Source organism: Bradyrhizobium sp. WSM1417 (assembly GCF_000515415.1).
Lineage (GTDB): Bacteria > Pseudomonadota > Alphaproteobacteria > Rhizobiales > Xanthobacteraceae > Bradyrhizobium.
The window spans coordinates 1-55,658 of sequence record NZ_KI911783.1; the positions used below are offsets into that span (position 1 = coordinate 1).

At 64.5% G+C, this 55,658-nt stretch carries 53 protein-coding genes and 1 tRNA gene (1 of these 54 running past the window's edge); 22 read left to right on the top strand and 32 right to left on the bottom strand.

The window, feature by feature from the left end:
- Positions 1–66: 66 nt before the first annotated feature.
- Positions 67–1,158, top strand: a complete 1,092-nt coding sequence (locus BRA1417_RS0100005; protein WP_027514041.1) for an enolase C-terminal domain-like protein — start codon at positions 67–69, stop codon at positions 1,156–1,158.
- Here BRA1417_RS0100005 and BRA1417_RS0100010 read toward each other — a convergent pair.
- From BRA1417_RS0100010 to cpdR, 7 genes are all read right to left on the bottom strand, one after another.
- The gene (locus BRA1417_RS0100010) at positions 1,155–2,429 is read right to left on the bottom strand and encodes a lipase family protein (RefSeq protein ID WP_084462442.1); all 1,275 of its coding nucleotides are present in this window, start codon (positions 2,427–2,429) and stop codon (positions 1,155–1,157) included. The genes BRA1417_RS0100005 and BRA1417_RS0100010 overlap by 4 nt on opposite strands.
- Before the next feature lie 187 nt (positions 2,430–2,616).
- On the bottom strand, positions 2,617–2,859 hold the full coding sequence (locus BRA1417_RS0100015; RefSeq protein ID WP_027514043.1) for a hypothetical protein: 243 nt from the start codon (positions 2,857–2,859) through the stop codon (positions 2,617–2,619).
- A 14-nt stretch (positions 2,860–2,873) separates the two neighbouring features.
- Positions 2,874–3,347, bottom strand: a complete 474-nt coding sequence (locus BRA1417_RS0100020; protein WP_027514044.1) for an L-2-amino-thiazoline-4-carboxylic acid hydrolase — start codon at positions 3,345–3,347, stop codon at positions 2,874–2,876.
- A gap of 118 nt (positions 3,348–3,465) precedes the next feature.
- On the bottom strand, positions 3,466–4,002 hold the full coding sequence (locus BRA1417_RS0100025; protein ID WP_027514045.1) for a DUF488 family protein: 537 nt from the start codon (positions 4,000–4,002) through the stop codon (positions 3,466–3,468).
- A gap of 6 nt (positions 4,003–4,008) precedes the next feature.
- Positions 4,009–4,224, bottom strand: coding sequence for a DUF2945 domain-containing protein (locus BRA1417_RS0100030; RefSeq protein ID WP_027514046.1), 216 nt, complete (start codon positions 4,222–4,224; stop codon positions 4,009–4,011).
- 203 nt (positions 4,225–4,427) lie between these two features.
- Positions 4,428–4,502 (bottom strand) — tRNA-Val (locus BRA1417_RS0100035).
- A gap of 76 nt (positions 4,503–4,578) precedes the next feature.
- Positions 4,579–4,938 carry a cell cycle two-component system response regulator CpdR gene (gene cpdR / locus BRA1417_RS0100040; protein WP_007597092.1) on the bottom strand — a complete coding sequence of 120 codons (360 nt, stop codon included), beginning with the start codon at positions 4,936–4,938 and terminating at the stop codon, positions 4,579–4,581.
- Positions 4,939–5,340: 402 nt separating this feature from the next.
- Between cpdR and BRA1417_RS0100045 the strand changes: the two genes are divergently transcribed.
- The 3 genes from BRA1417_RS0100045 to BRA1417_RS0100055 all read left to right on the top strand — a co-directional run bounded on the left by BRA1417_RS0100045 (position 5,341) and on the right by BRA1417_RS0100055 (position 8,533).
- Positions 5,341–6,231: an N-formylglutamate amidohydrolase gene (locus tag BRA1417_RS0100045; RefSeq protein ID WP_027514047.1), complete on the top strand. Its 891-nt coding sequence runs from the start codon at positions 5,341–5,343 to the stop codon at positions 6,229–6,231.
- A 536-nt stretch (positions 6,232–6,767) separates the two neighbouring features.
- A complete protein-coding gene (gene hisN, locus BRA1417_RS0100050; protein WP_027514048.1) occupies positions 6,768–7,550 on the top strand; it encodes a histidinol-phosphatase in 783 nt (260 codons plus the stop codon).
- Positions 7,551–7,567: 17 nt separating this feature from the next.
- Positions 7,568–8,533, top strand: a complete 966-nt coding sequence (locus tag BRA1417_RS0100055; protein WP_027514049.1) for a tripartite tricarboxylate transporter substrate binding protein — start codon at positions 7,568–7,570, stop codon at positions 8,531–8,533.
- 8 nt (positions 8,534–8,541) lie between these two features.
- Here BRA1417_RS0100055 and BRA1417_RS0100060 read toward each other — a convergent pair whose 3' ends face one another.
- Positions 8,542–9,432: a LysR substrate-binding domain-containing protein gene (locus BRA1417_RS0100060; protein ID WP_027514050.1), complete on the bottom strand. Its 891-nt coding sequence runs from the start codon at positions 9,430–9,432 to the stop codon at positions 8,542–8,544.
- A gap of 88 nt (positions 9,433–9,520) precedes the next feature.
- Here BRA1417_RS0100060 and BRA1417_RS0100065 point away from each other — a divergent pair, with 88 nt between their 5' ends.
- On the top strand, positions 9,521–10,273 hold the full coding sequence (locus BRA1417_RS0100065) for a sulfite exporter TauE/SafE family protein (protein ID WP_027514051.1): 753 nt from the start codon (positions 9,521–9,523) through the stop codon (positions 10,271–10,273).
- 6 nt (positions 10,274–10,279) lie between these two features.
- On the opposite strand, the gene BRA1417_RS0100070 is transcribed toward BRA1417_RS0100065, so the two are convergent.
- Positions 10,280–10,912 carry a LysE family translocator gene (locus tag BRA1417_RS0100070; protein WP_027514052.1) on the bottom strand — a complete coding sequence of 211 codons (633 nt, stop codon included), beginning with the start codon at positions 10,910–10,912 and terminating at the stop codon, positions 10,280–10,282.
- A 246-nt stretch (positions 10,913–11,158) separates the two neighbouring features.
- On the opposite strand from BRA1417_RS0100070, the gene BRA1417_RS0100075 reads away from it, so the two are divergent.
- Together BRA1417_RS0100075 and BRA1417_RS0100080 are read left to right on the top strand one after the other, a co-directional pair.
- On the top strand, positions 11,159–12,955 hold the full coding sequence (locus BRA1417_RS0100075; protein ID WP_027514053.1) for an adenylate/guanylate cyclase domain-containing protein: 1,797 nt from the start codon (positions 11,159–11,161) through the stop codon (positions 12,953–12,955).
- 175 nt (positions 12,956–13,130) lie between these two features.
- Positions 13,131–15,896, top strand: coding sequence for a di-heme-cytochrome C peroxidase (locus BRA1417_RS0100080; protein WP_027514054.1), 2,766 nt, complete (start codon positions 13,131–13,133; stop codon positions 15,894–15,896).
- A 185-nt stretch (positions 15,897–16,081) separates the two neighbouring features.
- Here the strand turns inward: BRA1417_RS0100080 and BRA1417_RS0100085 are convergent, their stop codons facing one another.
- On the bottom strand, positions 16,082–17,029 hold the full coding sequence (locus BRA1417_RS0100085) for an alpha/beta fold hydrolase (protein ID WP_018453339.1): 948 nt from the start codon (positions 17,027–17,029) through the stop codon (positions 16,082–16,084).
- 221 nt (positions 17,030–17,250) lie between these two features.
- On the opposite strand from BRA1417_RS0100085, the gene BRA1417_RS0100090 reads away from it, so the two are divergent.
- Together BRA1417_RS0100090 and BRA1417_RS0100095 are read left to right on the top strand one after the other, a co-directional pair.
- The gene (locus tag BRA1417_RS0100090; protein WP_007597127.1) at positions 17,251–17,712 is read left to right on the top strand and encodes an Hsp20 family protein; all 462 of its coding nucleotides are present in this window, start codon (positions 17,251–17,253) and stop codon (positions 17,710–17,712) included.
- 305 nt (positions 17,713–18,017) lie between these two features.
- Positions 18,018–18,788 carry an alpha/beta fold hydrolase gene (locus BRA1417_RS0100095; RefSeq protein ID WP_027514055.1) on the top strand — a complete coding sequence of 257 codons (771 nt, stop codon included), beginning with the start codon at positions 18,018–18,020 and terminating at the stop codon, positions 18,786–18,788.
- A 240-nt stretch (positions 18,789–19,028) separates the two neighbouring features.
- Here the strand turns inward: BRA1417_RS0100095 and BRA1417_RS0100100 are convergent, their stop codons facing one another.
- Complete coding sequence (locus BRA1417_RS0100100; protein ID WP_027514056.1) at positions 19,029–19,784, bottom strand: hypothetical protein; 756 nt, start codon at positions 19,782–19,784, stop codon at positions 19,029–19,031.
- 491 nt (positions 19,785–20,275) lie between these two features.
- Here BRA1417_RS0100100 and gltB point away from each other — a divergent pair, with 491 nt between their 5' ends.
- On the top strand, positions 20,276–25,009 hold the full coding sequence (gene gltB, locus BRA1417_RS0100105; RefSeq protein WP_027514057.1) for a glutamate synthase large subunit: 4,734 nt from the start codon (positions 20,276–20,278) through the stop codon (positions 25,007–25,009).
- Positions 25,010–25,167: 158 nt separating this feature from the next.
- Positions 25,168–26,619, top strand: a complete 1,452-nt coding sequence (locus tag BRA1417_RS0100115; RefSeq protein ID WP_027514058.1) for a glutamate synthase subunit beta — start codon at positions 25,168–25,170, stop codon at positions 26,617–26,619.
- A 196-nt stretch (positions 26,620–26,815) separates the two neighbouring features.
- Here the strand turns inward: BRA1417_RS0100115 and BRA1417_RS0100120 are convergent, their stop codons facing one another.
- Entirely contained in the window at positions 26,816–28,597 is a 1,782-nt protein-coding gene (locus tag BRA1417_RS0100120; protein WP_027514059.1) for an outer membrane beta-barrel protein, read from the bottom strand.
- Positions 28,598–28,788: 191 nt separating this feature from the next.
- On the opposite strand from BRA1417_RS0100120, the gene BRA1417_RS0100125 reads away from it, so the two are divergent.
- On the top strand, positions 28,789–29,796 hold the full coding sequence (locus BRA1417_RS0100125) for an SIS domain-containing protein (RefSeq protein WP_027514060.1): 1,008 nt from the start codon (positions 28,789–28,791) through the stop codon (positions 29,794–29,796).
- A gap of 109 nt (positions 29,797–29,905) precedes the next feature.
- On the opposite strand, the gene BRA1417_RS0100130 is transcribed toward BRA1417_RS0100125, so the two are convergent.
- Positions 29,906–30,463 (bottom strand): carboxymuconolactone decarboxylase family protein, encoded by a 558-nt coding sequence (locus tag BRA1417_RS0100130; RefSeq protein ID WP_027514061.1) that lies wholly within the window; start codon positions 30,461–30,463, stop codon positions 29,906–29,908.
- Positions 30,464–30,534: 71 nt separating this feature from the next.
- Here BRA1417_RS0100130 and BRA1417_RS0100135 point away from each other — a divergent pair, with 71 nt between their 5' ends.
- Positions 30,535–30,864: a helix-turn-helix domain-containing protein gene (locus BRA1417_RS0100135; RefSeq protein WP_027514062.1), complete on the top strand. Its 330-nt coding sequence runs from the start codon at positions 30,535–30,537 to the stop codon at positions 30,862–30,864.
- 166 nt (positions 30,865–31,030) lie between these two features.
- Here BRA1417_RS0100135 and BRA1417_RS0100140 read toward each other — a convergent pair whose 3' ends face one another.
- From BRA1417_RS0100140 to hemH, 4 genes are all read right to left on the bottom strand, one after another.
- A complete protein-coding gene (locus BRA1417_RS0100140; RefSeq protein ID WP_027514063.1) occupies positions 31,031–31,477 on the bottom strand; it encodes an NfeD family protein in 447 nt (148 codons plus the stop codon).
- Between the two features lie 97 nt (positions 31,478–31,574).
- Complete coding sequence (locus BRA1417_RS0100145) at positions 31,575–32,576, bottom strand: SPFH domain-containing protein (RefSeq protein WP_027514064.1); 1,002 nt, start codon at positions 32,574–32,576, stop codon at positions 31,575–31,577.
- 273 nt (positions 32,577–32,849) lie between these two features.
- On the bottom strand, positions 32,850–33,824 hold the full coding sequence (locus BRA1417_RS0100150) for an ABC transporter substrate-binding protein (protein WP_027514065.1): 975 nt from the start codon (positions 33,822–33,824) through the stop codon (positions 32,850–32,852).
- 10 nt (positions 33,825–33,834) lie between these two features.
- Complete coding sequence (gene hemH / locus BRA1417_RS0100155) at positions 33,835–34,872, bottom strand: ferrochelatase (RefSeq protein ID WP_027514066.1); 1,038 nt, start codon at positions 34,870–34,872, stop codon at positions 33,835–33,837.
- 79 nt (positions 34,873–34,951) lie between these two features.
- Here hemH and BRA1417_RS0100160 point away from each other — a divergent pair, with 79 nt between their 5' ends.
- Positions 34,952–35,350, top strand: coding sequence for an MAPEG family protein (locus BRA1417_RS0100160; RefSeq protein WP_027514067.1), 399 nt, complete (start codon positions 34,952–34,954; stop codon positions 35,348–35,350).
- Positions 35,351–35,510: 160 nt separating this feature from the next.
- Here the strand turns inward: BRA1417_RS0100160 and BRA1417_RS0100165 are convergent, their stop codons facing one another.
- The 4 genes from BRA1417_RS0100165 to BRA1417_RS0100180 are packed head-to-tail and all read right to left on the bottom strand — an operon-like array spanning position 35,511 to position 39,989.
- Positions 35,511–36,608 (bottom strand): nickel/cobalt transporter, encoded by a 1,098-nt coding sequence (locus BRA1417_RS0100165; RefSeq protein ID WP_027514068.1) that lies wholly within the window; start codon positions 36,606–36,608, stop codon positions 35,511–35,513.
- Complete coding sequence (locus tag BRA1417_RS0100170; protein ID WP_035969091.1) at positions 36,605–37,237, bottom strand: DUF1007 family protein; 633 nt, start codon at positions 37,235–37,237, stop codon at positions 36,605–36,607. Before BRA1417_RS0100170 ends, BRA1417_RS0100165 begins: the two co-directional genes overlap by 4 nt.
- A gap of 23 nt (positions 37,238–37,260) precedes the next feature.
- Positions 37,261–37,908: a DUF1007 family protein gene (locus BRA1417_RS0100175; RefSeq protein WP_035968296.1), complete on the bottom strand. Its 648-nt coding sequence runs from the start codon at positions 37,906–37,908 to the stop codon at positions 37,261–37,263.
- A complete protein-coding gene (locus tag BRA1417_RS0100180; protein ID WP_027514071.1) occupies positions 37,908–39,989 on the bottom strand; it encodes a M3 family metallopeptidase in 2,082 nt (693 codons plus the stop codon). The genes BRA1417_RS0100175 and BRA1417_RS0100180 overlap by 1 nt, the downstream gene beginning before the upstream one ends.
- A 135-nt stretch (positions 39,990–40,124) precedes the next feature.
- On the opposite strand from BRA1417_RS0100180, the gene BRA1417_RS0100185 reads away from it, so the two are divergent.
- The 5 genes from BRA1417_RS0100185 (at position 40,125) to BRA1417_RS0100205 (ending at position 44,938) form a co-directional block, all read left to right on the top strand.
- Positions 40,125–40,379, top strand: a complete 255-nt coding sequence (locus tag BRA1417_RS0100185) for a hypothetical protein (protein ID WP_027514072.1) — start codon at positions 40,125–40,127, stop codon at positions 40,377–40,379.
- 672 nt (positions 40,380–41,051) lie between these two features.
- Positions 41,052–42,194 carry a type III PLP-dependent enzyme gene (locus tag BRA1417_RS0100190; RefSeq protein ID WP_007615165.1) on the top strand — a complete coding sequence of 381 codons (1,143 nt, stop codon included), beginning with the start codon at positions 41,052–41,054 and terminating at the stop codon, positions 42,192–42,194.
- Between the two features lie 130 nt (positions 42,195–42,324).
- On the top strand, positions 42,325–42,912 hold the full coding sequence (locus BRA1417_RS0100195) for a GNAT family N-acetyltransferase (RefSeq protein WP_027514073.1): 588 nt from the start codon (positions 42,325–42,327) through the stop codon (positions 42,910–42,912).
- Between the two features lie 146 nt (positions 42,913–43,058).
- Positions 43,059–43,448 (top strand): RidA family protein, encoded by a 390-nt coding sequence (locus BRA1417_RS0100200; RefSeq protein ID WP_027514074.1) that lies wholly within the window; start codon positions 43,059–43,061, stop codon positions 43,446–43,448.
- Between the two features lie 47 nt (positions 43,449–43,495).
- Positions 43,496–44,938 carry a homospermidine synthase gene (locus BRA1417_RS0100205; RefSeq protein WP_027514075.1) on the top strand — a complete coding sequence of 481 codons (1,443 nt, stop codon included), beginning with the start codon at positions 43,496–43,498 and terminating at the stop codon, positions 44,936–44,938.
- 112 nt (positions 44,939–45,050) lie between these two features.
- Here BRA1417_RS0100205 and BRA1417_RS44605 read toward each other — a convergent pair whose 3' ends face one another.
- The 10 genes from BRA1417_RS44605 to BRA1417_RS0100255 all read right to left on the bottom strand — a co-directional run bounded on the left by BRA1417_RS44605 (position 45,051) and on the right by BRA1417_RS0100255 (position 52,312).
- A complete protein-coding gene (locus BRA1417_RS44605; RefSeq protein ID WP_027514076.1) occupies positions 45,051–45,386 on the bottom strand; it encodes a hypothetical protein in 336 nt (111 codons plus the stop codon).
- A gap of 120 nt (positions 45,387–45,506) precedes the next feature.
- Positions 45,507–46,526: a WD40 repeat domain-containing protein gene (locus BRA1417_RS0100215; protein ID WP_027514077.1), complete on the bottom strand. Its 1,020-nt coding sequence runs from the start codon at positions 46,524–46,526 to the stop codon at positions 45,507–45,509.
- Positions 46,526–47,581 (bottom strand): GTP-binding protein, encoded by a 1,056-nt coding sequence (locus tag BRA1417_RS0100220; RefSeq protein ID WP_027514078.1) that lies wholly within the window; start codon positions 47,579–47,581, stop codon positions 46,526–46,528. Before BRA1417_RS0100220 ends, BRA1417_RS0100215 begins: the two co-directional genes overlap by 1 nt.
- Positions 47,582–47,635: 54 nt before the next feature.
- A complete protein-coding gene (locus BRA1417_RS0100225) occupies positions 47,636–48,499 on the bottom strand; it encodes a metal ABC transporter solute-binding protein, Zn/Mn family (protein ID WP_027514079.1) in 864 nt (287 codons plus the stop codon).
- A 5-nt stretch (positions 48,500–48,504) separates the two neighbouring features.
- Positions 48,505–49,374, bottom strand: a complete 870-nt coding sequence (locus BRA1417_RS0100230; protein ID WP_027514080.1) for a metal ABC transporter permease — start codon at positions 49,372–49,374, stop codon at positions 48,505–48,507.
- A gap of 6 nt (positions 49,375–49,380) precedes the next feature.
- Positions 49,381–50,136, bottom strand: a complete 756-nt coding sequence (locus tag BRA1417_RS0100235; RefSeq protein ID WP_027514081.1) for a metal ABC transporter ATP-binding protein — start codon at positions 50,134–50,136, stop codon at positions 49,381–49,383.
- Between the two features lie 2 nt (positions 50,137–50,138).
- Positions 50,139–50,378, bottom strand: a complete 240-nt coding sequence (locus BRA1417_RS45225; RefSeq protein WP_035968298.1) for a hypothetical protein — start codon at positions 50,376–50,378, stop codon at positions 50,139–50,141.
- 43 nt (positions 50,379–50,421) lie between these two features.
- Complete coding sequence (locus BRA1417_RS0100245; protein WP_027514082.1) at positions 50,422–50,922, bottom strand: hypothetical protein; 501 nt, start codon at positions 50,920–50,922, stop codon at positions 50,422–50,424.
- Positions 50,919–51,530 (bottom strand): permease, encoded by a 612-nt coding sequence (locus tag BRA1417_RS0100250; RefSeq protein WP_027514083.1) that lies wholly within the window; start codon positions 51,528–51,530, stop codon positions 50,919–50,921. The genes BRA1417_RS0100245 and BRA1417_RS0100250 overlap by 4 nt, the downstream gene beginning before the upstream one ends.
- Positions 51,531–51,715: 185 nt before the next feature.
- Positions 51,716–52,312, bottom strand: coding sequence for a superoxide dismutase (locus tag BRA1417_RS0100255; RefSeq protein ID WP_007615200.1), 597 nt, complete (start codon positions 52,310–52,312; stop codon positions 51,716–51,718).
- Positions 52,313–52,550: 238 nt separating this feature from the next.
- On the opposite strand from BRA1417_RS0100255, the gene BRA1417_RS0100260 reads away from it, so the two are divergent.
- The 3 genes from BRA1417_RS0100260 to BRA1417_RS0100270 all read left to right on the top strand — a co-directional run bounded on the left by BRA1417_RS0100260 (position 52,551) and on the right by BRA1417_RS0100270 (position 55,088).
- On the top strand, positions 52,551–53,078 hold the full coding sequence (locus BRA1417_RS0100260; protein ID WP_027514084.1) for a GNAT family N-acetyltransferase: 528 nt from the start codon (positions 52,551–52,553) through the stop codon (positions 53,076–53,078).
- Positions 53,079–53,160: 82 nt separating this feature from the next.
- Positions 53,161–54,546 carry an MATE family efflux transporter gene (locus tag BRA1417_RS0100265; protein WP_027514085.1) on the top strand — a complete coding sequence of 462 codons (1,386 nt, stop codon included), beginning with the start codon at positions 53,161–53,163 and terminating at the stop codon, positions 54,544–54,546.
- Between the two features lie 107 nt (positions 54,547–54,653).
- Positions 54,654–55,088, top strand: coding sequence for a DUF2147 domain-containing protein (locus tag BRA1417_RS0100270; protein ID WP_027514086.1), 435 nt, complete (start codon positions 54,654–54,656; stop codon positions 55,086–55,088).
- A 4-nt stretch (positions 55,089–55,092) separates the two neighbouring features.
- Here the strand turns inward: BRA1417_RS0100270 and BRA1417_RS0100275 are convergent, their stop codons facing one another.
- Positions 55,093–55,658, bottom strand: partial view of a DUF3095 domain-containing protein gene (locus BRA1417_RS0100275; protein ID WP_027514087.1) — the 3' end only. Its footprint extends 574 nt past the window's final position; only the last 566 of its 1,140 coding nucleotides appear in the window; its start codon lies off the right edge, out of view; it ends in the stop codon at positions 55,093–55,095.

Sequence of the window (55,658 nt, forward strand, 5' to 3'; positions counted from 1 at the left end):
TTCGTTTCATGGCGAATGTTTAAGATCGGCATTAATCTGCATTCACTCCACCGGGAGATCCATCAAATGACCGAGACCATCCGCATCAAGCGCTTCAATGCGCGCCCCGTCATTGTGCCGATGAACCTCCCGCTTAAGACCTCGACCGGGGCTGTCGCAAAGGCGCCGCTGGTGCTGATCGACTGCGAAACGGACCAGGGCACCGTAGGGCACGCCTATCTGTTCTCGATCACACCCTCGGCCTTGAAGCCGTTGACGGGGATGGTCGCGGAAATGTCGGAGCTGCTTGCAGGCGACGAGCTGCTACCGTTCGAGATCGAGCGCAAGCTGACCCAGCGCTTCACGCTCTTGGGTTTGGCCGGCCTGCAACGGCTGGCGCAATCCGGCATCGACATGGCGGTATGGGACGCGCTCGCCCGCAGCAAAGGCCTGCCGCTGGCGCGGCTGCTCGGCGGCGCGCCGAAACCGGTCAGGGCCTACAATTCGAAGGGGCTTGGGATCATGCCGGCGGGTGCCGCGGTGGAGGAAGCCCACAAGCTGCTGGCCGAGGGCTTTCAGGCCGCGAAGATCCGCGTCGGCCGTCCCGATGCGCGGGAAGACCTGAAGGTGGTACGCGCGGTGCGCAAGGCTGTCGGGGACGACGTGACGCTGATGTGCGACTACAACCAGGCGCTGACGGTCAGCGAGGCCATCCGCCGCGGCGAGATGCTCGACGATGAGGGCCTGACCTGGATCGAGGAGCCGATCCGTCACGACGATTATGAGGGCAACGCCCGTATCGCGGATGCGCTGCGCACGCCGGTCCAGATCGGCGAGAACTTTGACAGCGCGTTCGCGATGCAAGCCGCGCTCTCCGCGGAAGCCTGCGACTATTTGATGCCCGACGTGCAGCGCATCGGCGGCGTCACCGGCTGGCTCCGCGCCGCCGCGCTGGCGCATGCCGCCGGGATCGAGATGTCGACGCATCTGTTCTCGGAAGTCAGCGCACACCTGCTCTGCGTGACGCCGACCGCGCATTGGCTGGAATATGTCGACTGGGCCGACGCGGTGCTCGCGACCCGTTTGCAGATCAAGGACGGCTTTGCGCTGCCGAGCGAAGAGCCCGGCAACGGCATTGCGTGGGACGAGGCGGCGGTGAAGACATATCTGGTGAGTTAATCGTTGAAAGCGATGCCTTTCGCGGGTTCGCCCGGAGCACCGGGTTCGGCAAGTCCCGCGCAATTGCCCCGCGGCTTTTGTCCGGCGAGCATGCCGCGGAAGAACGCTAGCGCATCCGGGAAGGCCGCATTCAGGCCGCCATTGTGCGTCGCGCCGGGATAGGTCTTCCAGACCACATCGTTGCCGGCCGCGCACAGCGCCGCGACTTCGGCATATTGCCGGGTCGGGACCAGCGTGGAATCGGCAAGACCGGTCCCGAGCAGCATAGGCACCTTCAGCCGAACGGCCTTCATGTCCGTGATCGGCGTCAGCCGCGCCATCACATCGGCGATAGGCTCGACATAGACGTTCTCGGCGGTAATGCCGTCCTTGCGCGCGATCTCGCGCATATCAGGCGTGCAGCTTTCACGCGCCGCCTTCAGGACCGGCTTGCCCTTGTCGGAGACGAGATCATCGGCGGACGGCGCGCCATCCGGCAACGAGCCGCCGAGCAGCATCAGCGACGTATAGATCGGCGAAGCGATCGCGGTCGTCTGCGGCGGTTTATAAGGGCCGTCGGGGAACGTGGACACCAGGCCCGTGGCGACGGTGGCGATCAGCGGCACGTCGGGCGCGTAGCTTTCCGCGATCACGGTCGCGCCCATTGCCGCGCCCGAGCCTTGCGATTGTCCGGTGACGAAAACCTTCGAGGCGAGCTTGTCGCGATAGGCGGCGAGTGCGGCGCGCACGCTGTCGAGCACGGAGCGCCCCTCCGCCTCCCAGATCAGATAAGGATGCGGCCCCGCGCCGCCGAGGCCCTGATAATCGGTCGCCACCACCGCAAAACCGTTCTCGAGCCAGCGCTGGATATAGGTAGCATCGCGCGGCTTGTGCCCGGTCCAGGACGGCGCACAGGAATCCGACACGCCGAGCGTGCCATGCGCCCACGCGACCAGCGGCCAGCCTCCGGCCGGCGGCTCGCCCTTGGGGAGATAGACCGTACCGCTCACCGGCACGATACCGGCGTGCCAGCGCAGATCCGTCGACGTGTAGAGGATGCGTTCGGCGACACCCGCGCTCGCGATCTCCGGCTGCGCCAGCATCGCCTCCCTGCGCAGCACCACGCCGGGACTTTCGGGGAGGGCTTGGGACCAGCGATAAAAGCCGGACAGGTCCTGATCGCCTACTTTCGGCCCCACCGGCAGCGACGAATCCGCGTGTGCGTGCGCCATCGCGAGGCCCGTGACGATGGCGAGCGCCATCACGAATTTCGGACTCGGGGTTTTGAACATCGGCGTCTCCAGTTCCCTTGCAGCGTGCCGCATTTTGCTGGAGGGTTGATTGCCGCGGCAATGCACTTTCCGCGTCGATTATGGAGACGATCGCGCGCGGGTCCAAGTCTATTTCAGATACGTCTTTTGCAGACACGTCCTTTTCGGACAAGTCTGTTCAGAGATGGGCGGATGCCGGTCTGCGTAGCTACCATGTCTCCGCGCCGGGGATTTTCTTGCGCACCGCCCGGCGCTGGATCCAGATGCAACGGCGCACGGCCGTATTGGAGCGGCCGACCGCGGATATCCCTTGGCCGGCCTGCAGCAATGGCGCCACGTTTTGGCGTAGCGCGCGGCAGCGCTGGAGTTCGGCCTGCCAGTCGATGATGGCTGCGTCAGCCCGCGACGCAATCAGCGACAATATCGCCACGGCCAGACAGCTCGCTCGCATGGTGCGCATTCCCTTCACCGTGGTCCGCCCGGCTCGCGCCGATAGCGGAAATCGCAATGAGACGCGCCTTGCATGATGGTCTGCATTCGCGTCAGCGCCACGTCGGATCCGAATCCTTCCGCCGTCGCAAAGTCGGCGGTGCAGACCAGGAGAAAGCCGAGCTCGGGTTCGCCCAGCGCCTTATAGAACTCCGCATAGGCGCATCGCTTCACATCAAGCGCGAAGACGTCCTCGGTCTGCTCGACAATATCGTATGCGAGCGCGTCGTCACGAGCATAGGTCTGGAAGGCAGAGGACACCGCCTTGCCGAGATTGGGCTCGTTCTTTGCCTTCCAGAATTCCTGGCCGAAACCGCGATAGAGATCGCCGAGCGCCTTGCGCACCAGCGCGTTGGCGCGCGCCTCGCCGAGCTCGGCCTGGAGCGTCTTGACCAAGGGCACCAACACCTGCGCCTGGATTCTGGCCTGTTCGAGCACGGAAATGCTCATGGCAAACTCACGTCGCGGACCAAGAGGAGCATAGATCCTATAGCTGACGGGTAGCGATAACCAACTCGCCAGAGGATTTACGGACTGCAGCAATCATAGCCGCGAATAGCGGGATTGGCTAACTTTCCGCGGGATAAACCAAGCGGCCGTCAGCCATGATGTGCGCCGCCCGATTCATCTCGGCCTGTTTGACCTGCCCGGGTCCCATCATGTGAAACACGCTCTCGCCGCCGGCGAGCAGGTAATCGGTGATGATCCGCCTGTGGCAGCGCCACCATACCGTCTCGGCGCACATGATGGCGCATCGCTGCGCCTGTCCGAGTTCGCGCAGATGCGCGAGCCCCTCGCGAAAGCTCTCGCTCAAGGCGTGGTCGGCATAGTTGTGAAAGCTCGCATTCTGCCAGAAAGCATTGGTCTCGCGCGGCACCTCACGCTTGCGGCTGCGCAGGCCACCGAGCGAGGCGATATGCTCATAGCCGATCGAAACGGCCCCGAGTGCTTGCGGCAGGGCCTCGCGATTGTATTGGGGATTGGTGCGCGAGCGAGGCACGGTGCGGACGTCGACCAGATGCGTGACGGACACGCTCTGCAACAGGACAACGAACTCACCGATTGGAAGTGTGCCGTGGCCGATCGTGAAGAATGGGTGAGCCATCGCCCATCAGCTCCGGAGCAAGCGCAACGCCCGGCCCTTATGCAAGGCGACGTGATCGGTCTTGTCGCTTTTGATCTCGTATTGCGGATCGTCGGGGCTGGCACGGTGGACGTAGCCCTTGTACGCGACGTCCTTGGTGTGCACGCGGAGAATGTGGCCGCGCACCCGGCCGGCCTCGGAATTCCAGCTGACATGATCGCCACGCTTGAACACTTTCGGCATGGCGAACCAATGCGGGAGCGCGTCTGGACGTTCCAGGCAGCGGAGCAAAACGCTCCAGTCCGTCTACTCTCTTCGAGCTTCGCCGGACATGCTTCTCGCAATGAGATTGGTGGCTTGCGTGGCCGTAGCTCGCGGATACAGCCCGCCTGCGCCCTTTGGGCTTCCGCGGGGCATCCTTCTCTCGGCTAATCGCGAGCGAAGGATGGTGGGCGCGACAGGGATCGAACCTGTGACCCCTACCATGTCAAGGTAGTGCTCTCCCGCTGAGCTACGCGCCCTAAAAGTCCACTTGCGTTCGGGTCGGGTCCCTATAACGGCTCAGGGGAGCCGGTGCAAGGACGAAAGGGGGCCGATTTAGGCCGCCAGCATCTTGTTCACTTCGCTGACCAATTCACGCAAATGCACGGGCTTGGACAGCACCTTGGCGTTCTTGGGGGCGTCCGAATCCGAGTTCAGGGCGACCGCGGCGAAGCCGGTGATGAACATGATCTTGATGTCGGGGTCGAGTTCCGAGGCCCGGCGGGCGAGCTCGATGCCGTCCATCTCCGGCATCACGATGTCGGTGAGCAGCATCTCGAACGGCTCTTCCCGCAGCCGCTGGTAGGCGGCCATGCCGTTATCGTGGGACGAGACCTGAAAACCGGCGTTTTCCAGCGCCTTGACCAGGAAACGGCGCATGTCGTTGTCGTCTTCGGCGAGCAGGATCTTTGGCATGGCGGAAATGTCGAATCCCCAGAGGATATCAGCAGAGGTCACTAAGCCCGACGGAGGGTAAATATGGGGTGAAAATATTTACCCTGAGCCGGCTGTGCTTGCCGGCCCCTTGTGAACCTGAAAGCAGTTCGAAGCAATCGAGCCGTACCTGCCGGTCCCCATCTCGCTGCCCGCAGGGTTAAGAGATGTTCCAGCGCAGATCTCATCTTTTCGCTTGGCAGGATGGTTGCGATTCCGGACAATGACGACACATAAGAGCCTCCTGATCGGCCGAATCAATGCGTTGAGACCGGTGCCGGGGCTTGTTGGATCGTGCGGCGCTAAGGGCGAAGCCTGATACCGAGAGGCAAAGCCTGATTGCCAAGGGACGAAGCCTGACACCAAGGGATGAAGCCTGAGAAGATGACCCGGTTTGACGGCGACAAGTCGCCAGCGTTCGAGATCGTTGAGCCCGCGCAATGGCGCGCGCCGGTTATCTTCAACTCGCCCCATTCCGGCTCGACCTATCCGGACGAATTCCTCAGCGCCTCCAGGATCGACCTGCCGACGCTGCGGCGTTCCGAAGATTCCTTCATGGACGAGTTGATCGGCCATCTCAGCGAGCGCGGCTTTCCGACCGTGCGGGTCAACTTTCCCCGCTCCTATGTCGACGTCAATCGTGAGCCCTATGAGCTCGATCCCCGGATGTTCACCGGGCGCCTGCCGAGCTTTGCCAACACCCGCTCGATGCGGGTCGCCGGCGGGCTCGGCACCATTCCGCGCGTGGTCGGCGACGGCCAGGAGATCTATCGCGAGCGCATCCTGGTCGACGACGCGCTGGGGCGGATCGAGACGCTGTACAAGCCCTATCATCGCGCGCTGCGCCGGCTGATCAACAAGGTGCACCAGATGTTCGGCACCGTCGTGCTGGTCGACTGCCATTCGATGCCCTCGGTCGGCGTCTCCCGCGACGAGCCGCGGCGGCCCGACATCGTGATCGGCGACCGCTACGGCACGAGCTGCACGCCGCTATTGCCCGACCGGGTCGAGGAGACCATGGCCGGGCTCGGCTATTCGATCGGCCGCAACAAGCCCTATGCCGGCGGCTTCATCACCGAGCATTACGGCAACCCGGCCAGCGGCCTCCACGCCGTGCAGCTCGAGCTCAACCGCGCGATCTACATGGACGAACGGCGGCGCGAGCGCATTCCGCGCTTTGCGCAAGTGGCGTCGGACTTCGGCGTGCTCGCAGACGTGCTGGCGACCACGGTCCCGTTCGGCGATCTCGGCCCGTTCCAGGCCGCGGCGGAATAAGCGCGACGTTTGCTGCGAATGATTGTGTTGGGTGCGATCAGTGCGAACGCCTTTCGCGGCGCGCGTTGAAATGAAAGCCAAGGCTGAAAGAATGAGAGGCTGAAAGAAAAAAGGGCCGCTTCTAATGAAGAAGCGGCCCAAGTCTAGGGAGGAAACGCCCAAGGAGGGCAGCAGTAACGCGAGAAGCGCTACCGCACCGCAACAATATGCGGCCGCGACGCACAAAGTGCAAGGGCTTTCGAGCGATTTCCCATGCAATGAGGACATAGCTCGGTTGCTTCCAGAGAAACCCGGATTCAGTTCCTTTGATAAGGAAATTCAATGGGTTGATAGTCATTTGCATACGAACGAGGCAAACCCGGAACTAAGGTTTCAACTCAATGATCGATATTTGCCCAGCGGGTGTCTTCGACGAGGCGAACGCTTCCCGGATCCAAAATACCAGGGTGCAAAAGCAAGACAGCGCTGCACGATCCTTCCGATTTGAGCTAGGCAGGAGTGAGCTTCACCCGACTTTCGCTTTTTGAGGATTCGCCGTGACGGTGATCGATTTCTCCGCCTTCATCGGACGGCTCGCCACCGCCTCCGGCGAAACCATCCTGCCGTTCTTCCGCACCTCGCTGTCGATCGAGGACAAGAGCAAGACCAAGGATTTCGACCCCGTGACCGAGGCCGACCGCGCCGCGGAGGCGGTGATGCGGCGCCTGATCAAGGCCAACTTTCCCCAGCACGGTATCGTCGGCGAGGAATTCGGCAACGAGCGCGAGGATTCGGACTATGTCTGGGTGCTCGACCCCATCGACGGCACCAAATCCTTCATCGGCGGCTTTCCGATCTGGGGCACGCTGATCGCGCTCCTGCACAAGGGCACGCCGGTGTACGGCATGATGCACCAGCCCTTCATCGGCGAACGCTTTTCCGGCGACAGCGGCTCGGCTCATTATAGTGGCCCCTCCGGCGAGCGCCGGCTCCAGGTCCGGCGCTGTGCTTCGCTGTCGGAGGCGACGACCTACACCACCAGCCCGCTGCTCATGAACGAGCGCGACCGCGCCATCTTCGGCCGCATCGAGAAGGGCGCGCGGCTGTCGCGCTATGGCGGCGACTGCTACTCCTATTGCATGCTGGCGGCGGGGCACGTCGATCTCGTGGTCGAGACCGAGCTGAAGCCTTACGACATCGCGGCCCTGATCCCGATCGTGACCGGCGCCGGCGGCGTCGTCACCACCTGGGAAGGCAAGCCGGCGCAGGGCGGCGGCCGCATCGTCGCGGCCGGTGACGCCAGGGTTCACGAAGAAGCACTGAAACTGCTCAACGGCTAAGCGATACAGGGGCCTGCATGACCAACCGGCGCACGCTCCTTCTCGCGGTCTTGCTTCTGTTTCCGACGCTCGCCTCCGCCCAGAATTTCCCGACCAAGCCGATCAAGCTGATTGTGCCGTTCCCGGCCGGCGGCCCCAACGACATCATCGCCCGCGTGATCGGCCGGCGCATGTCGGAGCTGTCAGGACAGCCGGTGCTGATCGACAATCGCGGCGGCCAGGGTGGCGTGCTCGGCACCGATGCCGTCTCCAAGGCTGCACCTGACGGCTACACCATCGCGATCTCCAGCGCCGGCGCGCTCGCCATCAGCCCGAGCATGGAGCGGGTCGCCTACGACACATTGTCCGACCTCACGCCGGTGACACTGGTGGCGACCGTGCCGGAAATGCTTGTGGTGGCGACCAACATACCCGCCAAGGATATCGACGAATTGATCGCGCTCGCCAAGGCGCAGCCGGGAAAGCTCAACTTCGCCTCCTCCGGCCCCGGCAGCCTGCCGCATCTCGCCGGTGAACTGTTCAAGCTGACGGCGAAAATCGACATCGTGCACGTGCCCTATCGCGGCGCGGCGCCGGCCGTGAACGATCTGCTGGGCCAGCAGGTGCAGATGACGTTCCTGGATCTCCCCGTGCTGCTGCCGCAGGTCAAGGCGGGCGCCCTGCGACCGATCGCAGTTGGCTCCGCCGAGCGTTCGCCGACGGCGCCTGACGTGCCGACCACCGCGGAAGCCGGCTTTCCTGATCTTCGCATCGAGAACTGGTACGGCATGGTCGCGCCGAAGGGCACGCCGAAGGAGATCGTCACCGCGCTGCATGGTCTGGCCACGAAGGCGATGGCGGATCCCGCGGTGAAGGAAAAGCTCGCCGCCCAGGGCGCGACGCTGGTCGGCGATGAGCCGGAGCATTTTCGCGCCTTCATCGCGGACGAGACGAAAAAATGGGCGAAGGTGATCAAGGACGCAGGTGTGGAGACCGCGAAGTAGCGCAGAACTCACACCGCCGCGGCCCGCAAATGCTCCACCAGCATCTTGGCCGGGCGCGGCAGCGTCTTGAAGCTTCGCGCGCAGATCACGAGTTTGCGGTTGGCCCAGCTATCGCGCAGGCGGACCATGGCGAGCGGCATCAGCTTGGCGCAGCGGCGGGCCGCAGCTTCGGGCACCAGGGCAACGCCGACATCGGCGGCGACCATCTGGCAGATCGCGTCGAAGTCGCGCAGGCGTGCGCGGTAATGCGGCCGCATGCCGAGCCGGGCGGCGTGCTTCGAAATATGCACCTGAAGCGCGGTGGCGCTGGTGAGCCCAACGAACTCGCAAGCACCCGCCTCCTGGAAATCAATCGCGCGGCGGCCGGCGAACGGGCCGCGCCTGGACGTCACCAGCGTCAGGCGATCCTCGCTGAAGGCGAATCGCTCGATATGATCCGGCAGCGCGTGCTCGGCTGCGAAGCCGAGATCGGCCGCGCCCGCAGTGATCGCGGCCGCGATGTCGGTGCTCTCGCGCTCCTCGATGTCGATGGCGACGTCGCGATGCTCGCGCAGGAAGCCGGCGAGCGCCTTCGGCAGATGCTCCGAGAGGCCGGAGGTATTGGCGAGGAAATGCACGCTCGCGCGCACGCCGCTGGCAAAGCCGGCGAGATCGCCGCGCATGGCGTCGATCTGGTGGATGACGACCCTCGCATGATCGAGCAGGCTCTCGCCGGCCGCGGTCAATTCGACGCCGCGGCGCCCGCGCTTGAGCAGCGCGACGCCGAGCGCATCCTCCAGCCCCTTGATGCGCGCGCTGGCCGAGGCCAGGGCCAGATGCGACCGCTCCGCGCCGCGGGTGATGCTGCGCTGGTCGGCGACTGCGATGAACAGCTGGAGGTCGACGAGGTCGAAGCGCATCCCGAGTCCTTCAGCCTTCGTTTCTAACGAAGGCTTTCTCCGTAAGCTACAGATTGTGCCGACGCGCGGCATCGGTCAATGTGCAGATATGATCGACCCGCTCCTCATTCTCATCGCCGCCGTTTTCCTGATTGCCGGATTCGTCAAGGGCGTGGTCGGGCTCGGTCTGCCGACGGTGTCCATGGGCCTGCTCGCGGTGAGCATGGCGCCAAGCCGCGCGATCGCCATCGTGATCGTGCCCGCCATCCTCAGCAACATCTGGCAGACTTTCGTCGGCCCCCATTTGCGCGACATCCTGCGGCGGCTGTGGCCGCTGATGATCGGCACCGTGATCGGGTGCTGGCTCAATGCCGGCGCGCTCACCGGTCCGCATGCGCGCTACGGCACGATCGTGCTCGGCATCCTGCTCGTCATCTACGCGATCATCGGGCTGAACAAATTCCAGTTTCACGTTGCGCCAAAGAACGAGAAATGGGTCGGCGGCGTGGTCGGCTTGGTCACCGGCGCGATCTCGGCCTCGACCGGCGTGCAGGTGATCCCCTCGATGCCGTTCATGCAGGCGATCGGCATGGAGAAGGACGAGCTGGTGCAGGCGCTCGGCGTGTTCTTCACGACAGCAACACTGGCGCTCGCCTTCAATCTCACCGCGGGCGGATTGCTGACGTCGGCCAATGCGGTGCCGGGCGCCGTGGGCATGGCCTGCGCGTTTGCGGGCATGTACATCGGCCAAACGGTGCGGGCGCGGATGCCGGCGGAAGCGTTTCGCCGCTGGTTCCTGATCGCGATGATCCTGCTCGGCCTCTATCTCGCCGGCAGCGCGCTGCTGAAGGAAATCGCGTAAAAGAAGTTACCGCGTCTCCAGCATGGCGACGCGGATGCCGAGATAGATGAAGAGGCCGCCGAGGGCCCGGTTAACCCACGCGACCGCGCCTTCGGAGCTCCGCAAGCGGTGGGCGGCTTTTGCCGCGAACGCCGCCAGCACCAGGCACCACAGCGTTCCCGTGCAGATGAAGATCAGGCCGAGCGTCAGGAAGGCGAGCGGCTTGTGCGCCGAGTCGCCTGCGACGAATTGCGGCAGGAAGGCCAGGAAGAACAGCGCGACCTTGGGATTGAGCGTGTTGGTGAAGACGCCCTGGAGGAAGACTCGCCGCAGCGAGCTCTGCACCGGCTCGTCGATGGCCGAGGCCAGCACCGGGCGCGACCATAGCATCTGAAGCCCGGTCACGACGAGATAGGCCGCTCCGACCAGCTTCAGGATCGAGAACGCGGTCGATGAGGCCATCAGCAGGGCCGAAAGGCCGATTGCGGCGCCCGCGACGTGGAAAAAGCAGCCGCAACTGATGCCCAGCGCGGCCGCGGCGCCACCTCGCCAGCCCAGCTGCATGCTGCGGCCGATTACATAGACCGTATCAGGCCCCGGCGTGATGTTGAGCAGCACGCCTGACAGGATGAAGAGCCAGATTTCGTGAATGCCCAGCATGTGTGACGTGCCTCCTTCGCCCAACCATGGCCCAAGAGGCCGGCTTAGTGGGTTCGCTCGTCCCCGTCCACTGCCGGGATTGCCGAGGATTTACCTCGAATTTGCAATGCGGATCATACTTTCGCTCGGCCTCATCTGCTCTATAAGGAACGGGTTCTTTGAACGCGGGATTCGAGGCGACTGTCACGCTGTGGCCGGTCCTCGATTTCTTCCAAGTCTCTTGCAAGTCTCTTGGAGCTCCGGAATATGGAAAGACGTCTGGCTGCCATTGTCTGCGCCGATGTCGCCGGCTATTCGCGCATGATGGGCACCGATGAGGCCGGCACCCATGCCGCCTTCAAGGCCCATCGCAGCGCGATCCACCCCATCATCCTCAATCACGGCGGCCGCGTCGTCAAAAACACCGGCGACGGCTTCCTGCTGGAATTCCCCTCGATCGTCGGCGCCACCGAGGCCGCGATCGCGATGCAGACGCTGATGGCGGAGCGCAATCACCATCTGCCCGCCGATCGCGCCATGCAGTTCCGCCTCGGGATCCATATGGGTGACGTCATCGCCGATGAGGACGAGGTCTTCGGTGACGATGTCAACATTGCCGTCCGCCTCGAAGCCGTGGCGAGCCCCGGCGGCTTCGCGATCTCGGCCAAGGCCTACAAGGAGGCCGGCAAGCATCTCACCGTGCCGCTGGTCGATGCCGGCAACCACCGCTTCAAAAACATCAAGGATCCGATCGGGGTCTGGACCTGGACGCCTGAGGGTGCACCGGCGCTTGCGCCCGCGCTGAGGGAGGCATCCGCCCTTTCGCAGCAGTACCGCACGGCGATCGTCGGCGTGCTGCCCTTTGCCAATCTCAGCGATGCCCAGGACGAGTATTTCTCTGACGGCCTGACCGAGGATTTGATTCACGCGCTGTCGCTGCAATCCTTCTATCGGGTGCTGAGCCGCAACTCGACCTTCGTGTTCAAGGGCAACAACGCCAGCACCCGCCTGATCGCGCGGGAGATCGACGCCACCTATCTGATCCAGGGTTCGGTGCGGCGTGCCGGAGCCAAGATCCGCGTCACCGCCGAGCTGATCGCGCCGGAGACCGGCGAGCAGCTCTGGACCGGCCGCTACGACCGCGACATCGGCGATCTCTTCGCGATGCAGGACGAGATCACCACCAACCTGTCCGCCGCCATCGCCACCGAGATCGTCCGGGCCGAGGCCTCGGCGCCGGCGCGGCTCTCGACCGACGTCACCGCCTGGGACCGCTTCCTCAAGGGGCTGTCGCACTATTATCGGCAAACCAAGGAAGACCTTGCCATCGCCGTCGACCTGTTCCGGGAGGCCATCAGGCTCGAGCCCAAGCTGTCGATTGCGCACGCCTATCTCGCCACGATCCAGATCCAGAGCATCCAGTTCGGCTGGGTCAAGGGCACGCGCGAGATGTGGGCCGAAGCGATGAAGCTTGCCGAAACCAGCGTCCGGCTCGATCCGCGCTCGTCATTTGCGTTCTCGATCCTGTCCTGGACCCACGCGCTGGAGGGCCATTACGAGGCCGCGATGGACGCCGCCAAACGCGCCGTCGCGCTCAACCCCTACGACAACGGCGCGCGCGGCGTGCTCGGCATCTGCCATTTCGTCATCGGCGAGCACCGCGAGGCGATCGAGCTGTTCTCGATGGCCGCACAGCGCGACAACAGCGATCCGCGCTACCAATGGGCCGCACTGAACGCCTTTAGCCATTATCTGCTGAGCCAATATGACGCGACCCTGTCATGGGCTCGAGAACAGCTCTACATCAACCCGAACCATTTGCAGGCGCTGGCAATCCGCGCCTCAGCGCTGGCGCAATTGGGGCGCGGCGACGAGGCGGTCGAGGCGACCCGCGTGCTCATGGCTAACTACCCGACTCTCAATGTCGACCGCCATTTGCGCAATTTCCATTGGAAGCGGCCCGAGGACCTCGCCCATTACCGCGCCGGACTCTTGAATGCGGGCGTGCCGCTCGGCAAACTGACCCTGGTCTCGAGCGACGTCAAACGCGTCGCCGAATCCTGAGGGCCAGCCGCGGCCACGCGGCAATGTCCCCTCCGCCTTTATTGACACGACAGTGAATTCAGCCACACTCCGCTACACGCTGAAGTAGTATAATGTGTTGTCGGTTTGTCAGGACTTTCCGCGCTCTATCGCCGCGTCTGTATTTCACGATTCGCCGTTTTCAGGATTTTGGGCCATGCATGACTCCGCTCCGAAGCCGCCCTTCGACCCCTCGATCCAGGTCTCGCCGAACAATCCCTGTCCATTCCTGCGCGGCCTCGTCGGCGAGAGGTTCGTTGACGGCGGAACCGTCCCGCTCGGCACGCTGTCGCAAACGATCGCGAATGCGAGCGGCGAGACCGGGCTGAAGAAGGTCTCGGCCCGCATCCAGGTCCGCGGCGTCGCGCTGATCGCCAACGGTCTCGGTCACATCCTGAAGAGCATATTTTCGGGCGCGCAGCTCGACGCGTTGCGTGGCGGCCCTCTCGACAAGCGCGGTGCCGGCTCGCGCGTCCTCGGCCTCGACGGCAAGGTCGATGAGAACGAGCTCGCGCGTTTTGCGAGCTTCGGCCGGACCTACCAGGATCCGAACGGCGGCGGCTCTGAGCCCGGTCTCAACGCCTCGGAAATCGGCGTCTTCATGCGCGACAACCTCAAGCGCGCCGGCAGCGCCGCGCGCTGGTACTACCCCCTGCTGATGAAGTTCGAATGGCCGATCCTCCTGAAGATCGTGGGCAAGGGCGCGGGTGAGGACCGCTATCTGAGCGTGGCCGACGTGCGCACGCTGTTCAACGAGCGCCAATTCCCTGCTCGCATCAACCAGCGGCTCGTATCGCAGCCGGTGCTGTCGACTTGCCAGCGCGTGGTGCGGGGCGCCCTCAAGGTTGCGGCCCTGCTCCTCGCCCTCGGTCTCGCCTTGCTCGTTGCGGTCGCCGAATTCCCCGACCAGGTGCGCGCCATGCTGCCGCAAAAGGGAATTCTCGTGAATCTCCTGCCGCCGCCCTTGCCCAAGGTCCCTGAGACGAAGGCGGCCTTTTGGCTCGAGCAGAACTGGTCGCTGAAGGACAGGCACTGGTTTCACCATGCCAGCCAGGGCACAGCGACCTTCCCGGTGCCTTATGAATGGTTCATGGCACTGGAGCAGCCGCGCCTGCATCTGTTCTCGCGGCCGGGCATGATGACGGAGAGCGCCTATCTCGAACGCTTCGGGTTCATCCCGAGCCCGCAGTCGATCCAGACCGACGCGACGTCACTGCGGCGCTTCGGCTACGCCAATGTCTACGAGACGACGCAGGTGCCGGACTGGTCGACCAGATGGACGCCGGCGGAGAACGTCGACGGCCTGCCGGTCGGCTTCGCACGGATGACCAGTGTCGTCGATCCTGCGACGGGCCGTCGCGAAGAGGACAAGATCGGGCTGACCTGCGCGGCCTGCCATACCGGCCAGATCCATTACCAGGGCGTGGACGTGCGTTTCGACGGCGGCCCGGCCATGACCGACCTGAAGAAGCTCGAGCTCTCCACCGGCCTGTCGATCGCCTACACGCTTTACGTGCCATTCCGCTTCCAGCGCTTCGCCGATCGCGTGCTCGGCCCGGATGCCAGCAAGGCTGACCGCGCCGCGCTCAAGCAGAAGCTCAGCGCGATCGGCAACTTCCTGATCGACTGGGCGCAAACCCAGCAAAAGACGATTGAAGGCAAGAAGACCTGGAACGGCCGTCAGCAGAGTGACACCGAGGAAGGGTTCGGTCGCCTCGACGCCCTCAACCGCATCGGCAATCAGGTCTTTTCGCAGGATCTCGCGCTGAGCGGGATCAAGGGATTCGAGAAGAACCTGCATGCCCAGGACGCCCCGGTCAGCTATCCCCCGATCTGGACCGTGCCCTGGTTCAAGTTCGCCCAGTACGACGCCTCGATCGAGCAGCCGCTGATCCGCAACGCCGGCGAGGCCCTTGGCGTGACGGCGCTGCTAAACCTGTCCGACGCCTATCCGGAAGACAGGCTGTGGCGGTCCTCGGTTCATATCAACACGCTCGGCTGGATCGAGGACATGCTCAGGGGGCCCGATCCGTTCAAGCCGGCAGATCCCTCCGCCGGTCCGAAGTTCGGCGGCCTGCTGGCGCCGAAATGGCCCTCGCAGATCCTTGGCGACAATTGGAGGCTCGATCAGAAGAAGGTCGACAATGGCCGCAAGATCTACGCCGAGATGTGTTCCGGATGCCATCTGCCGGCGATCGACACCCCGGCTTTCTGGTCTTCGGGACATTGGGAGCCGAGCGGCGACAGCAAGGTGCTGAACGCGGTGACGATCCCTCTCGACGAGATCAAGACGGATCCCGAACAGTCGCTCGTGCTCAGCAACAGGATCGTCGATCTGCCCGGCTTCCTGAAGGTGAATACGGCCGACCTCCAGAAATGGTGGCAATGCGACGTCTCGACCGCAAGCTCGCCGACCGAGATGGTGTATGCGCTCGGGCTGATGACGGTGGTGGATCTCGTCGCCCGCAAATGGATGGACGACGAGAAGACGCCGGACGCCGAACGGGCGAAATTGTGGAATCTCGCACGCAAGAACTGCCTCAATCCGGTGGGGGGAGCGCGCTATCGGGCACGGCCGCTGAACGGCATCTGGGCCACGGCGCCCTATCTGCACAACGGTTCGGTGCCGTCTCTCTACTGGCTGCTGAAGCCCGCAAGCGAGCGCCCGCAAAAATTCTGCATGGGCCGCCGCGACTATGATCCCGTGACCGTCGGCTTTGCGGTCACCGCCGACGAGAAATGCAAGACAGGTGAAACCGAATTCTCGGCGGGGTCGGACAAGGATCCGATCCAGGGCAACAGCGTGCTCGGCCATTCCTTCGAGCGCAAGCCCGGCGAGGAAAAACGTCCCGGCGTGATCGGCCGCGTGTTCAAGGACGACAACGAGCGCTACGATCTGATCGAGTATCTGAAGACGCTGTGAATTGCGCCCTAGCTCGCCCCGCTTGCGGGGAGAGGTAGGATTGCATCGAAGATGCAATCCGGGTGAGGGGGTACAGGTCTCTCGACGATCTTGCGTGCCGAGAGAGGCCCCTCACCCCAACCCTCTCCCGCAAGAACGGGGCGAGGGAGAGCACCTCGCGCGCGGCAGCCATTCACTTCAAACCCTCACTTGAACAGCGGCGTGCCCGGCACGAAGGCGTCGAAGGCTGCCCAGAATTGGGAGCGGTAGCGGTCCTGCTCCTGGAGGATCTCGTGTTTGGCGCCGGCGATCACGAGATGGGAGCCGGCGCGCAAATGGTAGGCGAACTCCTCGATCGCCGCGATCGAGACCACGGTGTCACTGGAGGCCGCCAGCATCAGGATCGGCTGACGTATCTCGGACGGGTAGTTCTTGCCCTTGAAGGTGTTCATCGCGCGGAAGGCGGTATCGGCCCAGGCGACCGTCGGTGACGCAAGCCCGAGGGTCGGATCCTCCTCCAGGATCGCGGCATTGCGCGCATAGCGCACGGGATCGCTGGTCAGCGGATTGTTGATGAAGGGATTTAGCCCGGTGATCTGGTCGCTGCCGCCGGGAACATAACGGCCGCCCATCCCCAACACGCGCATCGTCTTCAGCAGAGCCCGCGCCGGAAACGAGGTGGCGCGGCCGGGGAGGTCGATCATCGGCGCAGACAGCACCATGCGGTCGAACCAGCGCTTGCCCGCATGCGCCACCCGCAGCATCACCGTGCCGCCCATGGAGTGGGCGAGCGCGAAGAAGGGCGGCGGGCAATCCGGCAGCACCACCTGCTGCACGAAGGTCTCGACGTCGATCTCGAAATCGGCGAAGTCGCGAACATAGCCCTTGCGCGGATCGCGCAGACGGCGCGAGGAGTGGCCCTGGCCGCGCCAGTCGATCATCGCCACAGCAAAGCCGCGGTCGCGCAAATCGCGCACAGTCTCGAAATACTTTTCGATCTGCTCGCTGCGTCCGGTGAAGACGCAGACGGTGCCCTTGCGGTTCGCCGGCGGCGCCCAGCGCGCAAAGCGCAGCTCGACGCCATCAGGGGTTTTGATGGTGCCGCTGACGACGTCTTCGGGAACGGGATTGGATGGTATCGAGACCAGCGTCATGATGGGGAGGGCTTGGGCACGAAGTGCTGCTAATCAGGGGGCGGGAGCGCCGAAAAGGCCAAGTATCCGCCCTCTTGAACGCCGTTCTCGTCAACCCATATCATCTTGGTGCAGGCCGCTACCAGTGTTTCGGAACCGGAACATCAGGCTGCACACAGACGAAAGCCCGGCCCGATTGGCGGGCGGGTTACTCAAACAGTTGCTCAATGGAGGACTTGACCATGCGTACCTACGACCTGACCCCCTTCTACCGTTCCACCGTCGGCTTCGACCGCCTCTTCAACCTGCTCGACCAGGCCGGTTCGGACGGCAGCCCCGGTTATCCCCCCTACAACATCGAGCGCACCGGCGAGAACGACTACCGCATCACCGTTGCGGTCTCGGGCTTTGCCAAGGATGAGCTCTCCATCGTCGCGAAGGAAAACACGCTGACGATCAAGGGCGAGAAAGTCGCCAACGAGAACTCGAAGGCCGAAGTGCTGTACCGCGGCATCGCCGCGCGTGCGTTCGAGCGCGCCTTCCAGCTTGCCGACTTCGTGCAAGTGAAGAACGCCTCGCTCGAGAACGGGCTGCTTCACGTCGACCTCGTCCGCGAGATTCCCGAGGCGAAGAAGCCGCGCCAGATCGCGATCAACACCGGTGCGCAGGGCGCACAGGTGATCGAGAACTCGGTAGCCGCGTAATCACGGACGTCACTTCCAGGTTGCGAAAACGCCCCGGTGCCCCGGGGCGTTTTTTTTCGTTTGCTGTCGTCCTGGCGAAAGCCAGGACCCATACCGCGAGGTCCATCAATCGTGTGCGGTAGCAATACCGAACGACCAATCTTCGCCCAACATCTCCTGGGGTAATGGATCCTGGCCTTCGCCAGGACGACACCTGTAGTTTGGATGGTTTCCGCACCGCATCACAGAGCGGTGAATTGGCGTAACGCCGTCGCCCCACGCTCCGTCCTTTAGCTATCGAACCCAAAACAAGACGGAGAACGATCATGACTTTCTGGCGCAGCTTTTTCGTCGCCGCGAGCCTGCTGGCGGCCCCTCTCAGCCTCGCTCATGCGCAGGCACCGCAGACCGTAAAGGCCAAGAACGTCGTGCTGGTGCACGGCGCCTGGGCCGACGGCTCGAGCTGGTCGGAAGTGATCCCGATCCTCCAGGCCGCAGGGCTCAACGTAACTGCCGTGCAAAATCCGCTGTTGTCGCTTGTGGACTCCGTCGAGGCGACCAAGCGCGTGCTGGCCGAACAGGAGGGGCCGACCGTGCTGGTCGCGCATTCCTGGGGCGGCACCGTGATCAGCCAGGTCGGCACCGATCCGAAGGTCACCGGTCTCGTCTATGTCGCCGCACGTGCGCCCGATGCCGGCGAGGATTTTGTCGCGCTGTCGAAGCAGTTCCCGACCGGCCCCGTGCGTGCCGGCATCATTGAGCGCGACGGCTACACCAAGCTCTCGGAAGACGCCTTCCTGAAGTATTTCGCCAATGGCGTGAAGCCGGAGCAGGCCAGGGAGCTCTACGCCGTGCAATGGCCGACCGCCGCCTCGATCTTTGCCGGTCGCACCACCGAGGCGGCATGGCATGCGAAGCCGAGCTGGTACGCGGTATCGAAGAACGACTACACGATCAATCCGGATCTCGAACGCTTCCTCGCCAAGCGCATGAACGCAACCACGATCGAGCTCGATGCCGGACACCTCTCGTTGGTGTCGCATCCGAAGGACGTGGCGAATTTGATCCTGGAAGCGGCGGGATATGGCCGCAGCTAAGTGGCGCTTGTCATGGTGCAAAAGGCGCCTGAATGCTCAGGCGCCTTTTGCTTTGCTCCACTCTCTCCCCAACGTCGTCCTGGCGAAAGCCAGGACCCATTACCCCAAGGGGATGTTTGGCGAAGGCTCGTCCTCCGGTACTCCCGCGTCACTCAAATGATGCACCTCGCGGTATGGGTCCTGGCTTTCGCAGGACGACACCGTTGGCGTGATGCGGGCCATCGCATCAAACGCCCGCGCTTAGTCCAGCCCCTGTGCCGCCGGCATCTCCTGCGTAGGCAGGATCGTCGCGGCAGGCTTGACCTGACCTACGGTTGGCGCGGCGGCTTGCGGTGCGACCTCAGCGGGCTTCGCCGGCACGGCGGCCGCGGTCTGCGTCGCAGGCTGTGCCTGCGGCGCCTGGACCTGCTGCGTCGCGGGTTCGGCTGGCTTAGCGGCGGCGACCGGCGCCTCGCGCGGCGGGGCGGCCTTCGGTAGCGGCATGGGGCGGCTGGCGACATGCGGGATCGGGGCCGGTGGGCGGGGCGGACCGCTGCGGACCAAGGTCGGCGGCGGCAGAGCGCTTTGCGGGCGGTAAGGCGCAACCGCAGGCTGCTCGTAGCCTGGCGCCATGCCGTAGGCGTCAGCAGCCGGCATGAAGCGCAAAATCCTTCCGTCGCGGGCATCGATCACCAGCCGGCCGTCCTCCCCGCGGCGATCGATCACCGCGATGGTGTAGACGCTGCCGCGCAGGCGCGGGATGCCAAGCGGCGAGAAGCCGTTCTCGCGCAGCACCGCGTAGACCTCGGTCGATGGCAGCAGCACCGGGGCCGGCCCGCGTTCTTCGTAGCCATAGCCATAGCGCGGCGGCGGGGGCGGCGCGGCCTCCGGCGGCGCATAGGGCCCCTCGAAATCCGAGACCGCGATCGTCGCCCCTCGCGCTAGAACCTGCGCTTGAGCCGTGGTCGCGGCCAGCGCCAGCGTGGCGGCGGCCACACATCCTGTGAAAAACTTCATGGTCGAGACGCTCCTGTCAGGCCCCCGGAGGGATCGCACTCTTTCGCTTCTTGCGGCGTGGCGCGGCTTCCGAAGGGTCGATCCGAAGCTTCATTGAAGATTCCGGCGTCGGCGGGGCCGGATCAGGGCGTGTTTGCTTCTAAACCGGGGCCGCGCAACTTCTGGAAAGCGATTGATTGATCGATGGGGAATCGGGACTTGCGCGCGCTTGTGTGATAGACAAAAATTTGGCAAGGTGACGGTTAGGACAGGAAGACTGTCTCAATTTTGCTTGCGGTTCCGGCATAGGGATTGCAACGAAGTCGGTGCTTTCGAGCGCCAAGAAGGCAACAGGCAAAGCCGTTCTCGGGGACGAAGAACGCCTTGGCCTGAATTTAAGAAAATGCGGCTCGCGAGCGGACGAGCGGTGACCCAGAAGCGGGTGCCGCGGGACGCCCAAGGTGCGCCGAAGATGGCGGTGAGGCAGCTTGCCGCATGGAGAGGACGAGAACATGAACGGGTCGCAAGTCGAGCGCGGAAACATCGTGGCAGAAGAACTGTCGGCGACGGTCGCCTCGAAAACGACCGATCCGATTCAGGAACACAATTCACGGCCGCCGGCCGTAGGCCTCTACGATCCGAGCCTGGAAAAAGATTCCTGCGGCGTCGGCTTCATCGCCAACATCAAGGGCCAGAAGTCGCACGAGATCGTCGCGGACGCGCTCAGCATCCTCTGCAACCTCGAGCACCGCGGCGCCGTCGGCGCCGACCCGCGCGCCGGTGACGGCGCCGGCATTCTGGTGCAGATCCCGCATGGTTTCTTCAGCCGCAAGGCGAAGGAGCTCGGCTTCGCACTGCCCAATCCGGGCGAATACGCCATCGGCGCGCTGTTCATGCCGCGCGACACCGCCTGGCGCAACGTCATCAAGAGCATCATCGCCGACCAGATCAAGGAAGAGGGCCTGACGCTGCTCGGCTGGCGCGACGTGCCGACCGACAATTCCTCGCTCGGCGTCACCGTGAAGCCGACCGAACCCGCCTGCATGCAGGTATTCATCGGCCGCAACGGCACCGCCAAGACCGAGGACGATTTCGAGCGCCGGCTCTACATCCTGCGCAAGTCGATCTCGCAGGCGATCTATCAGCGCCGCGACCGCGGCCTCGCCGGCTATTATCCGTGCTCGATGTCCTGCCGCACCGTGATCTACAAGGGCATGTTCCTCGCCGACCAGCTCGGCAAGTACTATCCCGATCTGCACGAGAAGGACTTCGAGAGCGCGCTGGCACTCGTTCACCAGCGTTTCTCGACCAACACCTTCCCGGCGTGGTCGCTGGCGCATCCCTACCGGATGATCGCGCATAACGGCGAGATCAACACGCTGCGCGGCAACGTCAACTGGATGGCGGCGCGCCAGGCCTCGGTGAGCTCCGATCTGTACGGCAAGGACATCAACCGGCTCTGGCCGATCTCCTACGAAGGCCAGTCGGACACCGCCTGCTTCGACAACGCGCTCGAATTCCTGGTGCAGGGCGGCTACTCGCTGCCGCACGCCGTCATGATGATGATTCCGGAGGCGTGGGCCGGCAATCCCTTGATGGATGAGAAGCGCCGCGCCTTTTACGAATATCATGCAGCCCTGATGGAGCCGTGGGACGGCCCCGCCGCGATCGCCTTCACCGACGGCCGCCAGATCGGTGCCACGCTGGACCGCAACGGCCTTCGGCCCGCGCGCTATCTCGTCACCAAGGACGACCGCATCGTGATGGCGTCCGAGATGGGCGTGCTGACGATTCCCGAGGACCAGATCATCACCAAGTGGCGCTTGCAGCCCGGCAAGATGCTGCTGGTCGACCTCGAGCAGGGCCGCCTGATCCCCGACGACGAGATCAAGGCCGAGCTCGCCAGAAGCCATCCCTACACCGAGTGGCTGGAGCGGACTCAGATCGTGCTGGAAGATCTGCCGAAGGTGCCGACCACCGGCGTGCGCTCCAACCTGTCGCTGCTCGATCGCCAGCAGGCGTTCGGCTACAGCCAGGAAGACATCACCATCCTGATGACGCCGATGGCCTCCACCGGCGAGGAAGCCGCAGGCTCGATGGGCAACGACACGCCGATCTCGGCGCTGTCGGCCAAGGCCAAGCCGCTGTTCACCTACTTCAAGCAGAACTTCGCACAGGTCACCAACCCGCCGATCGACCCGATCCGCGAGGAGCTGGTGATGAGCCTCGTCTCCATCATCGGACCGCGGCCGAACCTGTTCGACCTGCAAGGCCTTGCCACCACCAAGCGCCTCGAAGCGCGCCAGCCGATCCTGACCGACGCGGACCTCGAAAAGATCCGCTCGATCTCCGAGGTCGCCGAGTCGCACTTCAAGTCGCGCACCCTGGACACCACCTTCCACGCCGGCCTCGGCGCAGCCGGCATGGACCAGGTGCTGGACGAGCTCTGCGCACGCGCGGAGAGCGCGGTGCGCGAGGGCGTCAACATCATCATCCTGTCCGACCGCATGGTCGGCACCGATCGGGTTCCGATCCCGTCGCTGCTTGCCTGCGCCGCCGTGCATCATCATTTGATCCGCACCGGATTGCGCACCTCGGTCGGCCTCGTCGTCGAATCCGGCGAGCCGCGCGAAGTGCATCACTTCGCTTGTCTCGCCGGCTACGGCGCGGAAGCGATCAATCCCTATCTGGCGTTCGAGACCATCATCGCGATGAAGGACCGCCTGCCCGGCTCGCTCGACGACTACGAGATCGTCAAGCGCTACATCAAGTCGATCGGCAAGGGCCTGCTCAAGGTGATGTCCAAGATGGGCATCTCGACCTACCAGTCTTATTGCGGCGCGCAGATCTTTGACGCCATCGGCCTGAAGGCGGAATTCGTTGGAAAATTTTTCGCCGGCACGCACACCCGCGTCGAGGGCGTCGGTCTTGGCGAGATCGCCGAAGAGGCGGTGCGCCGTCATGCCGACGCGTTCGGAGATGCGCTCGTGTACAAGACCTCGCTCGATGTCGGCGGCGAATATGCCTATCGCAGCCGCGGCGAGGACCATGCATGGACCGCCGAGTCGGTGGGGCTGCTCCAGCACGCTGCGCGCGGCAATTCGCTGGAACGCTACCGCGCCTTCGCGAAGATCCTCAACGAGCAGTCGGAGCGTCTCCTGACGCTGCGCGGCCTGTTCCGGATCAAGAATGCGGACGAAGAGAAGCGCAAGCCGATACCGCTCGACCAGGTCGAGCCGGCCAAGGACATCGTCAAGCGTTTCGCCACCGGCGCGATGAGCTTCGGCTCGATCTCGCGCGAGGCGCACACCACGCTCGCGATTGCCATGAACCGGATCGGCGGCAAGTCGAACACCGGCGAAGGCGGCGAGGAAGCGGACCGCTTCAAGCCGATGCCGAACGGCGACAGCATGCGCTCGGCGATCAAGCAGGTCGCCTCGGGCCGCTTCGGCGTCACCACGGAGTATCTCGTCAACTCCGACATGATGCAGATCAAGATGGCGCAGGGCGCCAAGCCCGGCGAAGGCGGCCAATTGCCCGGCCACAAGGTCGACGCGACCATCGCCAAGGTCCGGCATTCGACGCCGGGCGTCGGCCTGATCTCGCCGCCACCGCACCACGACATCTACTCGATCGAGGATCTGGCGCAGCTGATCTACGACCTCAAGAACGTCAACCCGGACGGCGCGGTCTCGGTCAAGCTCGTCTCGGAGATCGGCGTCGGCACGGTGGCCGCGGGCGTCGCCAAGGCGCGCGCCGACCATGTCACCATCGCGGGCTTCGAGGGCGGCACCGGCGCTTCGCCGCTGACCTCGATCAAGCACGCCGGCTCGCCGTGGGAGATCGGCCTCGCCGAAACCCACCAGACGCTGGTGCGCGAGCGGCTGCGCAGCCGCATCGTGGTCCAGGTCGACGGCGGTTTCCGCACCGGCCGCGACGTCGTGATCGGCGCGCTGCTCGGCGCCGACGAGTTCGGCTTCGCCACCGCGCCCCTGATCGCGGCCGGCTGCATCATGATGCGCAAGTGCCATCTCAACACCTGCCCGGTCGGCGTCGCGACCCAGGACCCCGTCCTGCGCAAGCGCTTCACCGGCCAGCCCGAGCATGTGATCAACTACTTCTTCTTCGTCGCCGAGGAGGTCCGCGAGATCATGGCCTCGCTCGGCTTCCGCAGCTTCAACGAGATGATCGGCCAGGTGCAGCTGCTCGACCAGACCAAGCTGGTCGCGCACTGGAAGGCCAAGGGGCTCGACTTCTCCAAGCTGTTCGTCAAGCAGAAGGAAGAGAAGGGCCAGAAGATCTATCACTCCGAGCGCCAGAACCATCATCTGGAAGCGGTGCTCGACCGCACGCTGATCGAGCAGGCGACGCCTGCGCTCGACCGCGGTGCGCCGGTGAAGATCGAGGCCAAGATCAACAGCACCAACCGCTCCGCCGGCGCGATGCTGTCGGGTGCGGTCGCCAAGATCTACGGCCATGCCGGCCTGCCGCATGAGACCATCCATGTCAGCCTCAAGGGCACCGCCGGCCAGGCCTTCGGCGCCTGGCTGGCGCAAGGCGTCACCTTCGAGCTCGAAGGCGAAGCCAACGACTATGTCGGCAAGGGCCTCTCGGGCGGCAAGATCATCGTCAAGCCGCCGGCCAACAGCGGCATCGTGCCGGAAGAGAGCATCATCGTCGGCAACACCGTGATGTACGGCGCCATTCAAGGCGAGTGCTACTTCCGCGGCATCGCCGGCGAGCGTTTTGCCGTGCGCAATTCCGGCGCCGTGGCGGTGGTCGAGGGCGCCGGAGACCATTGCTGCGAATACATGACCGGCGGCATCGTGGTCGTGCTCGGCAAGACCGGGCGTAACTTCGCGGCCGGCATGTCGGGCGGCATCGCCTATGTGCTGGACGAGACCGGCGACTTCGACAGGCTGTGCAACATGGCAATGGTCGAGCTCGAGCCGGTGCTGTCGGAAGAGCTGATCAACGCCGGCACCTATCACCACTCCGGTGACCTCGAGGCGCACGGCCGGGTCGACGTGTTCAAGGACCTGCTCGCCTCCGACGTCGAGCGATTGCACGTCCTGATCACGCGCCATGCGAAAGCGACCGGCTCCAGGCGCGCCGCCGACATCCTGGCCAACTGGAAGGACTGGCTGCCCAAGTTCCGCAAGGTGATGCCGGTCGAATACCGGCGCGCGCTGCGCGAGATGGCCGCCAACGCGGACGCCGAGCCGAAAATCGCGATCGGGGCTTAGCTAAGAAAAAGCCTCATGGGGAGAAGCGCAAAGCGCGTCTCGAACCATGAGACCACCAGCGGGGCCTTCATCCTTCGAGACGCGGCGCCAAGCGCGCCGCTCCTCAGGATGAGGGGAGAGAGAACAAACGAATTTAAGCGGCAGGGACTTCGGGTTTAATGGGCAAGATCACGGGTTTTCTCGAAATCGAACGGCATGACCGCAAGTACACCCCAGTCGCCGAGCGCGTGAAGCATTTCCACGAGTTCGTCGTTCCCCTCTCCGAGAAGGAAACGCGCGACCAGGCCGCGCGCTGCATGAACTGCGGCATCCCCTATTGCCACGGCACCGGCTCGGTCTCGCCCGGCACGCCGGGCTGCCCGGTCAACAACCAGATCCCGGACTGGAACGACCTCGTCTATCAGGGCAACTGGGAAGAAGCCTCTCGCAATCTGCACTCGACCAATAACTTCCCGGAGTTCACGGGGCGCATCTGCCCGGCGCCGTGTGAAGCCTCCTGCACGCTCAACATCGACGACAACCCCGTCACCATCAAGACCATCGAATGCGCGATCGTCGACCGCGCCTGGGACAATGGCTGGCTGAAGCCAGAGGTCGCCGCCCACAAGACCGGCAAGAAGGTCGCGGTGATCGGCTCGGGTCCGGCCGGCATGGCCTGCGCGCAGCAGCTGGCGCGCGCCGGCCACGACGTGCATCTGTTCGAGAAGTTCGCAAAGGCCGGCGGCCTGCTGCGCTACGGCATCCCCGACTTCAAGATGGAGAAGGGCATCATTGACCGTCGCGTCAAGCAGATGGAAGGCGAAGGCGTCACCTTCCACTACAACAGCCATGTCGGCGTCGACGGCAATGTCGATCCGCGCGAGATGCTCAACGAGTACGACGCCGTCGCGCTGACCGGCGGTGCCGAAGCCCCGCGCGACCTGCCGATCCCCGGCCGTGACCTTGCCGGCATCCACTACGCCATGGACTTCCTGCCGCAGCAGAACCGCCGCGTGTCCGAGGAACCGTTGAACGGCGTCCAGGAGATTTTGGCCGGTGGCAAGCATGTCGTCGTCATCGGCGGCGGCGACACCGGATCCGACTGCATCGGCACCTCGCTGCGCCAGGGCGCGCTCTCGGTGACCCAGCTCGAGATCATGCCCGCTCCGCCGGAGCACGAGAACAAGGGCCTCACTTGGCCGAACTGGCCGCTCAAGATGCGGACGTCCTCCAGCCAGGCCGAAGGCGCGATCCGCGAATTCGCCGTGCTGACACAGAAGTTCACCGGCGAGAACGGCCAGGTCAAGAAGCTGCACTGCGTGCGCGTCGACGACAAGTTCAAGCCGATCGCCGGCACCGAGTTCGAGCTCGACGCCGACCTCGTCCTGCTCGCGATGGGCTTCGTCCATCCCGTGCACGAGGGCCTGCTCAAGATGCTCTCGGTCGAGCTCGACCCCCGCGGCAACGTCAAGGCAAACACGCTCGACTACCAGACCTCGCGCCCGAACGTGTTCACCGCCGGCGACATGCGCCGCGGCCAATCGTTGGTGGTGTGGGCGATCCGCGAGGGTCGGCTGTGCGCAAGGTCGATCGATACGTTCCTAATGGGGAAGACGGATCTGCCGCGCTGAGCCTCTTGCTCCGCTGCTAGACCCGATACGCGCTGTCATCGTCCGCGAAGGCGGACGATCCAGTACTCCGAGACAGTTGTGATCTACTGAGAAGGCGCGGCGTACTGGATGCCCCGCCTTCGCGGGGCATGACGACGGAGTGAGTGGTGAGAGCGGCGCCGACAAAGTCGCGTGTGCTCGACCGCGATCCGCCGGCTTAGTTCTGCAACCTAACCCCGACCATCACCACCGTCCCCTGCGAGCTTGAGCCCGGCTGGTTCGAATCCAGGATGTCGTGGCGGAGCGTGCCCTTGATCCAGATGTTGCGGTTGAGCTTGTAGATCAGATTGCTTTCGAACGAGTAGGTCTTGTCGTTGCGATTCTGGCCCTGATAGTCGTAGGTGCCGTAGGTGAATTTGCCCACTGCCGTAAGCCAGCGGCGGAAGTCGTGATCGACTTCGATCCCGTAGGTGTGCACCAGCACGCCGGAGGAGCCGGGGATGGTGGTCTCGGCGATCTGCGTGTCGGTGGCGAATTTCACCGTGGTGAGGCCGCTTGCGTTCCAGATCAGCGAGCCCGAGGTCAGAAAGCCCGCGAGCTGGCTCAGGCGCGGATCGACATAGTTGCGCGCGGAATAGCCGACCGAGACCTCGCCGATGAGGATGCGCGAGAACTCGAAGGACGTGCCGACCTTGGCGTAGCCGCCGTTCGAATCGCGGAAGAAGCCATTGCGGTCGGCGGCCTGGTCGTGGACGCGGGTGTCGCCCTGGATCTCGACGAACGGCTTCAGGCCCGGCTTCAGTTCGTAGGAGAAGCGCCCCACGCCGCCATACTGGTTGAAGTCGCGATCATCGTTGCTGAAGGTCGAGCCGTCGGTGAGTTTTGAGTTGGTGTAGGCGGTGCGATCCGCGGTGGCGCCGGCCGCGACCTGGAAGCGGTTGAAGGTCTGGTCGAAGCCGACGGTCGTGCCATAGGTCGCGTAAACAGGATATTTCTGCAGGCCGGCCTGCACGTTCGGGCTGCCGGGATTATCGGTGGCGAGCCGCAGGCGCAACTGCGTGGTCAGCTTGAGATCGCGATTGACGTCGATGCGGCCGTCGACATGGCCGTTGAAGTCGGGGCGGTCCACCTCGACCGGCGAAGGCGAGGCAAAGCCGTCGATCGTCGCCGGCATGTTGTTGGTGTAGCCCGAGAACGAGCCGCGCAGATCCGCGACCAGCGCGTGGCGCTCCCAATCGGACGCCACGAGCAGGTCGGGCGCAACGACATAGGCCGGCGAGCCGACCGGCTTGTTCAAACGCGCCGGGTTGGTGTCGTAACCGGTGGAGAGCTCGAGCCCGCCCTTGATCAGGAAGCTGCCGGCATAGTCGCCAACCGCGCCGAACGCATCCTCGTCGAGCTTGAGGCGGCGGCGCAGCGGCTGGCCGGGCACGTTGCCGGCCAACGCCGGCGGGACCGGTGTCTTGTGCGCGGTCTCGGACGGCGGCGGCGCGATGCGCGGCGGGCCGAGCGTTCGCTCCGGCGTTGCCGGCGGCACCGGCGAGCCGGGGCCGACCGGACGCTTCGGCTTCGGCTGTCCGGGATGGAGCTTCGGCTGCTGTCGCTTGCGGTTGAGCGAATCGTAGCCGGAGGCGCTGGCGCCATTGGCAGCGGGCAGGCCGTAGATCGGGACCTGGCTGGTCGGGTTCTGGCTGGTCGGATTTTGGTTGTTCGGGGTCTGGCCTAGGCGCGCCGGCGCCTGCTGGCGCTTGCGCAAATCGGCATTGGGATCGGGCAACGTCGGCAGCGCATCCGACGGTGCCTGCGGCACGCCCGCGGTGCGGCGCGTCGGCAGCGTGTCGGGCGAGGCGAAGCCACCGCGGTTGGGACTGAACAGGTCGGGGGTGAGGCTCTGGGCGGCCCCGGGGGCGCTTCCAAGGACCGTCAGCGCAAAGCACGGCAAAGCCGCGCGCAGGAAATGCGCGCGTTTGCTCCGGCTCGTGCCTGGAGACGACCCCACGATGGAAGAACTCCAACGAAATCAAACACTTTCGCGATTATCCCCACCGATCGGAGGGAACCATCGTTAATGGAGTTAAAACAATTATGGTTAACGACCCGTTGAGGGCTGGGGAGCCCTCGTCGCCTCGAAGGCCCTGGCGTGCTAAGCAGACACCAACGGGCAAACGCCCCTCCTCCCTGGACCAGAACATGCCGAGTTCGAAACCGCTGATGACCCAATCATCCGGCCCCATTCCCGACAGTGTCGAATCCGCACTCCGCACCCTGGAAACGGAGAGCGGCGGCATCAACGCGCTCGCCGCCGCCCTGCGCGGCCCGCTTGGCGCGAGCTTCGCCAAGGCGGTCGATCTGATCCGCAACGCAAAGGGCCGCGTCATCGTCACCGGGCTCGGCAAGTCGGGCCATATGGGTCGCAAGATCGCGGCAACGCTGGCCTCGACCGGCACGCCCGCCTTCTTCGTCCACGCCGCCGAAGCCGGTCATGGCGACCTCGGCATGATCACGCCCGACGATGTCATCATGGCGCTGTCCTGGTCCGGCGAGCAGCCGGAGATGAAGACGCTGGTGAACTATTCGGCACGGTTCGCCATTCCCATGATCGCGGTGACGTCGAACGCGGCGTCCTCGCTGGGACAAGCCGCCGACATCGTGATCGAGCTGCCGAAGGCGCGCGAGGCCTGCCCGCACAATCTGGCGCCGACCACCTCGACCCTGATGCAGGCCGCGATCGGCGATGCCATCGCGATCGCGCTGCTCGAAGGCCGCGGCTTCACCGCGCTGGAGTTCGCGCATTTCCACCCCGGCGGCAAGTTAGGGGCGATGCTGAAATTCGTCCGCGACTACATGCGCACCGGTGCGGAGATCCCGGTCAAGCCGCTCGGCACCAAGATGTCGGACGCGGTGATGGAGATGTCGGCCAAGGGTCTCGGCTGCGTCTGCATCGTCAACGATGCGGCCGAGGCCGTCGGCATCATCACCGACGGCGATTTGCGCCGCCAGATGCGGCCGGACCTGCTGGCGGCGTCGGTCGACGACATCATGACCAGGCAGCCAAAGACCGTGCCGCCCTCGATGCTCGCCACCGAGATGATCGAGGTGCTTAACACCCGCAAGATCACGACGCTGGTCGTGACCGAGGCGGACAAGGTGGTGGGCATCGTGCACCTGCACGATCTGCTGCGGGCGGGCGTGGCTTAAGACACGCTCTCTCCGCTCGTCATTGCGAGCGCAACGAAGCAATCCAGACTGTCTCCGCGGAAACAGCCTGGATTGCTTCGTCGCAAGAACTCCTCGCAGTGACGTGTGGTTAGAGCAACGGCGGAAATCTTGCCGCCGTGTCCTCCAGCGGCAGCCGCAGCCCGTTCGCCAGATACGACACCGTGCGGTAGAAGCCGCACAGCAGCATGATTTCCAGGATCTGCGCCTCGTCGTAATGCGCCGACAGCGCGGCGAACTCGGCGTCGTCAAAGGTCGCGCGGTGATGCAGCGCGTCGACAGCGGCGATCAGCGCCTGCTCGGCCGGGGACCAGCACGGCGACCTCGCATCGCCCCGCACGGTGGCGTGCACTTCCTCCTCGGTGAGTTTCGCTGGCCCGGCAAAGACCGCGACGTGCACGCCCCATTCATATTCGCATTGGTTCAGCGCGCAGGTGCGGTCGATCACGATCTCGCGCTGGCGCAACGAGAGCGGGCCGGGATCGAGCAGGCCGCCGGCCCGAAACTTGTCCCAGGCGCGGGTATGGCCCGCTATCACCCGGAACAGCAGCAGCGGCGGCGCACCGCGCATGATGCGATCGAACTGCGCCTGGATCTCCGGGGGATAAGGCGGGGTGAGCGGGGCAATACGCGGTGTGGCCCGGGACATCGGCCGCCTCTCTTGCTACACTTATTGTAGCAATACGCTACACTATTTGTAGCATCACGCAAGAGGCGGCGATGGCGAAACAGACCATCTCGAGATCGCGCGGCGTCCGTGGCTCGCGCACCGGGCGGCCGGTCATGGTGCTGCTCGACCTCCTGGGACGACGCTGGAGCCTGCGAATCCTGTGGGAGCTGCGCGACGCCCCCCTCACCTCGCGCGCATTGCGAGCGGCCTGCGACGAGGCCTCGCCGACGGTGCTGCAGGCGCGGCTGGACGATTTGCGCGAGGCCGGGTTCGTGGAACTGGGCGAAGCCAGCGGTTACGGGCTGACGGCGCTCGGGCGGGAATTGTGCGAGACGTTCATGCCGCTGCATAGGTTTGCGGAGCGGTGGAAGAAGAGCTGAGACGCCGGTCATCTCCCTCTCCCCGTTCTTACGGGGAGAGGGTTGGGGTGAGGGGCTGCCTCCGCAAATTCTGTGACAGCTGCCTGCGCCGAGACTCCCCCTCACCCGGATTGCATCTTCGATGCAATCCGACCTCTCCCCGCAAGCGGGGCGAGGTAAGGTCAGACTAAGCCGCCGCCACCGTCAGATTCGCACCATCGACCTGCACCACCTTCACGCGCGTGCCCGCCGGCGTATCGGGACCTGCGACGCGCCAGACCGTGTCGCCGATACGCATGGTGCCGCTGCCGTCGACGATCGGCTTCTCCAGCGTGAACTCGCGGCCGAGCAGCGCATCCGCGCGCTTGTTGAGGAAGGGGCTGGCGGCAATTGCATCCGGCTTCGGCCGGGCGAGCCGGCGCCAGACCGGCACGGCGGCGGCGGCGAAGATCGCGAACATCACGAGCTGGATCTGCCAGGATATCGCTACTCCGAACGAGATCAGCCCGACCAGCAGCGCGGCGAGCCCGAGCCAGAACAGGAAAACGCCCGGCGCCAGCACCTCCAGCGCCATCAGGATGAAGCCGAAGATCAGCCAATTCCAGGTGCCGAGCGATACGAACATGTCGGTCATGACACGACCTCTTTGAAATGGCGCATGCCCTCCGCGCAAACGCGTTCCGCGTTTGTCGCGAGGGAAAACCGGTGTTCACTTTTCCGGGGCATACGCTTTACCCCTGCCGCGGCGGCACCGCCGGCGGCGTCGGACTTGACGACGGCACCGAGCCGCGGCGGGCGGCAGCGGCCGCGGACGCTGCGCTTTCGCCGAACGTCGCCTTGGCGATCTCGCCGATGCCGGCGAGCGAGCCCAGCATGCTCATCGCTTCGACCGGAAGCATGATGACCTTCTGGTTCGGCGACTCAGCCAGTTGCCCGAACGCCTTGATATATTTGTCGGCGATAAAATAGTTCAGCGCCGCGACGTCGCCCTTGGCAATGGCTTCACTGACCATCTGCGTCGCCTTGGCCTCGGCTTCCGCCGACCGCTCGCGCGCTTCGGCGTCGCGGAAGGCGGCCTCGCGGCGGCCTTCCGCCTGGAGGATCTGGCCCTGCTTGGCACCCTCTGCGCGCAGGATCTCGGACTGGCGTGCACCTTCAGCCTGAAGGATATCGGCGCGTTTGACGCGCTCGGCCTTCATCTGTCGGCCCATGGCTTCGACGAGATCTGCCGGCGGCACGATGTCCTTGATCTCGATACGATTGACCTTGAGGCCCCAGGGCGAGACGGCGGCATCGACCACACGGAGCAGGCGCTCGTTGATTTCGTCACGATGCGACAACACCTGGTCGAGATCCATCGAACCCATCACCGAACGGATGTTGGTCATGGTCAGCACGGTGACGGCTTGGGTCAGGTTGGAGACCTCGTAGCTCGCCTTGGCGGCGTCGAACACCTGAAAGAAGGCGACGCCGTCGACCGTCACGGTGGCGTTGTCCTTGGTGATCACCTCCTGCTCGGGGATGTCGATCACCTGCTCCATCATGTTGATCTTGCGCCCGACGCGATCGAAATAGGGCACGATCAGATTGAGCCCGGGGCTCAGCGTCTGGGTGTATTTGCCGAACCGCTCGATGGTCCAGTCATAGCCCTGTGGTACCGTTTTCACGCCGGCCACCAACGTGACGATGACCAGCAAGACCAGCACAATTGCGAAAATGTCGAAACCGCTCATATTTCCTCCAAGGCGGAAAGGATTGTCGGGAAAAGGCCTTTTCCGCGCTGTCATTGGTCGGGATCACGACCCCAGGGGTTCAGTAAAGCGTTCAGTAAAGGATTCAGTGTTCAGCGGTCGTGGATGATTTCGGCATCGGCAGGATTCTACACAAGACGCCGGGAGAGGGAATGGTCGCGATTATGTATTTGCGAGGCGCTCTTGAAAGCGTGCTGGGGCAAACCTAGCGACGACGTTAACGAATCCAGCCATGCCGGCGGTCGCAGCCAAATCCTACTCGATGACCTCGTTCGCGGTTGCGAGCAGGCTTGGCGAAAGCGAGACGCCGAGCGCCCTGGCCGTCTTCAAGTTGATCGCCAGCTCGAACGTGGTTGGATTCTGGACCGGCAAGTCGGCCGCTCGCGCACCCTTCAGGATGCGATCGATATAGGAGGCGGCGCGGCGGAGCTGCTCGGCGCTGTCGGTGCTGTAGGACATCAAGCCACCCTCGTCGACGAAGGTGCGGCTCCAGAACACCGCCGGCACGCGCGCTTCATTGATCGCCGCCAGCAGAATCGCACGGTTGGACATGGTGAAGAAGTCCGGCAGCACCAGCAGGCCGCCGTCTTTCCGCGAAGCCAGGGCGGCGATCGAGGCCGTGTCATGGACCGGCGCGGGCTCCACCGTCACATCGAGCGCGCGGCCAGCGTCCTCGATCGTACGCAGCATCAGCGGCGCGAACGGCGCGGTGGCGGGATTGTAGACGACCAAGACACGGGACGGTTTTGGCGTGACCTGCGTCAGCATCTCCAGCCATTTGCCGGCCAGCGGGCCGTCGTAATCAGTGAAGCCGGTGACATTGCCGCCGGGATGGGCGAGATTCTGGACAAAGCCCTGGCTGACAGGATCTGTGACGACGGCGAAAACGATCGGGATCGTCGTGGTGCGCCGGCGCAGCTCTTCCACCGAGGGCGTCCCGACCGCGAGCAGGATGTCGGGCTTGAGCGCCACGAGTTCGTCGGCGAATTGCGCGATCCGTGCGCGGTCGCCGCCGCCGTTGCGCCAATCGATCTTGAGGTTGTCGCGCTCCTTCCAGCCATGGCCGGCAAGCGCCTGGACCAGGACCGCGCTACGCGTCTGCCCGATCGCATCGTCGGCCGCCGTAACCGAGAGCACGCCGAGCCGGCGCGTCGCATTCGTTTGCGCCAGCACCGAGGCCGGCAGCGCAGCGGTCACCCCAAGAAGCGCCAGGCATTCGCGGCGATTCATGGGGGTCCCATCAGATCCAGCCCTGGAGCTCGCGCAGCACCAGCGTTCGGATCACATCCATGCCCGGGTCGCTGTCGTTGAGGCAGGGGATCGCGGAAAACTGCTCGCCGCCATTGTGCTCGAAGATCTCGGCATTCTCCTGCGCGATCTCCTCCAGTGTCTCCAGGCAGTCGGCGGAAAAACCCGGCGTGATCACCGCGATGCGGCGCACGCCCTCTTTCGCCAGACGCTCCATGGTCTTGTCGGTGTAGGGCTGCAGCCACTCGTCGAATCCGAACCGCGACTGGAACGTCAGCAGCAGCTTCGTCTCGTCCATGCCGAGCCGGCGGCGCAGCGCCTCGGTGGTCGCCACGCACTGGCCCTGGTAGGGATCGCCCTTGTCCACATAGGCCTTCGGCATACCATGGAAGGAGGCAACGATCAGCTCCGGCGTGAACGGCAGGCTCGCCAGATGCGTCTCGACCGAGGTGGCGAGCGCCTCGATATAGGCTTCATCCTCATAGTAAGGCGGCGTCACCCGCAGCGTTGGCTGCGCGCGCAGCCGGGCAAGCACGCGAAACACCTCGTCGCAGACGGTGGCCGATGTCGCGGCGGAATATTGCGGATAGAGCGGTACGGCAAGAATGCGGTCGCAGCCCTTCGCAATCAGGGCATCGATGCCCGACTTGATCGAAGGATTACCATAGCGCATCGCCCACTCCACCGTGACCTGGTCGCGGTCCGACAGCATGGCTCCGAGTTTGTCGCTCTGCGAGCGCGTGATGGTCTTGAGCGGCGACTCGTTCTTCTCGGTGTTCCAGATCTTGAGATAGTCGCGCGCCTTGGCGCGGGGGCGGGTGCGCAGGATGATGCCGTTCAGCACCGCCTTCCAGATCAAGCCCTGATCCTCGATGACACGGGCGTCCGAGAGGAACTCCTTCAGATAGACCCGCACGCCGCGCGCATCGGCGGTATCGGGCGTGCCGAGATTGACCAGGAGCACGCCGACGCGCGAGGGGGCGGGCTGCGTGGCCGGCATCGCGGTCTCGGAGGGGGCGATTGTCATCATGATCCGTTGCGTCGCGCGTTGTTCCGAACTTGTCAAGATTGGGGCGGTTTCGCTAGGGTCAGTACACAGGGGGAGAACCATGACGCTGGCGGAATGGTGCGTTTTCGGGGCGCTGCTGCTCCATCTCTTAACGATCGTCTCGATCAAATGGATCAGATTTCGTGGCTTCGACAATTCGCGGCCGCGCGATCCAGCTTTCTTCGAGGACGCCATCGCTCAGCGCGCGCTCGGCGCGCATCAGAACGGCATCGAGGCCTTTCCGTTCTTCGCCTTTGCGGTGCTGCTCGCCGAGTACAGGGATTCGCCGCAGCGCCTCATCGACGAACTCGCGGCGCTGTTCCTGATCGTACGGATCGCCTATGTGCTGACCTATCTCGGCAACCGCCCGACGCTGCGCTCCATCCTCTGGAGCATCGGCTTTGCGATCAATCTCGGGATCTTCTTCATGCCGGTGTTGAAGCGGTTTCTGCCGGTGTGAGGTTTTCGCTCCCGTGTCCCGGACGCGGTGCAGCGCCCTTGCGCTGCCCCGCAGAGCCGGGACCCAGAAGGTCACGCCCTACCGCACGCAAACATGGGTCCCGGCTCTGCAGCGCACCCTCGAAGGGACGCTGCGCTGCCTCCGGGGCACGAAAGCTCGTCTAGAAACACGTCGTCCGTTCGGCCGCGATGTAACCCAACAATAGGCCCGCGCCAAACAGCAGCACGAGGCCGGCGGCGGCGAATTCGATGCCGCGCATGAACAGTGCGCCGCCGCCGTCGCGTCCGGCGCTCAGGCGGGCGGCGATGTCCTTGGCGGAGACGGCGACCACAGCGATGGCCGCCACCGTGATCGCGGTGCCGAGGCCCATCAGCAAGGTCGCGGCGATGCCGGCCCAGAACAGGCCTTGGGCCAGCGCAAACACCAGTACCAGGATCGCGCCCGAACAGGGACGGATGCCGACGGTCAGGATCGCCGCAAAGCCGCGTCCCCAGCCGCCGGCGCCGGCCAGTTCGCTCGGCGTGGGACCGTGGGAATGGCCGCAATGCTCGTCATGGACGTGGTCATGCTGGTGATGATGATGGGTGTGCGCATGATCGTGGCCATGATGATCAAGCGCATCGTGATGGTGCTCGTGATCATGATGGTCATGCGGCACGCCCGCAATCGCCGGCACTGGCTGAACCGCCTGCAGCGCACGGATGAAGGCGCGGCCCTTGACCCAGACTAGGCGCAGGCCGAACAGCGCGATCAGCGCGTAGCTTGCGATCTCGATCGCGCCTTCCGCCTTGCACATGGTCTTGGCGGTCGCATTCAGCACCCAGGCCGAGATACCGACGATCAGGATCGCCACCAGCGACTGCATCAGCGCCGAGGCAAACGACAACACGATGCCGCGCCGGGCGGTCTCGCGATTGGCGACGAGATAGGAGGCGATCACCGCCTTGCCGTGCCCGGGACCAGCCGCGTGGAAGATGCCATAGGCAAACGAGATGAAGAGCAGCGTCCACACCGCGGAGCCATCGGACTTCGCGGCGCGGATGGTCGCCGACATCTGGCGATAGAATTCCGACTGTTTTGCCAACAACCACCCGATCAGACCCCCGGCCTCGGGCTGGGCGGCTTGTGGGGAACGCGGCGGGCCGAACGGGTTCTGCGCGAGGAGATCGTGGAGCGCCGCATCGGTCACGCCCACGACGAGAAGAACGCCGGCGCAGACAGCGAGCCCGCGCGCTATGGGCGTGAGTTGCGGCTTCAAGGGCAATCCACCGTGATCTTGTTGGCGAACATCATGCCGAAATTGGAATTCTCGCCGTTCATAAAAGTCTGCTCGTTGAGCTTCTGGGCACTCGCCGTGCCGTCGCTCGGCCGCTCAAGTTTCATCTGGCAGCCGGCGGGCGCGCCGACCAGCTTGACCGGATTGTCCTTGGCCATCTGGAAGTCGATGAAGAAGGAGCGGTCGAACACTTCGAGCATCAATTGCTTGGGCTTGACCGGGTTCTTCAGGGGCAGCGTGAAGTGCAGGGTCAGGACCGTATCCTTGTAGTCGAGGAAGTAGTCGACCGGCTCCTGGAATCGCTCCTTCTTGCCGTCGGCTCGCGCGAAGGTGAAATAGGCATATTCCTTCAGCGACTCGACATTGGTCTGCGCCAGCGGCGCCAGCTCCTCGCGGGTGTAGGCGCCCTTGGTCTTGCTCTCGAGCCCCTGCACCGCATAGGCCGAGAACATGTCGTCAAAAGTCCAGGCGTGGCGCACGCCGGTGATGGTGCCGTCCTCGGCGTAGAGCAGCTCACTCGTCGCGGTGATCCAGACATGTGGATGCGCGCTCGCAGCACCCGATGCGAGCATCATTGCGGCGGCGAGCACGTATCCGAACCAGCGGCGCATCGGGTACATCCGAACGAACAGGATCATCGACAATACACCGAAGCAATGTTGTCGAACAACAAACCGACGGCAACGTTCGCGCCGCCTTCATTGAACGAGTCCTCGCTCGCGTCTTGAACCATTTTGCGGTCGCGGTCGTTACCCATTGCTGGCCCCAGTTTCACCTCGCACCCCGCGGGTGCGCCGACCAGCTTGACCGGATTGTCCTTTGCGAATTCAAAATCGACAAAGAACGATCGATCAACAATCTCCAGCAAGACTGTTTTCGACTTCACAGGCGTCTTCAGCGGAAGCGTGAAATGCAAAGTGAGCTGATCATTCTGATAATCGAAGGAGCAATCGATCGGCTCCGCAAACGGCAGCTTGCCATTGACCTTCACGAAGGTGAAATAGGCCTTTTCCTTCAACGACTCGATCTGAGCCTGCGCTAGCGGTGCCAGCTCCTCGCTGGAGTACGCGCCATCGGTCTTGGCATATAGAACCTGCACAGCATTGGTCGAGAACGCGCGGTCGAAAATCCAAGCATGACGCACGCCGGTAATACTGCCGTCCGCCGCATAGAGGATCTCACTTGTCACGGTGATCCAGACATGCGGATGCGCCCGCGCCGCGCCTGATGCGAGCGACAGGGCGACAGCGAGCAGCAGCCCGAACAGGGCGCGCATGCCCATCAGGCCGCCTTCGGGGCGTCGAGCAGGCCTCGGCGACGCAAGAGCGCATCCGGCTCCGGCGGGCGGCCGCGGAAGGCCTCATAGGCGGCTTCCGGATCGACTGATCCGCCGCTCGAATAGATGTCGTCGTGCAGGCGCTTTGCGACGGCGGGATCGAAGATGTCGCCGGCTTCTTCGAACGCACCGAACGCGTCGGCGTCCATCACCTCCGACCACATGTAGCTGTAATAGCCGGCGGCATAATGATCGCCGGTGAAGATGTGACCGAATTGCGTGGGACGGTGACGCAGCGAGATCTCCTCGGGCATGCCGATCTTTTCCAGCTCGCGTCTCTCGAAGGCGCGGACATCCTGCGCGGCGGAGGCCGGCTGGGTGTGGAATTCGAGATCGATCAGTGCCGAGGAGACGAACTCGACGGTGGCGAAACCCTGGTTGAATTTTCGCGCGGCCAGGAACCGTTGCAGCAGATCGTCAGGGAGCGGCTCGCCGGTCTGGTAGTGGCGTGCGAACTGCTGCAGCACCTCGGGCCGCTCCTGCCAATGCTCGTAGAGCTGCGAGGGCAATTCGACGAAGTCGGTGAACACGGAGGTGCCCGACAGCGAGGGATAGGTCACGTTGGAGAGCATGCCGTGCAGGCCGTGGCCGAACTCGTGGAACAGGGTGCGGGCGTCGTCCGGCGACAGCAGCGAGGGTTCCCCGTCCGCGCCCTTGGAGAAGTTGCAGATGTTGAGGATCAGCGGCGCGACCTCGCCGTCGAGCTTCTGCTGGTCGCGCAGCGAGGTCATCCAGGCGCCGGAGCGCTTCGACGGCCGGGCGAAGTAGTCGCCATAGAACAGCGCCTTGTGCTTGCCGTCCCGCCCCTTCATCTCCCAGACCCGGACGTCCGGATGCCAGACCGGCACGTCCTTGCGCTCGGCGAAGGTAACGCCGAACAGGCGCGTGGCACAGTCGAAGGCCGCGGCGATCATGTGATCGAGCGCGAGATACGGCTTGATCGCGGCGTCGTCGAAATTGGCGCGCTGAAGGCGCAGCTTTTCGGCATAGAAGCGCCAGTCCCAGGGGGCGAGCTTGAAATTGCCGCCCTCCTCGGTGATCAGCGCCTGCATGTCGTCGCGGTCGGCGAGCGCCCGCGCCCGCGCCGGCTTCCAGACCCGCTCCAGAAGGCCGCGCACCGCTTCCGGCGTCTTGGCCATGGAATCCTCGAGCCGGTAGGCCGCGAAAGTCGGGTAGCCCAGGAGATTGGCGCTTTCCTCGCGCAGCTTCAGGACCTCGACGATGGTCGCGTTGTTGTCGTTGGAATTGCCGTTGTCGCCCCGCGCGGTGAAGGCCTTGTAGACCTTCTCGCGCAGGTCGCGCCGGGCCGAGCTCTTCAGGAACTGTTCGACCGAGGAACGCGACAGGGTGACGATGGCCTTGCCAGCCATGCCGCGTTCTTCTGCCGCAGCCTTGGCGCTGGCGACAAAACTCTCCGGCAGGCCCTGACGGTCGGCTTCACCGAGCTCCATGAACCATTCCTGCTCGTCGCCGAGCAGATGGTGACTGAAGCTGGTCCCGAGCTGGGCGAGTCTCTCGTTGATCTCCGCCATCCGCGTCTTGGCCTCTTCGGAGAGGCCGGCGCCGGAGCGGTGGAAGCGGGTGTAGGTGCGCTCGAGCAGGCGGAGCTGTTCCGGTGTCAGACCGAGATTGGCGCGGTTCTCGTGCAGCTGGGCGATGCGGCCAAACAGCACGGCGTTCATCATGATCGGATTCCAGTGCCGCGCCATCCGCAAGGAAACCTCCTTGTCGATCTCCAGGATGGCCGGGTTGGAATGCGCCGAAACGAGATCGTAGAAGACCGACGCGACCTTGCTGAGCAGCTTGCCCGAGCGCTCCAGCGCCGTGATGGTGTTAGCGAAGTCGGCCGCGGTCGGGTCGTTGGTAATCGCTGCGATCTCGGCGGAGTGGTCGGCGAAGGCCTGCTCGAAGGCCGGGAGGAAGTGCTCCGGCTTGATCTCGTCGAAGGGCGGGGTCGCAAATGGCGTCACCCAGGCCTTCAGCAGCGGGTTGGTCTCGGAGTCCGTAGTTTGGCGGGGTTCTGACATTACAAGTCCCGATTTGTGGCTCGATTGTTGCGGCCAGCTATAGCACGCGATGGGGCTTTTTTGGGCCATTTGCCCTTGCTCCCGGCTGCCTTTTCGGGGAGATTGCGGCCCTCAAAGCCTAGGACCCCTGAGCTCATGAACGCGACCTCCTCGTCTTCCCGTCGGATCGTCTGGCCGAGCGTCATCACCGTCGTCAGCGCCGCCATCCTGATCGGCGCCGAGGTGTTCGGCGCGGCGTTTGCCGGCGGCTGGGCGCTCGCGATCCTGTTCGGGCTGGGCGAGCAGGGCACGCACATCCTTCAGGCCGCGCTGTTTGCGCTCGGCGTGCTCGTGATGACTGCCTTCATCCGCGCCGCTCAGCGCGTCGAGCCGTTCACGAAGCGCGGCTGAAGCGCGCACGCGCGCGAGTGACGCGCGCCGCACAGAAAACTTAACGCGCGTTCATCTTCCGCGTCGCTCGCGCAACACTGCGCAAGCAGATGTTAGGCAATTCTGTTCGCAGTCTAAAAAATCTCTTGCGAAGCAGAGTCAAAACACTTATGTGCGGATTGCCCAATTTCGCACGTGCCTGTGGTCGTGTGTCAGTCGGTAGGTATCCGGACAAGAGGCCGGACAGCCGCCAAGGGGTGAAGAAGCCGAGGGGCTCTTCGGAAGTGTGGAAGTCGGAAGGCTGATAGCCGGAAGACGAAAGCAAACCCGGAGCGTCCAGCATCTCTCTCAAAGAGATGCCTTGTCGAAGGTGACTTTGCTCTTTGCAACCGTGACTGGCAGCCGGAGGCGAACCGGTGCACCCCGCTCTCAACGGGGGACGCGACTTAAAGCAACGACGGATCGGGCTTTTTTGGTCTCTACCGGCAGTCCAACGCCGGCGCGGGCTACTGAAAAGGCTTGTCCTTCATTGCCAGGTGTGCGGGCGGGAACATTCCCAACCAATCCACGGCAGCACAGTCTGATGTGAGTCTTTGGCTCGTCGCGCCTCCATCGCGCGATCTGGCCGGAGCGCTCTTATCCGACGTCATTTTTTGAACGGATCCCCGTCGCTGGGCCGTTTGGGAGAGTGCTATGACCGACCGTATCCAGGAATTCCTGCGCAACCGCCGCAGCGAGGGCCTCGACACCGAGCCTTGCCTCGTCGTCGACCTCGAAGTCGTGCGCGACAATTACCAGACCTTTGCCAAGGCGCTGCCCGACAGCCGCGTGTTCTATGCCGTCAAGGCGAACCCGGCGCCGGAAGTGCTGGCTTTGCTCGCCTCCATGGGCTCCTGCTTCGACACCGCGACGGTCGCCGAGATCGAGATGGCGTTGGCCGCCGGTGCGACGCCCGACCGCATCTCCTTCGGCAACACGATCAAGAAGGAGCGCGACATCGCGCGCGCCTTCGCGCTCGGCATTCGGCTGTTCGCGGTCGATTGCACCGCCGAAGTCGAGAAGGTCGCCCGTGCCGCGCCCGGCGCAAAGGTGTTCTGCCGCATCCTCTATGACTGCGCCGGCGCCGAATGGCCGCTGTCGCGCAAGTTCGGCTGCGACCCGGAGATGGCCGTCGACGTGCTCGACGTCGCCAAGCGTCTGGGCCTGGAGCCGTGCGGCATCTCCTTCCATGTCGGGTCGCAGCAGCGCAAGGTGAAGGCGTGGGACCGTGCGCTGGCGATGGCCTCGCAGGTGTTCCGCGACTGCGCCGAGCGCGGCATCAACCTGACCATGGTCAACATGGGCGGCGGTTTCCCGACCAAGTACCTGAAGGACGTGCCGCCGGTGGTGACCTACGGGCGCTCGATCTTCCGCGCGCTGCGCAAGCACTTCGGCAACCAGATTCCGGAGACCATCATCGAGCCGGGCCGCGGCATGGTGGGCAACGCCGGCATCATCGAGTCCGAGGTCGTGCTCATCTCGAAGAAGAGCGACGAGGACGAGGTGCGCTGGGTCTATCTGGACATCGGCAAGTTCGGCGGTCTCGCCGAGACCATGGACGAGTCGATCCGCTACGCTATACGCACCCCGCATGACGGTGCGGACATGACGCCGTGCGTGCTCGCGGGTCCGACCTGCGACAGCGCCGACGTGCTGTACGAGAAGAACCCGTATCCGCTTCCGGTGACGCTCGAGATCGGCGACAAGCTGCTGATCGAAGGCACCGGGGCCTATACGTCGACCTACTCGGCGGTGGCTTTCAACGGCATCCCGCCGCTGAAGACGTACCATATCTGATCGCCTCTCTTACCGAGGCCTGACGAACCCGGGAGCCGGCTTGCCGGCTCCCTCCCTGACATTTCGATCTGACGACGCCTTGGACCGGCGTGCTTCTCGCACGTCCGTTTCAGGCGGGGACTGACGCGCCATGACCACTCTTCGGAAGACACAGATTGACCCCACTTCGAAAGCCGCTCCGTTCGCGATCCGTGCGGAGCGTGCGGCCGACGTTGCGATGCGTGAAGCGCTGCTCGATGCGTCCTTTGGCGAGAACCGCCATGGCCGCACCTGCCAGCGCCTGCGTGACGGACGCGCACCCGCAGCCGGCCTCGCGCTGGCCGCGATGCGCGAGGGGAAGCTCGTGGGAACCGTGCGGCTGTGGCACGTCAGCGCCGGAGGCAGGCCCGCTCTGGTCCTCGGACCGCTGGCGGTGGACCCTGCCTGCCGCGAGCTCGGGATCGGCGCCGCGCTGATGCAACAAGCGCTGGCTGCCGCCCGGGCGCGCGGCCATGCCGCCGTGATCCTGCTCGGCGATGCCCCTTATTACGCCCGCTTCGGCTTCTCCGCGGCCAACACCGGCGAGCTGTCGCTGCCTGGTCCGTTCGAACGCGACCGCCTGCTGGCGGTCGAATTCCATGCCGGTGCGCTGGATGGCGTCGAGGGGATGATCGTCCCGACTGGCGCGGCCCTACCCAAACGGAGGGTAGTTCGCGGCCTCGAGGCGCGCGCGGCGTAAGGGATTGCCATGATGGCGGCGACCGAGCCGCGCTAAGCGGCAACGTCCGGCTGGGCCTGCGTTAAGCTCCATTCCTTTGGGGTTGCGCAGGCCGGCAAATTGCCCGTAAACCCCACGAAATTCCCCTTCAGTCGAGGCCCACGACCATGTCCCGTCGCCTGATCTCCACCGGCTCTCCGCTTGAGAAGACCGTCGGCTACAGCCGCGCCGTGATCGACGGCGAGTTCGCCTTCGTCGCGGGAACCACGGGCTATGACTACACCACGATGACGATGCCGGCCGATGTCACGAGCCAGTCTCGCAACTGCTTCAAGACCATCCAATCCGCCCTGCAGGAGGGCGGATTCGAGATGGCCGATATCGTCCGTGCAACCTATTACGTCACCGACGCCAGCTATATCGATGCCCATTTCGCCGTCTGCGGCGAGGTTCTCGGTGACATCAGGCCGGCCGCGACCTTGCTGGTCGTCAGCGGCCTCGCCAAGCCCGAGATGAAGGTCGAGATCGAAGTCACTGCCAAGCGCCGCAGCGCCTGAGCCATCCTCACCATTTGTTCGTCAGCACGTTCCGGAGAAACCATCCTATGAGCCCCGCCTCGCAGATCTACGCGAAGATCACTGGTCCCATCGTCATGGTCGGCTTCGGCTCCATCGGCAAAGGCACGTTGCCGCTGATCGAGCGGCATCTCGACTACGACAAGTCGCGCGTTACCGTGATCGATCCGAAGGACGAGGGGCGCAAGGCACATTGCGAAAAGCACAATGTGCGCTTCATCCAGAAGGCCGTGACCAGGGACAATTATCGGGAGTTGCTGACCCCGCTGCTCATTGAAGGCGGCGGCCAGGGTTTTTGCGTCAATCTCTCGGTCGACACCGGCTCCACCGACATCATGGAGCTCTGCAACGAGCTCGGCGCTCTCTATATCGACACCGTCAACGAGCCCTGGCTCGGCTTCTATTTCGACTCGTCGAAGGGCCCGGAAGCGCGCTCCAACTACGCCCTTCGCGAAGCGACGCTGGCCGCCAAGAAGGCGCGCCCTGCAGGCTCGACGACGGCCGTCTCCTGCTGTGGCGCCAATCCCGGCATGGTCTCGTTTTTCGTGAAGCAGGCGCTGCTCAACGTCGCCGCCGATCTGAAGCTCAATGCCCCCAAGCCGAAGACCAAAGCCGAATGGGCGGACTTGATGCGACAAGCCGGCATCAAGGGCATCCATATCGCGGAACGCGACACCCAGCGCTCCAAGAAGCCGAAAGAGCCCGATGTCTTCGTCAACACCTGGTCGGTGGAAGGTTTCCTGTCGGAAGGCGTGCAGCCCTCCGAGCTCGGCTGGGGCACCCACGAAAAATGGATGCCCGAGAATGCGCGCACCCACGAATCCGGGTGCGGCGCCGCCATCTATCTGATGCAGCCCGGCGCCAATACCCGCGTGCGCACCTGGTGCCCGACCCGCGGCGCGCAGTATGGCTTTCTTGTCACCCACAACGAGTCGATCTCGATCGCGGACTATTTCACCGTGCGCGACGCAGCGGGCACGGCGGTCTATCGGCCGACCTGCCACTATGCCTATCATCCGGCTGACGATGCCGTGCTGTCGCTGCATGAAATGTTCGGCCGCGCCGCTAAGATGCAGGAAAAGCACCATATCCTCGACGAGAACGAGATCGTCGACGGCATCGACGAACTCGGCGTGCTGCTGTTCGGCCACGACAACAACGCCTACTGGTACGGCTCGCAGCTCTCCATCGAAGAGACCCGCAAGCTCGCGCCCTACCAGAACGCCACCGGCCTGCAGGTGACCTCCGCCGTGCTCGGCGGCATGGTGTGGGCGCTAGAAAACCCGAAGGAAGGCATCGTCGAAGCCGACGAGATGGATTTCGATCGCCTGCTGGAAATCCAGCTGCCGTATCTCGGCCCGGTGAAGGGTTTCTACACCGACTGGACGCCGCTGACGGATCGCCCGGGACTGTTTCCGGAAGATATCGACACCAGCGATCCCTGGCAGTTCCGGAACGTTCTGGTGCGGTGAGGCGCCGGCATGCCCGGGCATGTCCCGGGCATCCACGCACTTGCTTTCTGCGACGCCAAGAAACGTGGATGGCCGGGACAAGCCCGGCCATGACGCCACACCTGGCGGCTAGCTACTTCCTCTCGATCGGCGGCGCGATCTTCTCGGCTGGCGCCGGCGGCAATGCTGGTTTGGCCGCCCCCGCAGCGCCCTGCGTCTGCGGGTCGGGCCGCGCGGGCTCTGGGGCGGGCGTGGTCGGCCGATCACCGCCGGGCTTGGCTTCCGCGGGCTTGTTCTGATCGTCGGACGGCGTGCCCTGAAGGGGCTGCGTCGCCTGGGCCGTCTGCATCCGGGTCTCAGCGCGGATTTGCGCCAGCGACATGCCTGACACCACGACGCCTGCCGCGAACAGCGAGCAGGCAACCATCAGGTCGAGCTTCAGTCTGCGCTTCTCATATTGGCCGGGCATGTCGATCACCGCCTTTGTCCGCGGGATCAACGAAATGGCCGCTCTGCGGTTCCCCGCCCCTGGGTGGCCGGGAACTCGGCGCCTGCGCGCCACATGGCCGCATCCACGGTCGATGACGGACTAAAGCTCGAGCAGGCCGCCGTCCCCATTTTCGTCGGCGAACGCCAGCAGAGTCCCCTTGGCGTTCCAGGCGAGCGCAGCCACCGGCGGCGTGCCATTGCGGCGAACCAGGATCTCGGCGCCGTCCTCCAGACGCACCATCAGCACGGTGCCGTCACTATAGCCGGCGGCGAAGATGTCGTTCTTGGGATGGCAGGCGACGACCGACACGCGCGCCTGGAGCGGCGCGAGCATCGCAGGCTCCTTGCCCATCGGGCCGTCCTTGCTGGCGAACGGCCATATGATGACGGTGTCGGCGCCCGAAGTCGCGAGCCCCTTGCCTCCCGCGCTCCACGACATCGAGCGGACGCGGCCGGGATAGCCGGTCATGCGCATGTGCCTGTTGTCGGCAAGCCGCCAGCCGTGCAGCGCCGATTCGTGCATCGTGGTGACCAGGAATTTGTTGTCCGGGCTGAAGGTGACGCCGAGATGCGAGCCGGCCCAGGGCAGGAATTCGGCCGATCCCGCCATGTTGGGAAACCACAGCGTCGCGCCGTTGTAATGGGCGATCGCGAGACGCTGGCCCTTCGGCGCAAAGGCAAGGCCGCCAACGGTTGAGGGCACCTCGAGCGATTTCTCCTCGCTCTTGCCGCTCTTGAAGAAAGCGGTCTTGCCGGCCGACCATGCATAGGCACCGTCCGGATGCAGCGCCACCGCATCGATCCAGCGTCGCTTCGGGTCGGTCGCAAGCAGCGTCACTTCGCCCTTGGCGTCGAGTGACACGACTTTTCCATCGTCGCCGCCCATCACGAGGCGCTTGCCATCGGAAGCGGCCGAGAGAATGCCGCCGCTGTGCACGGCGACTTTGCTGATCTCACCCTGGCCATCCACGAACGCAACGTTCTCCTCGCCGCCGACGAAGGCGGCGCGGGGCCCAAGGAAATGCACGGAGGTCACGACCATCCCGAGCGCGAGCGGCTTGACGCGCTCGGTGACGGAGACGATCGAGGCGGAATCGGCGGGCGGCGTAAACTCTTTCATCACGAGACGATGCAGCTCTCAAAACCCTGGCGAATGAGATCTTGCGGCAATTCGCGGCCGATGAAGACGAGGCGGCTCTCGCGCGGCTCACCGTCCTTCCACTTCCGCTGATGGTTGCCCTCCAGCATCATGTGGACGCCCTGAAAGACGTAGCGGTCGTCGTCTTCCTGGAAGGCGAGGATGCCCTTGGAGCGGAGGATCTTGCCGCCCTCCACCTGCACCAAATTCTGGAGCCAGGGCATGAACACGTTCGGATCGAGCGGCTTGTCGGTCTTGAGCGACAGCGACTGCATGTCCTCGTCATGATAGTGCTTCAGGCCGTGGCCGTGATCATGATCGTGATGATGGTCGTGGCCGTGGTGATGATGATCATGGTCGTGATCATGATCATGATCATCGGCATTCAGGAAGTCCGGCTCGATGTCGAGGATGCGGTCGAGATCGAAGGCGCCGCGGTCGAGCACGTCCGCCAAAGCCACCGAGCAGCGCTCGGTGCGGTGCAGCTTGGCATAGGGGTTGATGGCGCGGATGCGGGCCTCGACCTCGGCAAGCTCGCCCTTGGTGACGAGATCGGTCTTGTTCAGCACGATGACGTCGGCAAAGGCGATCTGGTTCTTGGCCTCGGGCGCATCCTTGAGACGGTCGGACAGCCATTTGGCATCCGCAACCGTGACCACCGCATCGAGGCGCGCGTTCTTCTGCACGTCCTCGTCGACGAAGAAGGTCTGGGCCACCGGTGCCGGATCGGCAAGACCGGTGGTCTCGACGATGATGGCGTCGAACTTGCCCTTGCGCTTCATCAGGCCTTCCATGATGCGCACGAGATCGCCGCGCACGGTGCAGCAGATGCAGCCGTTGTTCATCTCGAACACTTCCTCATCGGCGCCGATGATGAGGTCGTTGTCGATGCCGATCTCGCCGAATTCGTTGACGATGACGGCGTATTTCTTGCCGTGGTTTTCCGACAGGATGCGGTTCAACAGCGTGGTCTTGCCGGCACCGAGATAGCCGGTCAGGACGGTTACGGGAATTTTTGGGGCGGTCGCTTCAGACATAACAACTCCGGACTTCGGGCTTTTCGCGCGACGCGAGGCGGGGTGGCCCCTGCCCTAGTGGTCAAGCGCGCTGGTCAGGGCCTTTATATTGTGCCTGACCATATCAATGTAAGTGGGTGCAGGCCCCTTTTCGCCGGTCAAACCGTCTGAAATCAGGGTCCCGCCGACTTTTGAGCCGGTCTCCGCCGCGATCCGCCGGATTAGCCGGTCGTCGCTGATATTTTCCAGGAACACGGCCGGGATTTTCTGGGCCTTGATCTGGCCGATGATGGTGGCGATGTCCCGCGCGCTGGGCTCGGTTTCGGTGGAGACGCCCAAGGGCGCGATGAACTGGACGCCGTATTCGGCGGCGAAATAGCCGAAGGCGTCATGGGTCGAGATCACCTTGCGCCGCTCCTGCGGGATTTTGGCCATGGCGTCGCGGACCTCGCGGTCGAGCGTTTCGAGCTTTTCCAGATAGGCCTGGGCCTGGGCGCGGAAGAACTCCGCATCGTCGGGGTCGGCCGCAGCCAGCGCATTGGCGATGTCGGTGACGTAGATTTTGGCGTTGGGGACGGACTGCCAGCCATGCGGGTCTGCGGCAGAGCCGAGCTTGAGCGGCGCGATGCCGGTGCTCACAGTGACCACCTGCGCCTTGCTGCCCGAGGACTGCACGAGGCGCGGCAGCCAACCCTCGAGACCAAGCCCGTTGACGATGACGAGCTTTGCGTCCGCGATCCGCTTCGCATCGCTTGGCGCGGGCGTGTAAACGTGGACGTCGCTGTCGGCCCCGACCAGCGTTGTCAGATTGACCCGGTCGCCGCCGACATTGCGGACGAAATCGGCGAGAATCGAGAAGCTCGCGACGACCTTCAGCTGCTCCGCGGCGTGCAGCGGGGAGGCGATCAGCAAGAGCACACAAAGTAGGATGCGCCGCATCGCCGTCACGCTTCCAGATGCCGGCCGGGAAACAGCTGCCTGACGACGCCGCCGACCCGGCCGAACAGGACGGAGACGGTGTAAAGCGCGCTCGCCACCAGAATGATCGCAGGGCCCGACGGCACACGGGTCTGGAACGACAGCACGAGACCCGCATAGCCGGAGACGGCGGCCGCGACGACCGCGATGCAGATCATGGCGGTGAGATCGCGCGACCAGAACCGCGCGATGCCGGCCGGGAGGATCATCAGACCGACCGCGAGCAGCGTGCCGAGCGCCTGAAAGCCGTTGACGAGGTTGATCACGACCAACGCAAGGAAAGCGAGATGCGCAGGGCCGCCAGCCCGGCTCACAGTGCGCAAGAACAAGGGGTCGACGCTCTCGATCACCAACGGGCGATAGATCACGGCGAGCACCAGCAGCGTGATCGTGGCGTTGAATGCGACGACCAGCAACGTCTGGTCGTCCATCGCGAGAATATTGCCGAACAGCACGTGCAGCAGGTCGATATTGGTGCCCTTGATCGAGACGATGGTGACGCCCAGCGCCAGCGATGCCAGATAGAAGGTCGCGAGCGAGGCATCCTCCTTCAACCCGGTCGAGCGCGCGACGAGGCCTGCGAGGATCGCGACGGCAAAACCCGCGATCAGTCCACCGGCCGTCATCGCGAACAGATTGAGACCTGAGAGCAGGAAACCGACAGCGGCGCCCGGAAGTATTGCATGCGCCATGGCGTCGCCGACCAGGCTCATCCGCCGCAACATCAGGAACACGCCGATCGGCGCCCCCGCGAGCGACAGCGCGATGACGGCCGCGAGCGCACGTCGCATGAACTCGAATTCGGTGAACGGGCCGATCAGCGCGTCATAGAGCATCGGACGTCAAGCCGCCCGTGAGCGGGCATCATCGGCCGAGCAGGCGGCGGCGCTGTCGTCGAAGGCTTCGCACATCCGCATCGCGACCATCAGGTTTTCCGGCGTCAGCACCTCCGCCGTCGGCCCCCACGCCACGGGGCCCCGCGCCAGCACCAGCGTCTCGCTGAAATGGGTGCGCACCATCTCCATGTCGTGCAGCGCGGCGAGCACGGTGCGGCCCTCGCCGTGCCAGTGCTTCACCAGCGCCAGCAGATCGGCCGTGGTCTTGCTGTCGATGGCGTTGAAGGGCTCGTCCAGCACGATCAGCCGCGCGTCCTGGAGCAACACGCGCGCGAACAGCACGCGCTGCATCTGGCCGCCCGAGAGTGTGCCGATGGGGCGGTTCTCAAAGCCGTTGAGGCCGACGGAAGCGATCGCGCGGAGGATCTTCTCGCGCGCCGCCTTGCTGATGCCGCCGAACAGGCCGGTCCCGCGCCACAGCCCGGTGGCAACGAAGTCCAGCACCGAGATTGGGAAGCTGCGGTCGATCTCCGCGCTCTGCGGCAGATAGGCGATATCGCGGCTGTCGAGCCCGCCGAGATGGATGCTGCCGTCGAGCGGCTTGAGGATGCCGACGATGCCGCGCAGCAGCGTCGACTTGCCGGCGCCGTTCGGGCCGATCACGGCCAGCAACGCACCCGGCGCGACCTCACCATTGAGATGGTGCACGGCCGGATGACGGTCATAGCCGAGCGTGACGTTGTGGAAATACAGCGCCGCCATGGTCACCTCATCGCCAGGAAGACCACGCCCCAGAGCACAGCGCAGACCGCGAGCGCGGCCGCGAGGCGGGCGGCCATCGTCATGCGCAGGATCGACCAGTGCGCCGCCTGAGCCGGATGCGGAGAGGCCGCACCGTGGACGTGTGCGTGGTGGGTGTGATCGTGTCCATGCGAATGCCCGTGGTCATGGGAATGGCCATGAGCATGGTCGTGATGATGGGCTTGGGACGCGGCGGGAACCATGCCAAGACGTTATATTATAACATTACCCCTGTCCACGCCGGGCTCAGGGCTTGCCGATCACCATGGCGATGGCGGCGGCGACGAACGGGAACGGCAGCGAGACCGCGCAGCGGAACCAGACGAAACGGGCCGGCATGAACGGAATTTCCCACAAAATCACCCGCTGGAAGGCAAACAGCGCCCAGGCGACGACATAGGCCACCACCTGCGGCACCCCACCGCCCGATTTCAGCGCCACCGTACCGATGGAGAAGCCGATCACCGGGCCGCCGGGCGTCGCGGCCCCGGCGACCACGGCAGTCGCGACCCCGAGCCAGCCGCTGTCCGGGCCGAGCCAGCCGCTGATCACCTCCTGCGGGATGATGGCGGCGATGTAGCCGGAGCCGATCACCCCCAGCGCGATCCGCGGCACGATGTTGATGAAGTCCATCGAGCCTTCGCGCAGCGAGGCCTTGAACACCGGTGGGCCGCGGCGAAAGGCGATTAGGCCGACGCCGAACACCGAGCCCCACAACAGGATGTCGATCAGAAGCGCGGCGCTCAATTCTCGTCGTCCTTGATGGCCGGCTTCGGATAAAGCCGGACGTAGACGAAGCGGCCAAGCGCGCCTGCGAGCACCGGCAACGGCAGCGAGATGACGATGCGCCACAGCGTGAAGTCGGTGCCCATGATCGGGATTTCCCAGGCCACCGCCCGGCCATAGCCGATCAGGGTCCAGCTCACGACCATGGCGATGGTGGCACCGAAATCGGCGCCGACCGCGAGCAGCGCACTCGCCACGGGATAGGCGGTGAAGGGACCGCCGGGCAGGATCGCGCCGAAGGCGGTGCCGATCAGAAGGCCTTTCAGGCCCGATTTCGGCCCGAGCGCACGCGAGACTTTTTCGTGCGGCAGGATCTCGGAGATGAACGCGCCGAGCAGGCAGCCGGCCAGCACGCGCGGCAGGATGCCGCCGAACAGCGAGAGATCGTGGGTCAATATGTCGAGAACACCGTCGGTGCCGTCACGCCGCCAGACCAGACCCGCGCTCACCGCCACCAGCGCTGCGATGATGATGGTCGACCAACCGATCGGCTTGCGCACGCGGCCCGGCCGCGGCTCGGAGTCCGCGTCCTCGGCGGGCGCCGGGTCTTTCGGGGAGGGTTCTGACAACGGGCGCGTTCGGCTCGAGGGTGATGCCCGTCTTGATTAAGGGCGCCGCGGATGCGATGCAAACAGTACGATGACGGGAGCGATGCGCACCTCGCGCAGGGCCATGCGAGGTGAAGTGCGAATTCCGCACAGCAAAAAGGCGGCCGCACGAGCGACCGCCTTTCGCTATTCCGATGAGGCTTAACTCAGGCCTTGTCGAACAGGGACTCGACGTATTCCCAGTTCACAAGGTTCTCGACGAACGCCTTCAGATAGTCGGGACGGCGGTTGCGATAGTCGATGTAGTAGGAGTGCTCCCAGACGTCGCAGCCGAGGATCGGGGTGGCGCCGTGCACCAGCGGATTCTCGCCGTTCGGGGTCTTGGCAATCTCGAGCTTGCCGTTCTTGACCTGGAGCCAGCACCAACCGGAGCCGAACTGGCCGACGCCGGCCGCCTGGAAGTCCGTCTTGAACTTCTCGAAGCCGCCGAGGTCCTCGTTGATCTTCTTTTCAATCTTGCCCGGCAGCTTGGTGCCGCCGCCATTTGGCTTCATCCAGCTCCAGAAATGGATGTGGTTGTAGTGCTGGCCGGCATTGTTGAACACCGCGGGGTTCTTGCCGAACGAGCCCTTGACGATCTCCTCAAGGGACTTGCCTTCCCATTCGGTGCCCTTAAGCGCGTTGTTGCCGTTGGTGACATAGGCCTGATGATGCTTGTCGTGGTGGAATTCGAGCGTTTCCTTCGACATGAATTGTCCAAGGGCGTCATAGGCGTAGGGGAGTGGGGGCAGCGTAAAGGTCATGGGTGTTGTCCGCGACTGATGGGGGAACGAGACTTAACGGTCACCCCTTATAGAAGGTTCCGTGGCCGTTAAATACCGCGAATTTTCCAAAAGGCATGGTGCGACGGCTTGGCCGGATTGCATAAAATCGTCGCAAGGATGTAGGGCGTTTCAACCGGGCCGTAAAATATCATTGCCTTTGAGGTGCTTATGGCAGAACGAAACGCACAGGCGGCGCGGAGATGCGAAAGAGAGAGCGATGAGCATCGAGATCGACATTTTGAACGGCGACGCCTCGTGGCGGATAGCGGAGCCGCTGCATCAGGCGGTCTTCGGACCTGATATCGTCGCGAAGCAGCCCTGGGCTCACGTCAAATGGGCCAATGCCGATTTGCGCGTGCTGATCGAGACGCCCGAGGATGGTCTCGTCTGCCATGTCGGCATCTACTTCCGCACCGTCACCTGGAACGGGCAGAAGGTTCACATCGGCGGCATTGGCGGCGTCTGCACGCGGGAGGACCGGCGCGGCCGCGGCTATGCGACCGTGGCGATCGACGCCGCGCTGCATACCATGCGTGCCAACGAGGCGGTCCGCTTCGCGTTGCTGTTCTGCGAGCCGCACAATGTCGCGTTCTACGAGGCCCGCAGCTGGCTCCCCTTCAAGGGCGAGGTCTATTGCGAGCAGCCGGAGGGACGGATCCGCTTCACCCACATGGCGCCCTATGTCTGCAACATCGTCAGCGCGCCGACGCTGGGCACCATCGACCTCTGCGGCCTGCCCTGGTGAGCCCTGCGTGAGGCGCGGCTGGTGCCGGGGCCGCACGCCATATAGTATGTTGAGCATCATCCAATATTCCGCGCGGTGACACATGACGATCGACGCCTCCCTGGACGCCGTGCCGCCGCCTGCCCCGGTCGCCTCCCCCATCGCCAGCCTGCTGACGGCACCGATCCTGCCGACGCTGCTGCGGCTCGCGATCCCCAACATGATCGCGATGGTCGGCAGCACGCTGGTCGCAATCGCCGAGACCTCCTATATCGGCCGGCTCGGCACCATCCCGCTCGCAGCGATCGCGCTGGTGTTTCCGTTCGCCATGCTGACGCAGATGATGAGCGCGGGCGCGATGGGCGGCGGCGTCTCGTCTGCGATCAGCCGCGCGCTCGGCGCAGGCGATCGGAGCCGTGCGGCGACGCTGGCGCTGCATGCCGCCATCATCGGCCTCTGCGGCGGACTTTTCTTCACGGTGACGATGCTCGTCTTCGGGCGCTCGTTCTTCACGCTGCTGGGCGGGCGCGAGCGCGTGCTCGAGGAAGCCAGCGGCTATTCGCAAATGCTGTTCTCCGGTGCGGTCGCGATCTGGCTCGTCAACACGCTGGCATCGGTGATCCGCGGCACCGGCGACATGCGTCTGCCCTCGATGGCGCTGATCGGGACGAGCGTGCTCCAGATCGCGCTCGGCGGCACGCTGGGGCTTGGTCTGTTCGGTGTGCCGCAATTCGGCATGCCCGGTGTCGCCGCCGGTCAGTTGATCGCGTTCACCTGTGCCGCGATCTTCTTCCTCTGGTATCTCTGGTCCGGCCGCAGCCGGCTGCCGCTGGATTTTCGCGCCTTCCATTTCGATCGCGCGATGTTCTTCGACATCCTCAAGGTCGGCGCGGTCGCCTGCCTGTCGCCGCTCCAGACCGTGCTCACCATTTTGATCTTCACCAAGATCCTGGCGACCTTCGGCACCGAGATGCTGGCCGGTTATGGCATCGGCTCGCGACTGGAATTTTTGCTGATCCCGATCACCTTCGCCTTCGGCATCGCCTCGGTGCCGATGGTCGGCATGGCGATGGGCGCCGGACAGGTGAAGCGTGCGCGGCGCGTGGCCTGGACCGCGGCCGCGGCTTCGGGAATCACGGTCGGCCTGATCGGCCTCGTCATTGCGCTCGATCCGTCACTGTGGGTTTCGCTCTTCACCAGGGATCCCGGCGTCGCCGCCGCCGCGCACAGCTATTTCCACTGGGCCGGCCCGACCTTCGTGTTCTTCGGCATGGGCGTGTCGCTTTATTTCTCCTCGCAAGGCGCGGCGCGCGTTGGCGGTCCCGTGCTCGCCTCCACCGCGCGGCTTCTGATCGTCGCGATCGGCGGCGGCACCCTCATGATGGCGCAGGCTCCGGCCTGGACTCTGTTCGCGCTGGTTGGCGGCGCCATGGCGGTGTTCGGGCTATCGACCGCGGCCTCGGTCGCCTTGGTGCGCTGGGGCAAATGAGCACAGGTCAATGCACGCAGGCGAATAAACGCGGGAATGTGATTCCATCCAGCGTTGCACTATCCTGCTAGGCTGCTATGGAGGCGCTCCACTTCGGGGCTCTCTCCATGACTTCCAGATTCGCCGCTCTCATCGTCCTTCTGGCTGCGCTCCTTGGCGCGACTGCCGCCGATGCCCAGAGCGCCGACGGGACCTGGCTGACCCAGGCGGGCGACGCCCGCGTCAAGATCAGCAAATGCGGCAGCGGCATCTGCGGCAATGTCGTCTGGCTGCGTGAACCCCACGACACCGCGACCGGCCAGCCCGCCACCGACAGCAAGAATCCCAATCCCGCCCTCGCCAAGCGCCCGATGATCGGCTTGCCATTGTTCAGCGGCATGCAGCCTTCAGGGCCGAACAAATGGTCGGGCCAGATCTACAATGCCGACGACGGCAGCACCTATGCGAGCAGCGTTGCGGTGACATCAGCGGATTCGCTGCGGGTTGAGGGTTGCGTTGGCGCGCTCTGCGGCGGCGAAACGTGGACCCGGGCGGGGCGCTAGCACTTCACGCCATCATCACCTTCAGCGCCGTCGCCGCCGAGGCGTAGCCGCCCCGCGCACCGTCGATGAAATGGACGTGGTCGCTGCGGAGCGCCGACGGGGTGAAGCAGGTCATCATCGCGGCGTCCTGCTGGTGGAGCCCGTAACGCACGATGCCGTCGCGCGCGGCAGTCGCGAGACGATCGCTGAGGGCACGCTCGAGCTCCGGCGTACAGTCGAGGATCATGCGCAGGCCGTCGTCATATTTGCGGAAATCGGAGTTCTCCACGACCTGCCGCCTATAGAGCTTCGGCACGAAGCCGCCGACCTTGAGGTCGAAGCGCATGATCAAATAGACAAAAAGCGTGTAGGCCAGCACGCTGGCGCGGCGTGCGAGCAACGGACCTCCGCGCTTGGTGCGCGCCTCATATTCCAGCCCCTGCGGCGGCCATGTCAGCGGCGGCCCTTGTGGCGGCACGGGCCGACCGGCATCCGGGCTGCGCTCGACGAGATGGATGATGTCCTCGATCACGTTGCGGAATGCCGAAGGATCGGCGCCCTGGGCCGGCATCACCAGCACGGACAGGATCA

Coding starts and splice junctions, on each gene's coding strand:
- BRA1417_RS0100270 (WP_027514086.1), top strand. CDS start 54,654: ATGACTTCCAGATTCGCCGCTCTCATCGTCCTTCTGGCTGCGCTCCTT.
- BRA1417_RS0100160 (WP_027514067.1), top strand. CDS start 34,952: ATGACGCTGGCGGAATGGTGCGTTTTCGGGGCGCTGCTGCTCCATCTC.
- BRA1417_RS44605 (WP_027514076.1), bottom strand. CDS start 45,386: ATGCCCGGCCAATATGAGAAGCGCAGACTGAAGCTCGACCTGATGGTT.
- BRA1417_RS0100085 (WP_018453339.1), bottom strand. CDS start 17,029: ATGACGCTGGTCTCGATACCATCCAATCCCGTTCCCGAAGACGTCGTC.
- BRA1417_RS0100055 (WP_027514049.1), top strand. CDS start 7,568: ATGACCAACCGGCGCACGCTCCTTCTCGCGGTCTTGCTTCTGTTTCCG.
- BRA1417_RS0100225 (WP_027514079.1), bottom strand. CDS start 48,499: ATGCGGCGCATCCTACTTTGTGTGCTCTTGCTGATCGCCTCCCCGCTG.
- BRA1417_RS0100115 (WP_027514058.1), top strand. CDS start 25,168: ATGGGCAAGATCACGGGTTTTCTCGAAATCGAACGGCATGACCGCAAG.
- BRA1417_RS0100170 (WP_035969091.1), bottom strand. CDS start 37,237: ATGCGCCGCTGGTTCGGATACGTGCTCGCCGCCGCAATGATGCTCGCA.
- BRA1417_RS0100260 (WP_027514084.1), top strand. CDS start 52,551: ATGAGCATCGAGATCGACATTTTGAACGGCGACGCCTCGTGGCGGATA.
- BRA1417_RS0100005 (WP_027514041.1), top strand. CDS start 67: ATGACCGAGACCATCCGCATCAAGCGCTTCAATGCGCGCCCCGTCATT.
- BRA1417_RS0100020 (WP_027514044.1), bottom strand. CDS start 3,347: ATGAGCATTTCCGTGCTCGAACAGGCCAGAATCCAGGCGCAGGTGTTG.
- BRA1417_RS0100145 (WP_027514064.1), bottom strand. CDS start 32,576: ATGAGCGGTTTCGACATTTTCGCAATTGTGCTGGTCTTGCTGGTCATC.
- BRA1417_RS0100215 (WP_027514077.1), bottom strand. CDS start 46,526: ATGAAAGAGTTTACGCCGCCCGCCGATTCCGCCTCGATCGTCTCCGTC.
- BRA1417_RS0100080 (WP_027514054.1), top strand. CDS start 13,131: ATGCATGACTCCGCTCCGAAGCCGCCCTTCGACCCCTCGATCCAGGTC.
- BRA1417_RS0100150 (WP_027514065.1), bottom strand. CDS start 33,824: ATGAATCGCCGCGAATGCCTGGCGCTTCTTGGGGTGACCGCTGCGCTG.
- BRA1417_RS0100175 (WP_035968296.1), bottom strand. CDS start 37,908: ATGGGCATGCGCGCCCTGTTCGGGCTGCTGCTCGCTGTCGCCCTGTCG.
- BRA1417_RS0100140 (WP_027514063.1), bottom strand. CDS start 31,477: ATGACCGACATGTTCGTATCGCTCGGCACCTGGAATTGGCTGATCTTC.
- BRA1417_RS0100010 (WP_084462442.1), bottom strand. CDS start 2,429: ATGTTCAAAACCCCGAGTCCGAAATTCGTGATGGCGCTCGCCATCGTC.
- BRA1417_RS0100095 (WP_027514055.1), top strand. CDS start 18,018: ATGACTTTCTGGCGCAGCTTTTTCGTCGCCGCGAGCCTGCTGGCGGCC.
- BRA1417_RS0100135 (WP_027514062.1), top strand. CDS start 30,535: ATGGCGAAACAGACCATCTCGAGATCGCGCGGCGTCCGTGGCTCGCGC.
- BRA1417_RS0100025 (WP_027514045.1), bottom strand. CDS start 4,002: ATGGCTCACCCATTCTTCACGATCGGCCACGGCACACTTCCAATCGGT.
- BRA1417_RS0100125 (WP_027514060.1), top strand. CDS start 28,789: ATGCCGAGTTCGAAACCGCTGATGACCCAATCATCCGGCCCCATTCCC.
- BRA1417_RS0100195 (WP_027514073.1), top strand. CDS start 42,325: ATGACCACTCTTCGGAAGACACAGATTGACCCCACTTCGAAAGCCGCT.
- BRA1417_RS0100090 (WP_007597127.1), top strand. CDS start 17,251: ATGCGTACCTACGACCTGACCCCCTTCTACCGTTCCACCGTCGGCTTC.
- BRA1417_RS0100045 (WP_027514047.1), top strand. CDS start 5,341: ATGACCCGGTTTGACGGCGACAAGTCGCCAGCGTTCGAGATCGTTGAG.
- BRA1417_RS0100220 (WP_027514078.1), bottom strand. CDS start 47,581: ATGTCTGAAGCGACCGCCCCAAAAATTCCCGTAACCGTCCTGACCGGC.
- BRA1417_RS0100235 (WP_027514081.1), bottom strand. CDS start 50,136: ATGGCGGCGCTGTATTTCCACAACGTCACGCTCGGCTATGACCGTCAT.
- cpdR (WP_007597092.1), bottom strand. CDS start 4,938: ATGCCAAAGATCCTGCTCGCCGAAGACGACAACGACATGCGCCGTTTC.
- BRA1417_RS0100255 (WP_007615200.1), bottom strand. CDS start 52,312: ATGACCTTTACGCTGCCCCCACTCCCCTACGCCTATGACGCCCTTGGA.
- BRA1417_RS0100265 (WP_027514085.1), top strand. CDS start 53,161: ATGACGATCGACGCCTCCCTGGACGCCGTGCCGCCGCCTGCCCCGGTC.
- BRA1417_RS0100205 (WP_027514075.1), top strand. CDS start 43,496: ATGAGCCCCGCCTCGCAGATCTACGCGAAGATCACTGGTCCCATCGTC.
- BRA1417_RS0100065 (WP_027514051.1), top strand. CDS start 9,521: ATGATCGACCCGCTCCTCATTCTCATCGCCGCCGTTTTCCTGATTGCC.
- BRA1417_RS0100130 (WP_027514061.1), bottom strand. CDS start 30,463: ATGTCCCGGGCCACACCGCGTATTGCCCCGCTCACCCCGCCTTATCCC.
- BRA1417_RS0100030 (WP_027514046.1), bottom strand. CDS start 4,224: ATGCCGAAAGTGTTCAAGCGTGGCGATCATGTCAGCTGGAATTCCGAG.
- BRA1417_RS45225 (WP_035968298.1), bottom strand. CDS start 50,378: ATGGTTCCCGCCGCGTCCCAAGCCCATCATCACGACCATGCTCATGGC.
- BRA1417_RS0100015 (WP_027514043.1), bottom strand. CDS start 2,859: ATGCGAGCGAGCTGTCTGGCCGTGGCGATATTGTCGCTGATTGCGTCG.
- hemH (WP_027514066.1), bottom strand. CDS start 34,872: ATGATGACAATCGCCCCCTCCGAGACCGCGATGCCGGCCACGCAGCCC.
- gltB (WP_027514057.1), top strand. CDS start 20,276: ATGAACGGGTCGCAAGTCGAGCGCGGAAACATCGTGGCAGAAGAACTG.
- BRA1417_RS0100070 (WP_027514052.1), bottom strand. CDS start 10,912: ATGCTGGGCATTCACGAAATCTGGCTCTTCATCCTGTCAGGCGTGCTG.
- BRA1417_RS0100185 (WP_027514072.1), top strand. CDS start 40,125: ATGAACGCGACCTCCTCGTCTTCCCGTCGGATCGTCTGGCCGAGCGTC.
- BRA1417_RS0100190 (WP_007615165.1), top strand. CDS start 41,052: ATGACCGACCGTATCCAGGAATTCCTGCGCAACCGCCGCAGCGAGGGC.
- BRA1417_RS0100180 (WP_027514071.1), bottom strand. CDS start 39,989: ATGTCAGAACCCCGCCAAACTACGGACTCCGAGACCAACCCGCTGCTG.
- BRA1417_RS0100230 (WP_027514080.1), bottom strand. CDS start 49,374: ATGCTCTATGACGCGCTGATCGGCCCGTTCACCGAATTCGAGTTCATG.
- BRA1417_RS0100075 (WP_027514053.1), top strand. CDS start 11,159: ATGGAAAGACGTCTGGCTGCCATTGTCTGCGCCGATGTCGCCGGCTAT.
- BRA1417_RS0100200 (WP_027514074.1), top strand. CDS start 43,059: ATGTCCCGTCGCCTGATCTCCACCGGCTCTCCGCTTGAGAAGACCGTC.
- BRA1417_RS0100060 (WP_027514050.1), bottom strand. CDS start 9,432: ATGCGCTTCGACCTCGTCGACCTCCAGCTGTTCATCGCAGTCGCCGAC.
- BRA1417_RS0100100 (WP_027514056.1), bottom strand. CDS start 19,784: ATGAAGTTTTTCACAGGATGTGTGGCCGCCGCCACGCTGGCGCTGGCC.